At 44.8% G+C, this 57671-nt stretch carries 43 protein-coding genes (2 of these 43 only partly in view); 40 read left to right on the top strand and 3 right to left on the bottom strand.

Annotated elements, in window-relative coordinates; all coding sequences use genetic code 11:
• Positions 1 to 180: the 3' portion of a hypothetical protein gene (locus AC58QT_RS09530; RefSeq protein ID WP_497408703.1), read on the top strand. The gene continues 69 nt to the left of window position 1, outside the view; the window shows 180 of its 249 coding nt (coding positions 70–249); the start codon falls outside the window, past its left edge; its stop codon occupies positions 178 to 180.
• A gap of 166 nt (positions 181 to 346) precedes the next feature.
• The gene (locus AC58QT_RS09525) at positions 347 to 4522 is read left to right on the top strand and encodes a PKD domain-containing protein (protein WP_497408702.1); all 4176 of its coding nucleotides are present in this window, start codon (positions 347 to 349) and stop codon (positions 4520 to 4522) included.
• A gap of 91 nt (positions 4523 to 4613) precedes the next feature.
• On the opposite strand, the gene AC58QT_RS09520 is transcribed toward AC58QT_RS09525, so the two are convergent.
• The 3 genes from AC58QT_RS09520 to AC58QT_RS09510 all read right to left on the bottom strand — a co-directional run bounded on the left by AC58QT_RS09520 (position 4614) and on the right by AC58QT_RS09510 (position 6383).
• Positions 4614 to 4775, bottom strand: coding sequence for a hypothetical protein (locus AC58QT_RS09520; protein ID WP_310222907.1), 162 nt, complete (start codon positions 4773 to 4775; stop codon positions 4614 to 4616).
• Between the two features lie 223 nt (positions 4776 to 4998).
• Positions 4999 to 6081, bottom strand: coding sequence for a stalk domain-containing protein (locus AC58QT_RS09515; protein ID WP_497408701.1), 1083 nt, complete (start codon positions 6079 to 6081; stop codon positions 4999 to 5001).
• Positions 6082 to 6233: 152 nt separating this feature from the next.
• A complete protein-coding gene (locus AC58QT_RS09510) occupies positions 6234 to 6383 on the bottom strand; it encodes a hypothetical protein (protein WP_497408700.1) in 150 nt (49 codons plus the stop codon).
• A gap of 215 nt (positions 6384 to 6598) precedes the next feature.
• Between AC58QT_RS09510 and AC58QT_RS09505 the strand changes: the two genes are divergently transcribed.
• The 38 genes from AC58QT_RS09505 to AC58QT_RS09320 all read left to right on the top strand — a co-directional run.
• Positions 6599 to 7291 (top strand): response regulator transcription factor, encoded by a 693-nt coding sequence (locus AC58QT_RS09505; protein WP_497408699.1) that lies wholly within the window; start codon positions 6599 to 6601, stop codon positions 7289 to 7291.
• Positions 7292 to 7303: 12 nt separating this feature from the next.
• On the top strand, positions 7304 to 8302 hold the full coding sequence (locus AC58QT_RS09500) for a sensor histidine kinase (protein WP_497408698.1): 999 nt from the start codon (positions 7304 to 7306) through the stop codon (positions 8300 to 8302).
• 151 nt (positions 8303 to 8453) lie between these two features.
• Positions 8454 to 9209 carry an ABC transporter ATP-binding protein gene (locus tag AC58QT_RS09495; RefSeq protein ID WP_497408697.1) on the top strand — a complete coding sequence of 252 codons (756 nt, stop codon included), beginning with the start codon at positions 8454 to 8456 and terminating at the stop codon, positions 9207 to 9209.
• Complete coding sequence (locus AC58QT_RS09490) at positions 9199 to 11058, top strand: FtsX-like permease family protein (RefSeq protein ID WP_497408696.1); 1860 nt, start codon at positions 9199 to 9201, stop codon at positions 11056 to 11058. Before AC58QT_RS09495 ends, AC58QT_RS09490 begins: the two co-directional genes overlap by 11 nt.
• A 141-nt stretch (positions 11059 to 11199) precedes the next feature.
• Positions 11200 to 11661, top strand: coding sequence for a MarR family winged helix-turn-helix transcriptional regulator (locus AC58QT_RS09485; RefSeq protein WP_497408695.1), 462 nt, complete (start codon positions 11200 to 11202; stop codon positions 11659 to 11661).
• A 36-nt stretch (positions 11662 to 11697) separates the two neighbouring features.
• Positions 11698 to 12969: an MFS transporter gene (locus AC58QT_RS09480; protein ID WP_497408694.1), complete on the top strand. Its 1272-nt coding sequence runs from the start codon at positions 11698 to 11700 to the stop codon at positions 12967 to 12969.
• A gap of 40 nt (positions 12970 to 13009) precedes the next feature.
• Positions 13010 to 14212, top strand: a complete 1203-nt coding sequence (locus tag AC58QT_RS09475) for a multidrug effflux MFS transporter (RefSeq protein WP_497408693.1) — start codon at positions 13010 to 13012, stop codon at positions 14210 to 14212.
• 173 nt (positions 14213 to 14385) lie between these two features.
• The gene (locus AC58QT_RS09470) at positions 14386 to 16113 is read left to right on the top strand and encodes a sensor histidine kinase (RefSeq protein ID WP_497408692.1); all 1728 of its coding nucleotides are present in this window, start codon (positions 14386 to 14388) and stop codon (positions 16111 to 16113) included.
• Positions 16113 to 16913 carry a response regulator transcription factor gene (locus tag AC58QT_RS09465; protein ID WP_497408691.1) on the top strand — a complete coding sequence of 267 codons (801 nt, stop codon included), beginning with the start codon at positions 16113 to 16115 and terminating at the stop codon, positions 16911 to 16913. The genes AC58QT_RS09470 and AC58QT_RS09465 overlap by 1 nt, the downstream gene beginning before the upstream one ends.
• Positions 16914 to 17083: 170 nt before the next feature.
• A complete protein-coding gene (locus tag AC58QT_RS09460) occupies positions 17084 to 18751 on the top strand; it encodes a type 2 periplasmic-binding domain-containing protein (protein WP_497408690.1) in 1668 nt (555 codons plus the stop codon).
• Positions 18752 to 18837: 86 nt separating this feature from the next.
• Positions 18838 to 19728: an ABC transporter permease gene (locus AC58QT_RS09455; protein WP_310222926.1), complete on the top strand. Its 891-nt coding sequence runs from the start codon at positions 18838 to 18840 to the stop codon at positions 19726 to 19728.
• Between the two features lie 18 nt (positions 19729 to 19746).
• On the top strand, positions 19747 to 20634 hold the full coding sequence (locus AC58QT_RS09450) for a carbohydrate ABC transporter permease (protein WP_497408689.1): 888 nt from the start codon (positions 19747 to 19749) through the stop codon (positions 20632 to 20634).
• A 27-nt stretch (positions 20635 to 20661) separates the two neighbouring features.
• A complete protein-coding gene (locus tag AC58QT_RS09445) occupies positions 20662 to 21456 on the top strand; it encodes an endonuclease/exonuclease/phosphatase family protein (protein ID WP_497408688.1) in 795 nt (264 codons plus the stop codon).
• Positions 21457 to 21482: 26 nt separating this feature from the next.
• A complete protein-coding gene (locus tag AC58QT_RS09440) occupies positions 21483 to 22766 on the top strand; it encodes a CehA/McbA family metallohydrolase (protein ID WP_497408687.1) in 1284 nt (427 codons plus the stop codon).
• A 29-nt stretch (positions 22767 to 22795) separates the two neighbouring features.
• Positions 22796 to 23674, top strand: a complete 879-nt coding sequence (gene iolE, locus AC58QT_RS09435) for a myo-inosose-2 dehydratase (RefSeq protein ID WP_497408686.1) — start codon at positions 22796 to 22798, stop codon at positions 23672 to 23674.
• Positions 23675 to 23770: 96 nt separating this feature from the next.
• Positions 23771 to 24535 (top strand): MgtC/SapB family protein, encoded by a 765-nt coding sequence (locus AC58QT_RS09430; protein WP_497408685.1) that lies wholly within the window; start codon positions 23771 to 23773, stop codon positions 24533 to 24535.
• A gap of 181 nt (positions 24536 to 24716) precedes the next feature.
• The gene (locus AC58QT_RS09425; RefSeq protein ID WP_497408684.1) at positions 24717 to 26093 is read left to right on the top strand and encodes an ABC transporter substrate-binding protein; all 1377 of its coding nucleotides are present in this window, start codon (positions 24717 to 24719) and stop codon (positions 26091 to 26093) included.
• A 118-nt stretch (positions 26094 to 26211) separates the two neighbouring features.
• Complete coding sequence (locus tag AC58QT_RS09420; RefSeq protein WP_497282565.1) at positions 26212 to 27084, top strand: carbohydrate ABC transporter permease; 873 nt, start codon at positions 26212 to 26214, stop codon at positions 27082 to 27084.
• Positions 27085 to 27150: 66 nt separating this feature from the next.
• Positions 27151 to 28761, top strand: coding sequence for an extracellular solute-binding protein (locus tag AC58QT_RS09415; protein ID WP_497408683.1), 1611 nt, complete (start codon positions 27151 to 27153; stop codon positions 28759 to 28761).
• A 49-nt stretch (positions 28762 to 28810) separates the two neighbouring features.
• Positions 28811 to 30619: an NHL repeat-containing protein gene (locus tag AC58QT_RS09410; RefSeq protein WP_497408682.1), complete on the top strand. Its 1809-nt coding sequence runs from the start codon at positions 28811 to 28813 to the stop codon at positions 30617 to 30619.
• Positions 30620 to 30644: 25 nt separating this feature from the next.
• Positions 30645 to 31499 (top strand): ABC transporter permease, encoded by an 855-nt coding sequence (locus AC58QT_RS09405; protein ID WP_497408866.1) that lies wholly within the window; start codon positions 30645 to 30647, stop codon positions 31497 to 31499.
• Between the two features lie 14 nt (positions 31500 to 31513).
• Complete coding sequence (locus AC58QT_RS09400) at positions 31514 to 33244, top strand: polysaccharide deacetylase family protein (protein ID WP_497408681.1); 1731 nt, start codon at positions 31514 to 31516, stop codon at positions 33242 to 33244.
• Positions 33245 to 33263: 19 nt separating this feature from the next.
• Positions 33264 to 33995 carry a sugar isomerase domain-containing protein gene (locus AC58QT_RS09395; protein ID WP_497408680.1) on the top strand — a complete coding sequence of 244 codons (732 nt, stop codon included), beginning with the start codon at positions 33264 to 33266 and terminating at the stop codon, positions 33993 to 33995.
• A complete protein-coding gene (locus tag AC58QT_RS09390; protein ID WP_497408679.1) occupies positions 33992 to 34918 on the top strand; it encodes an N-acetylglucosamine kinase in 927 nt (308 codons plus the stop codon). Before AC58QT_RS09395 ends, AC58QT_RS09390 begins: the two co-directional genes overlap by 4 nt.
• Positions 34909 to 36006 (top strand): neutral/alkaline non-lysosomal ceramidase N-terminal domain-containing protein, encoded by a 1098-nt coding sequence (locus tag AC58QT_RS09385; RefSeq protein WP_497408678.1) that lies wholly within the window; start codon positions 34909 to 34911, stop codon positions 36004 to 36006. The genes AC58QT_RS09390 and AC58QT_RS09385 overlap by 10 nt, the downstream gene beginning before the upstream one ends.
• A gap of 121 nt (positions 36007 to 36127) precedes the next feature.
• The gene (locus AC58QT_RS09380; protein WP_497408677.1) at positions 36128 to 38578 is read left to right on the top strand and encodes a carbohydrate binding domain-containing protein; all 2451 of its coding nucleotides are present in this window, start codon (positions 36128 to 36130) and stop codon (positions 38576 to 38578) included.
• A gap of 214 nt (positions 38579 to 38792) precedes the next feature.
• A complete protein-coding gene (locus tag AC58QT_RS09375; RefSeq protein WP_497408676.1) occupies positions 38793 to 40817 on the top strand; it encodes a glycosyl hydrolase 115 family protein in 2025 nt (674 codons plus the stop codon).
• Positions 40818 to 40866: 49 nt separating this feature from the next.
• Positions 40867 to 42366 (top strand): glycoside hydrolase family protein, encoded by a 1500-nt coding sequence (locus AC58QT_RS09370; RefSeq protein WP_497408675.1) that lies wholly within the window; start codon positions 40867 to 40869, stop codon positions 42364 to 42366.
• Entirely contained in the window at positions 42363 to 43385 is a 1023-nt protein-coding gene (locus AC58QT_RS09365; RefSeq protein WP_497408674.1) for a Gfo/Idh/MocA family protein, read from the top strand. The genes AC58QT_RS09370 and AC58QT_RS09365 overlap by 4 nt, the downstream gene beginning before the upstream one ends.
• Positions 43386 to 43648: 263 nt before the next feature.
• A complete protein-coding gene (locus AC58QT_RS09360; protein ID WP_497408673.1) occupies positions 43649 to 45643 on the top strand; it encodes an RICIN domain-containing protein in 1995 nt (664 codons plus the stop codon).
• A gap of 158 nt (positions 45644 to 45801) precedes the next feature.
• Complete coding sequence (locus tag AC58QT_RS09355) at positions 45802 to 46899, top strand: galactose ABC transporter substrate-binding protein (RefSeq protein ID WP_497408672.1); 1098 nt, start codon at positions 45802 to 45804, stop codon at positions 46897 to 46899.
• Between the two features lie 164 nt (positions 46900 to 47063).
• Positions 47064 to 48053, top strand: a complete 990-nt coding sequence (gene mgrA / locus AC58QT_RS09350; protein ID WP_497408671.1) for an L-glyceraldehyde 3-phosphate reductase — start codon at positions 47064 to 47066, stop codon at positions 48051 to 48053.
• On the top strand, positions 48054 to 51203 hold the full coding sequence (lacZ, locus tag AC58QT_RS09345) for a beta-galactosidase, LacZ type (protein WP_497408670.1): 3150 nt from the start codon (positions 48054 to 48056) through the stop codon (positions 51201 to 51203).
• 93 nt (positions 51204 to 51296) lie between these two features.
• Positions 51297 to 51899: a hypothetical protein gene (locus AC58QT_RS09340; protein WP_497408669.1), complete on the top strand. Its 603-nt coding sequence runs from the start codon at positions 51297 to 51299 to the stop codon at positions 51897 to 51899.
• Positions 51900 to 52701: 802 nt separating this feature from the next.
• On the top strand, positions 52702 to 53619 hold the full coding sequence (locus AC58QT_RS09335) for an ABC transporter permease (protein WP_497408668.1): 918 nt from the start codon (positions 52702 to 52704) through the stop codon (positions 53617 to 53619).
• Positions 53620 to 53636: 17 nt separating this feature from the next.
• On the top strand, positions 53637 to 54521 hold the full coding sequence (locus AC58QT_RS09330; RefSeq protein ID WP_497408667.1) for a carbohydrate ABC transporter permease: 885 nt from the start codon (positions 53637 to 53639) through the stop codon (positions 54519 to 54521).
• A gap of 141 nt (positions 54522 to 54662) precedes the next feature.
• The gene (locus AC58QT_RS09325) at positions 54663 to 56372 is read left to right on the top strand and encodes a type 2 periplasmic-binding domain-containing protein (RefSeq protein ID WP_497408666.1); all 1710 of its coding nucleotides are present in this window, start codon (positions 54663 to 54665) and stop codon (positions 56370 to 56372) included.
• 107 nt (positions 56373 to 56479) lie between these two features.
• Positions 56480 to 57671, top strand: the 5' portion of a protein-coding gene (locus AC58QT_RS09320; protein WP_497408665.1) for a response regulator. 260 nt of this gene lie beyond the right edge of the window; the window shows 1192 of its 1452 coding nt (coding positions 1–1192); the start codon lies at positions 56480 to 56482; the stop codon falls past the right edge of the window.

Below are 57671 nucleotides of genomic sequence, written 5' to 3'. Positions count from 1 at the left end.
TTGCTATTTGAGAGGAGTGAAGCTGACACAAGGCTTTCTTGGATGATGGTTGCACTGAATGCTTCATTAATTTTCAATGGTGGTGCTCAATACTTAATCAAACAAGATAAGAAAGGACTGTTATCTGTAGTCGCCGGAACCCTCATTTTGCTATTCGTACTCATCAAATTTCCTTTCTAAGATAAGGAGCAGTTGCCGCGGCAATTGTTCCTTATTTATTTTCCAGAAAATAATGTTACTTTCAAAAGAAAACACAACAGAACCCCAGAAAAATCCAATTGAAGCATTTCAACAATCTTTATAATAAAAGGGATTTTATACCATTCACGCGCAGGAGGTAGACGTATTGAAGCATTTAAAAAGTTTGATATCCGCAGGTGTCGTTGCAAGCATGCTAGTAACGCTGCCTAGTTTAGTAAGCGCTTACGACTATTCGTCCTTTACGGGGATTCAGTTCACAGATCCTGACTTGATTCCGCCTGAATCCAAAACTTCGGATGAGAAAAAGAGTACCACAGAACTGAAACAGAAGCTGGCAGATCCCCAAACCATTTTAGGCGCATTGCCTGCCAAAGAGATGCATCCGAGCCTTTGGTTTAATTCCAGTGAGCTTGAAGCTTACCAAGCAAGAAGAAATAGTAAAGGCTCTTATTATGAAAAGTTATGGGCCAAAATCAAAGCTGATGTCGATACGGTCTATATGAACTATGACTACAGTAATGCCAATTTGCATGAAAATGATCGCTCTCGTGGCGCGAAATTATTAGCTTTTTATTATGTAATGATTAAAGATGACAAGAATTATTCAGAGGCTGAAATCAACAATGTGAAAAATAAAGCCATTACAGCAACCGTGAACATGTACACGGGCACTGTAGCAAATCGAACCAAAGATGACGGTGATATCTACTGGGCGACCTATTTGCAGGATTATGCGTCCGCATACGATTGGTTAGTTCCATTTTTAACAGAAACAGAAAACAAAGAAGCGCGAGCAAGGCTGAAGAAAGAAGCGGCTTTTATCGCAGATTGGCTGATGCAGCCACAACCGCCTCGTCCACATAATCATCGCTCCAAACCAGCGCTAGGCTTAGGTACAGTTGCACTCACCTTAGCTGAAGAACCAGAAGCACAGTACTGGATGAATTTGGCGATTGAGCGTACCCATAACACGTTTGACTATCAGTTTAGTTCGGATGGGATATCGAGGGAAGGTGCTCATTATGGCGTGTTTACCTTTGTTAACTTGGTGCCATTTCTGTACCAGTACAAGAATGTCGTTGGCGATCAAGCACCTGACAATATTTCACCTGCAACGCTCATTAAGCAGACGGAGCCTATGTTTGAGTACGCTGTTCGGGGGAGAATGGGCAATGGCTGGCTGTCCAGCACGGAAGATAGTTATGTGAAGCCGTATCCTACGCATATGGCTGCTCATTTATACAAAGATGTTCAAGCGCCACAGTTCGGAAGCGGGCTTAAGCTGGGTGAAGTTTTTCAATGGAATTATGCCAATTCTCAAATCTACTTGGATGACTATACAGGAGCGACATCGCAATATCAGATTGCCATTGATGAGTATCTGACCTACGATTCGTCCATTGAGCCCAAGCGTCCTACCGTGTCTCGCACGACATTCATGAATGGCGGTGTCAATCCGAAGTCGAAGGAACCTTTTGGCGGGATCGCGATCTTGGGTAATCAATGGGATTCGAAATTCGAACCAAATGGCAAGAACAGCCTGTGGTTAATGTTTAATGGCCATCCAGAGTCGGACAACCATCAGCATCAAGACCAGCTTCATTTTAATATGTATGGAAAAAATGCACTCCTAGCGAATGATACCGGATATGGGCAATACAGCGCATTCGCTTCCTTCTTGAAAAAGCCGCAGGCGCACAATGTCATTACGATGAACGGCAGGGGCGTGAAAAACGAAACCGATCCCATGATCGGTGTTCGAAGCAGTTACGAGATCGATACGAATTATTTTGATTTTGCTCAAAAAGAAGGCGACTACTACTCCGATCAGGCTGAAGTAGTGGGAACACATAACCGCGGAATTGCATTCCCGGGACAAGAATATTTCGTCGTCGCCGATCGAGTTACATCGAAGAGTGGTAAGGCTGATTTTGATATGTTTCTGCACAGTCTCGGTGCCTTGAATTTGACTGGCAATCAGGCAGAGTGGTCGATCACGAAGGAGAAAACACCAGAATTAATGAACAAACCAGAAGCTTCACAAAGTGCTGTAGTGCCCTACTACGACTTGGGTGAAGCCAAGATGGAAACGTATATGTTTCCGCAAACGGCTAAATTCCAAGCGAATGATTCGGTGACGAGTCTGTTCAAGGAAGATATCAAAGAACAGTATGTGAGTGCGGAGCAGAAGAAGGAGAATGCTCAGTTCTTGACGATTCTCGTGCCACAAGAATTGAACGAGAATGCACCCGAAGTGCAAGATTTAAGCACTAGTTCGATGACAGGTGCTCGTGTGGTTAAAGGCAACACAACGGATACGTATCTGCTGCAAGCTGGCAGCGGTGTACAAGTCACAGCAGGCCATTTGACGTCGGACGCCAACTTTGCTTGGCTGCGTGAAACAAGCGCTAACGCTAGTGATGTGATGGTTCGCGAGGGCAAGAAGGCGCAAGTGAATGGCGCAACCGTCATGACGAGTGATGTGGCAGTTACCTGGGTTCAGCACATGGACAGTCAAGGCTGGAGCGGTAAGGTATCGGATCTGAAACAAGCAGCCCAAATGAGCTTGACGCTGCCTGCCGGTGTGATTGTGAAAACCACTACGGTAAACGGCATAAAGGTAGATACGAAAATGAAAGATGGCGTGATTACTTTAGATTTAGCCCAATCATCCGACTATGCCATCGAGTTTGAGAAGTCTGCTGCCCTCGTAACGAATTTGCCGCTTGCGAAAGCCTCGGCAAACAAAGCCATTGAATTCGGTGAGCGGGGGAAAGGCACACGTACAGTTACTTTCTCATCATCGGGAAGTACGGGAGCAGGTCTGACCTATTCGTGGAATTTCGGCGATGGGACGACATCTGATCAAGCTTCACCCACAAAGGAATATAAAGCATTTGGTATGTATTTGGCCAATCTGAAAGTGACAGATCGTGCAGGAAATACAGATACCATGACTATTCTGGTTGATAACAAGGACCCGAACAAGGTGCCTGTCGTTAAACTGAATTCCGACCACACCGCTGGTAGACCTGGAACGAAAATCGCGTTTGATGCTTCCGCTTCGAATGATCCAGATATCGCATTGGGAGACAAAATTGCGAAATATGAATGGGATTTTGGCGATGGAACACCGCTTCAATCGGGAGCAAACTTAAGCAAAACAAGCCATGTCTTTAACAAAGTTGGCGCTATGAAAGTAACCCTAACGGTCACGGATACACTGGGTGGTACTTCCTCCATCACGCTTCCGATCAGTATTGGCAGTCCGTTTGGCTATTTGGATGTCAAAAAGACGGATCCAGATGATGAGAATACGTACGTCTTGTTCGAAGCGGAAGATTATACAGCGAACTCGAGCAGCCAGAGTGATCAAATCTCCCTCGTTTCGTCGAGCAAAGCTTCTGGCGGTACCTACGTTAAATTTGGTAAAAACCTGCCAGATGTGACGAATAAGGATGTGCTGGATCCAGCGTATAAAGATACGATGCCGGCGGATAAAGTTTTACCTGATATGAAGTATGTTCAGTACGAACTGAATGTGACGGATCCTGGCGCTTTCCAAGCCCATATCTATTCAACGGGGGAATCTGCCTCCAATGGTTCTGTCTTTATTCAGTGGGATGATTCGGAGCTGAAACGCATTACGTTGAAAGATGCGGATTGGAAACGCGCCTTCGATAATTATCAGTTTGCTTTGGACGAGGGCATTCACGTCCTTAAGGTGTGGTCCCGCAAAGGCGGCGCTGACATCGATCGTATTCTGATCATGACAGATGGTACGACCCATACGAAAGTTCAAAGCAGTATTATTCCAAAGATAAAACAGAACTACCCCGTCAATCTGTTTACGGATTTGGCAGGACATTGGGCAAGAATGGATATCGAGGATCTCGGCATTAAGAAGTTGATTAGCGGAGTCGAAGAGAAGAAGTTCAAGCCTGAACAAGACATGACAAGAGCTGATTTCATTTCGATGCTTGTAAGTGCCAGTGGTATCAAGGCAGGTATTATTACTGAACTGGAAGGTGGCTTCGCGCCTAATCGGAAGGTGACTCGTGAGGAAGCTAGCAGCTTCATCGTGCGCACGCTGTCATATTTGGGCAAATCCGTCACGATCTCTGACTCGGAAATAACGAATTTACTCGCTGCATTCGAAGATACAAAGATGATTAGCAACGCTACAAAGCCCGAAGTGGCTGCCGCGATAAAAGCGGGATTACTAAATGGCATTCGCGCGAAAGAGCTCGTTCCACTTGGGAACCTTACTAGAGCGCAAGCCGCTACAATGATCAAACGAATGTTAGATTCGGTTCAATAATTGGTATTTTTCAGAGGATAGTAACGAAAATAGGCTGTTTCAAAAGTCTTGATTGACTTTTTGAGACAGCCTCCTTTAATGGGTAGGTTCGTTACGGTTTCTTAATGGTATAAAAGCCAAAACGTTCGATTTCCTCAAGTGCTTTACGTCCAAAAGACTCTGTTAGCTCGTCTGCTCGGATTTTGGTTCCACCTAGTGTAATCCCATCCCAGCGTACGATTCTGCCGTCTTTAACCAAAAAATAATCATCCATATTAAAGCCTCCCATATGGTCATTTTGGAAATCTGTATGCGCTAGCATTTGCAGAATATTAGTCTGCCTATTCGTATTTTAACATATTCTTCATGGGAAACATAAGAGCTCTTTATAGGTCGAACATGTTAACTTTACGTGTTGATTTTTGGAGCACATTGTCCCTATAAAAAAAGCCTCGAAATTCAACTGTGGTTGATTTTCGAGGCTTTTAGGTACTTATTTATCTTCTAGCGTTGAAGCCGATGAAAGCTTTTGTGTTGAAATCAAATACAGCTGTCAAAGGTCCAAGCAATTCGTCTTGATCTGTTGTGTAAGTAACGGTTACAAAGTTACCGTTCGCAGCTTGAACGTCTGCAAGTAATTTCTTCTGCTCGTCTGTGGAAGCTAATACGCCAACCTCTTTAGCAGAAGTAATTTGAACGTGTGCTTCGTCTTGTTTTGTCGTGATATGGGACACTTGCTCTTTCACTTGTGTCCATGCTAAGTCGCGGTATTCTTGTGCTGACTCTGGCGACATTTTCGGTAGGCCAATAGTTGGCGATTGCGTCTGAACAACTAAGAGGTAAACAGGGCTTTGAGGCGGAAGGCTTTTCGTCTCGAAAGGACCGTAGTAAGCTTTTACCTTCGTACCAGCTTTCAAATCTTCCCAATTCACAGACTCACCTTGGGATGTCAATACGCGCGTTTCTTTACCTGCGTTTAGTACCAGAGCATCGCCAAGTTGAACTTGCCAGCCATCATCTGTATGTTTTACTTCTTTAATTGTATCTTCTTTAATTGCACGATCAGCATGAACGTTAACGTTTACTGCATGTGCTTGGCCAGGGTAACTCATCGCCATAGCAGGTCCGAATTCGGCATCGATTTGTGTGCCTGCTTTCAAATCAGCAGGAGTTAGTGTTTTACCGTCTAGGCTTTTAATCGTTGTTGATTTATCAACAGTCAGAATAACCCATGTGCTGCCAAGTAATTCAATACGGTAGTTACCGTCTTGGTTAGATTGCACGCTCACGATAACACCAGTTTCACGCATCAAGTCAGCAGCTTCATCAAGCTCAATTTCTTTGTTGGCTTCATCGTAACTTACTGTATATCCAAGTTGGGTAGCTGCATCGCGTACAGGCAGATAAGCTTTGCCATCGATATAGACAGGTGTAAGCGCGCTGTCTTGTCCATTAACAATGATTTTTACATCTTTTTGTAAGTAACCTGTCACCTTTTCTACCAAATCCTCTGCTCCAACTGCTGCAGTCGTGCCGAGAATTCCAGCCAATGTTAATATTACCGTTAGTTTCTTTTTCATAATATAATGCTCCTTCCAATTCTGTAGAGTATGTATCAATCAAGTTGACAATCCTTCAGACGGAGGTTGTTGCAAATAGGTTGCAGTTATAAAAAAAAAGCCCTGAGGGAGTTCATGCTTCCCTGGGCTTTCATTGTAAAATATAGATTTTTCTAAAAACCAGACTCTAGATAGTCATCAGTGTTGTCGAAAGGAATTTCTCTTTCCACAGTGGAGTCTATAATCGAAATACCATCTTTCATCGTCACATGCCAATCCTCATTGGATTTAAGGACTTCAGTTAGAAAAGCATCAATGTCCAAGATTGTCGTCCTCCAAACGTCAAATAATCAAGTAGTACGCTAAGGTGTATTCTTAGTATGGGTGATCAAAATCAAGTTTATTCTTCCAGTGCTCATTACATCGAAGAAAAGCAGAATCTGATGATAATTAAGTAGATTGGATAAAATGATACAATGGACTTGGATTTTTTTAGAAATTCGATCTCGATGTGCCTGAACTTGGAGGTGGCTGTTACATGAAGTATGTGATTTATATCATTGAAGATGATCTGTCCATCAGTCGTTTATTGAAAGAACATATTGAGAAATACGGACTTTCAGCCACAGTTGCTGACAATTTTGAAAGCATTTTGGAACAATTTCAGCTTCTCCAGCCTCATCTTGTTCTATTGGATGTTAATCTGCCTAAATTTGATGGGTTTTATTGGTGTAGGAGGATCAGAGAATCGTCCAAGGTTCCCATCCTTTTTATTTCCGCCAGAGAGAGCGGGATCGATCAAGTAAGAGCTCTTGAGAACGGAGCGGATGATTACATCACGAAACCCTTCTCGTATGAGGTCGTTATGGCCAAAATAAACAGCCATATCAGACGGGTATTCGGTGAATATGCGCCAGCTACAGTCGAGCGGGTAGTCGAATTGGAAGGGTTGAAATTTTATCCAGAAAGAGTAGAGCTGGAGTTTCAAAGTAAGATAACGATCCTGACTAAGAAAGAAGCTATTTTGATCGAGAGTCTCATTCAGACCTACCCTAAAGTGGTAAACCGAAACTATCTCTTGGAGGAAATGTGGGATCACGCCGATTTTGTGGAAGAGAACACACTCAATGTAAATGTCACGAGGTTAAGAAAGAAATTGCAAGACCTCCATATTGAGAACGGGATTGAAACGATAAGAGGCTTGGGCTACAAGCTAAACAAGAGCTGGTAAGGGGAATGGCAGATGAGTTTATTTTTAAATGAACACAAGAGTTATATCGGGCTTTACTATTTCTCCGTTATTCTAACTACCTTTTATTGTGTGCTTGCGAGCGATTTTCCATGGGTAGATGTGTTCTATGCTTTCCTATTCAATTCGTTTATTCTTCTTGTTTTTTTAGGGTGGAAATATGTGAAATCGAAGGATGTCTATGTACGACTACACAGAAACTTTGAGGACATTGAGGAAACCACTTTGGATCAAGGTGATTCCTTCTGGGGTCGCCATATAGCTGCACTATTAAAGCAACAATACGGATTGTACGGAAGAAATCTGCAACAACTTAAGCAAAATCATCAAGAGCATTTAACCTTTATTAATCAATGGGTGCATCAAATGAAAACACCGCTTTCCGTCATGAGACTTCAGCTCGAAGCCCATGCAGGCGAACCCTATGCACATGGGTTGAGTGAAGAAGTATATAAAATGGAAAAAGGTCTGAATATGGCCTTATATTATGCACGAATTGATGCTTTCGAAAGAGATTTTGTGATTGAAAAGGCAAGCTTAAAGCCATTAATTTTGGACAGCATCAGTCAAGAAAAAAAACTGTTCATTAAAAATAACATGCTGCCGAAGGCAGACGTGGACGACACGATTGAGGTATACACGGATGTAAAATGGATCAAATTCGTCATCGAGCAATTGCTAACAAACGCCATCAAATACGCCAAGGGAAAAGGGAAATATGTGACGATTGCTGCGTATACAACAGATGAGCATGCTGTGTTAGAAGTCATCGATGAGGGCATTGGCATACATCCTAAGGATATTAGGAGAGTCTTTCAGCCATTCTTTACAGGTGAGAACGGAAGGATTTTCGGAGAATCTACGGGAATGGGTCTGTATTTGGCCAAAAAAATATGTGAAAACTTAAATCATAAGCTCATGATTCAGTCCGAAGTGAACGAAGGTACCAAAGTCAGCATTCTGTTTGAACGTATCCCAAAGGATCATACCTAAGCCTAAGAAGAACGTGCCTTATCTCTAATGCATGTTCTTTTTGCATCTTCCAACCTTACAACAATGTAAGAATCGAGTAAGAAAGTTGAATCGCTGAAAAGGAGGCGAAGGAGTACGATCATGAAGGAAAATCAAATAACAAGGAGTTGGCATGGCTATGTTAAAAGTTCATCATCTAAGTAAAACATATGGGAAAGAAGTGATATCTCATGCTTTAAATCAAATTAGCTTCGCCATTGAACCCGGAGAATTTGTCGGAGTGATGGGACCATCGGGCAGCGGCAAAACGACTTTATTAAATATGATCTCTACAGTTGATCAACCCACGACAGGATCCATTCAGATAAAAGGCTTCAATCCCATGCAATTGACGGGAGATAAATTAGCGCTTTTTAGACGTAGAGAACTTGGTTTTGTCTTTCAAGATTTTAATTTGCTTGATACGTTAACTGTGGGGGAGAATGTGGTTCTACCTCTTACCCTAGATCGGATCTCTGTTATGGAGCAGGACAGAAGACTGCAAAGCATTGCTAAGACATTGCGTATTGAACATTTGCTCGACAAACGGACCTATGAAATCTCTGGAGGCGAAGCTCAACGAACGGCGATAGCCCGAGCTATCATCCATCAACCTTCACTCCTCTTGGCGGATGAACCAACGGGGAACTTGGATTCCAAGTCTGCAAGAACTGTCATGGAATTGTTTGAGAAAATCAATAAAGAACAGCAGCTGACTACGATCATGGTGACGCATGACCCTGTGGCAGCCAGCTATTGCGGCCGAATTATTTTTATTAAAGACGGTGCTATCTACAATGAAATTCATAGTGGAGGCAGGAGGCAGCCTTTCTACCAACAGATTATCGATGTACTTTCGTTGTTAGGCGGTGCGGATCATGGAATTTAAACAGTTTGCGATGAGAAATGTTCTACGCAACGGTAAGCACTATTTCGCTTATTTCTTAAGCATGCTTATTTCCGTTACGCTATTTTTTTCACTTACTATGTTTATTTTTCACCCGGATAAAGGCACTTTCAAATCTTACATCAAGGTATCCCTTTTGGGTGCGGAAATCATTGCCTACTTATTTTTGTTCTTCTTTGTCTTCTATTCCATCGGCGTCTTATTAAAAAAGAGGTATAAGGAATTTGGCATCCTCTATATGCTCGGCATCACGAGGAGTCAACTGCTTAGGATGATCGCGATTGAAAATATGATCATCAGTGTCGCGGCTACAATCGGAGGTATCGTCACGGGCTTGGTGTTTTCCAAACTCATTCTGACGATGATCGAGAGGTTGCTGCGGCTTACTTCCTTGCCGTTTTATTTTCCGATAAAAGCGATTCTGATTACGCTTGTCTGCTTCCTGCTACTCGGCATATTGGTCTCTTTCTTTACTTCATGGATCGTGAAGGAGAAAGATATCGTACGCTTGCTTAAAGCAACGAAGTCACCGAAGCCAATGCCAAAATTTTCACCACTAGTTGCGGTCTTGGGCATCCTTTTACTCCTTGCTGCGTATACCTTATCATTTGTTACCTTTAAAGGTAATTTGGATAAATATATCGTCATGATTATAGGCATGGTCGTGATTGCCACGTATATGCTATTTTCACAGTTCAGTGTATTCGCGATCGCTTTATTAAAAAAGAACAGGATCCATTATTTAAGAAACACGAATCTGATCTGGATATCGAACTTGTTCTATCGCATACGGGACAATGCCAGCATGTTTTTTATCATTACCATTACGTCAACAGCTGCTGTCATACTGAGCGGCACCTCTTATGCCTATTGGATGAATACGCTAACTAGTATAGAAGAACGACATCCTATGGCTTTTTCCTATCAGACGTTTGGAACGAATGCTTCCACGACTGAAGAGATCCGATTTATTGAAGATCAGTTGCAGAGAAACCATTTTCCCTATGAGAAAATAGTTGTAGAGATGAAATATATGGTTCAAGAGGACGAGTCTGTGATACCGATCATGAAAGCAAGTGTGTATAATCAATTTGCCAAAGTATTAAACTTGAAAACCATGTCTATTCGTGAACTAGAAACGATCAAAATCGTACCCACAGAGGATAACGAAGGTGTAAGTCATCCAACGATTGAAGGGAATAGTCTGCAAATCAAAGAAGAAATTTATGCGAAGCTGTTTACGGATCATATAAATACGCTATATGTTGTAGCCGATTCGTTGTTTGATCGAATTGAAGTGGTCGAACAAGCCCAGCCTCCATATATGTTTCATGTCAAGGATTGGTCGGATACGTATGTTGTTTATGACGCATATGAGCAGCAATATGGGGATAATCAGTACGCCTTATTTTATTCCAAAGCCCATATCTATGAAACCGAGAAAAGAGCATATGGCACGATTTTGTTCTTATCGATTTTCTTAGGTATCATCTTCTTCGTTGCTTCGGGCAGCTTTGTGTACAACAAATTTTACATGGATCAGGAAACCGATAAACAGAAATATAAGCAATTATATAAAATCGGTGTCACGTTCAAAGAAATGAAGAAAGTGGTTTCGATTGAAATTGGCGTCATGTTCTTACTTCCATACATGGTGGCAACTTTACATTCCGCCATTGCTTTAGCAGCACTGCATAGGCTTTTTAAACTGGATGTCAGCGAAGCCGCGGTTACGGTTATGGGCGTCTTTTTGGTCCTTCAAATCGTCTATTTCTTGTTTATTAGAAGAAATTTCTTGAACGTGATCAGAAAGCATTTAATCGTCAGCTGAAAAAAGTCTTACAGGTAAAGGCGTCCAATCGGGAGGATTGGACGCCTTTTTTTTGTAGAGAATAAAACTTCAATGACCTTGACAGAAAATGTTGTCTAACATATAGTTGTCTAAACAACTATTTACGAGGGGGCATCACATATGTCAACCGATTCCCGTCTTTTGCCAATCGGATTCGCGATGGGGGTTACACACCGCAAGTTGACAGCTTTGTTTCAACAACGGCTACACGCGCATGGGATTACGCCTGAGCAGTGGTCCGCTTTGAATCAGATTGATCGCGCGCAAGGGTTGATTCAGCGTGAAATTGCCGAACGGACCGGTAAGGACAAGCCGACAACTACACGGATTTTGGATCATCTGGAGAAGAAAGGGCTTATCTATAAGAAAGCAGGCGATCGAGATCGACGATCGTTTCTCGTGTACAGCACGGAGCTCGGTCAAGACCTCATCCGTGTAACGACACCGATTGAAGATAGTGTGACAGCTGATGTGAAAGCTTGTATATCAGAAGCGGAGTACGACATCATGATGGAGATGCTGCTACGCATCCAACTTCACGTGAGTGGAAAGCTCGGACATTCGGAGTTAGTAGAAGACTAATCATAGGAATAAAATTTTATGCGGAGATGATCTAACGTGCAGCCAGAACAACAACAAACTCCCTTATGGACGAGACCGTTCATCGCTTTGACGATTTGTTTTTTTCTATTATTTCTAAGTTTGCAAATGCTACTTTCCTCTTTTCCAGCCTATGTGAAGGCTGAATTTCATACAGGAAACGTACAAGCTAGTCTTGTTACGTCTGTTTTTGCGCTTGCAGCCATCTTATCGCGCTTCGCGACGGCAGCGCTCATGCCGCGCATTTCGCGGATGAAGCTATTGCTCGCAGGGCTTATTATCGCTGCGGCAACGACAGCACTGTACTCGGCAGCAGGCTCATTCGCCACGTTATTGTCGCTGCGTATTGGCTATGGCATCGGCTTCGGGATGGCGAGCACGATTCTGCCGACACTTGTATCCCGGATCATTCCGCTGCGCCGAATGGGTGAGGGTATCGGGTATTTTGGGTTGTCGACGAGTCTTGCCATGTCGATCGGCCCGTCCATCGGGCTGAATGTGATGAAACAAGCTGGCTTCATGCCATTGACGATGATCGGATTGATTACATCTGTGGTTATCTTCCCAGTATTGTGGCTTTCGCGATCGAAGCGGGATCAAGCCGCCGAGGAGCAAATGCCTCCTGATCCTGATTCTGATCAACAAGGTGTTCAATCCAAACCTGCTGCCAAACCTGGATTCAACCGTAAATGGTTGTTTCCCGTTCTTCTAAATGTGTTTCTCTCCATCACGTATAGCGGTCTGCTTAGTTTTCTAGCCCTATTCGGTGATTATGTTCACATCGAGCAGGTGGGCTTATTCTTCCTGTTCAACGCGATCACCATTATTCTCGTTCGTCCCTTCTCGGGCCGTATCTTCGACCGTTTCGGACATGCTTCCGTGCTAATTCCCGCTGGCTTGTTCGTCACCGCCAGCATGATGGTGTTGTCGCATGCACATGCCATGCCGATGTTGATCGTATCCGCGCTGCTCTATGGGGCTGGATTCGGTGCTATCCAGCCGACCATTCAAGCCTGGATGCTGCGTTCCTCGAAGCCTGAGCAGTATGGTATGGCGAACAGCATGTTCTACAATTCAACGGATTTCGGCGTTGCCGTTGGCGCGATTCTGCTTGGTCTCGTTTCCTCAATCACTAACTACTCTGTGATGTATCGATATTCTGCTGGGGTTATGGCCGTGTTCGTCATCCTCGGGTCGCTGCAGTATGTTATAGCGACTAGACGCCATTCTCGCGTATTAACTGTTGTCAAAAACTATACAGTTATGTTATGGTGGAACAAAAATAGATAGAGATTAGGATACGGAATGCAGAAGAGGAGAACATTATACAATGACCAACAAGAATAAACAGCATGCCGTTCGCTTGGCACTGCTGCTCGGTTTATTTTCGACACTTGGCCCTTTTACCATTGATATGTATTTACCGGCCTTCCCGCAAATTGTAGAACAATTCGGCACAACCGCTTCCCTCGTTCAACTCAGTCTGACTGCCTGTTTACTCGGTCTGGGTATCGGTCAGATGGTCATGGGTTCGCTAAGTGACGTCTACGGCAGACGCAAACCGCTGCTCATTTCCATGGCTATTTATGTTGTGATATCAATCGTTTGTGCAATCTCGCCGAATATATGGACGCTGATTCTCGCGCGGCTTGTACAAGGATTTGTTGCTTCAGCGGGAATCGTCATTTCCCGGGCAATTGCACGCGATATGTTTAGCGGTCACGAGCTCACCAAATTTTTCTCACTGCTCTTGCTAGTAGGGAATTTGGGTCCGCTTGTAGCTCCTGTAACGGGAAGTGGCGTTTTAACGCTAACTAGCTGGATCGGCGTCTTTATCGCTTTGGCGATACTCGGGACTTTCCTCTTTGCGATGACAAAATGGAGACTCCAAGAGACGCTGCCTGTCGAGCGCCGTAGTCCTAGCAATTTTGCTCAGCAACTGCGTAATTATGGGTCGCTTTTGCGAGACCGCTCCTTTACGGGCTATATGCTCGCACAAGGGGTGATGATCGCGGGGGTCTTCTCGTATGTTTCGGGTACACCGTTTATCTATCAAAATATTTACGGGGTTTCCCCTACGGTTTTTGCTTTATTGTTCGGATCCAATGGGATTACCTTGGTTATAGGCTCCCAGCTTGTCGGTCGGATGTCTCACCGAATTTCGGAGCAGTCATTTATGTTGTTCGGTCTGTGGCTTGCTAGCGCAGCTAGTATTGCCGTCTTATTGGTGGCTATTTTCCACGGCCCACTGTATGCACTTGTAATTCCTCTCGTATTCTTCGTAGCAGCTATAGGCATTACATCCACAGCAGCATTTCCGCTGGCCATGGAGAGTCAAGGACATATGGCGGGGAGCGCGGCTGCACTCATGGGCGTCATTCCATTCTTGCTCGGTGCGGTCGTTTCTCCACTAGTTGGTATTGCCGGGGAACATACGGCAGTTCCACTCGGGGCCATTATTTTAGGCACTAGTGCCGCTGGGATGTTATCTTACTTCCTTTTAGTGAGAAAAGGAGCGAAAGCATCGGCTTGACGAAAAATATAATAGTGTAAAAAAGTCCCAACCATATTTGATGGTTGGGACTTTTTTACATCACATTTATCCTTTTTTTTCCACTGGAGTTGGGGAAAAGCGGTTGTTAGCGCTTTATTTGTTTTGTATACTAGGCAATATTATATCAAATAACAACAAAGCGAGGCTGAATCATGACAAGATGGAACAAGTTTGCTCTACCACCGAAGCCGCATTCGTTAAAATATCGACTCATCATCATCCTCTTTATTAGCTCGCTTGCCCCTTTAATTCTGATTGGAAGTATTTCTTATTTCTCGATGTATGCCATTTTGCAAAATAAGGCAGAAGGCGGTGCCCTTAGCAATTTGCATCAGGTCCGAATCATGTTGGAGGATACGCTTGGGCAATTAAATCATACGTCACAGCAGCTTGCCTTTGACGGCAGAGTAGGGAAAAGCCTAGAGAGCTACTTAGCAGCTGATATTTACGAAAAGAAAAGATTGAACGATGAGATTCGAAGCGAATTAGGATTAATTCATTTTACGAACCCAACATTGGGATTAATGTTTTACTATTTTGAAAATGACAATCAGGCCTTATTCGAGAATTTTAGTGTGAATGATAAGTATGATCTCAAGAATCTTCCTGTACTCATTAAATTCGATAAACTTACGTATATGGGTCCGCATCTTTCGCTTAATCCGATTGATGGCAATCAAGTGCTTTCGATTCTTCGGAAAGTTGAGCTGCCGGATCGTGATGATGTGTATGTCTATATTGAAACGAATTTTAAGTTGGCTGAAAGCATCCTCAAAGACAATGATCAATTCGGCGGGAACTTAGTACATCTCATCGTGGATAATAATGGCAAAATCGTCTATAGCGAGGATTCGGAAGATTTTCCTGTAGGGAGTGAATATGCTTCTGCTAATTCTCATAAAGACAAGACAGGTAAGTATCGGATGTTTGAGGAAGCCAGTAATCAGAAATGGAAAGTGATGTCTGCTGTCCCCAATTCGGTCTATAATCTCGAAGTATATAGATGGATGAAACAGTTTGTGTTTTTTGCAATTTTGACATTAATTGCGAGTTTCTTTATTGCATGGCTAATTTGGAGAACGGTGTATCGACCGCTTAACCTGCTTAGTACGGATATTCGCAATGTAAAAAGCAATACAGAAGTGTTTCCTAGAAGACAATCGCAAATTTCAGAGTTTGCTATGATTTACAGAGAGTTTGCCGAAATGAGAAGTCGTATTTTTGAGCTCATTAGTGAAGTGGAGCAAAAGGAACAGAGTAAAGCTTTTCTTGAGGTTGAGAAATTAATGACGCAAATCAATCCTCATTTTATTCATAATACATTGGATACTATTCGATGGCTGGCTCGCGCAAATGGGCAGAAGGATATTGATCGGTTGGTATCTACCTTGAATAAAGTACTCTATTATAATCTCGGTAAAGGCGGACCTGCCCGAATTAATGATGAGATTGATGCTTTAAAAAATTACGTGGAGTTGCAGGGGATCCGCTACAATTTTCATTTTGATGTGAAAATCCACGCGGATGAGAAAGCACTTGCATTAGCCGTTCCAAGGTTTATTCTTCAGCCGCTCGTCGAGAATGCGTTATACCATGGTTTGGGTGACAATGGCGTTATTGAAGTGAGCGTAATCGAAGACGGTTTATCCCATGTCATTATTGAAGTAAAAGATAATGGTGACGGTATGACGGAGGACGATATTGCCCAATTAATGAGTGAAAACACGTTAGAGACGAAGAAGGTAGGAATGGGAATTGGGCTGCAATATGTGTATCGCATGATCAAATTTCAATTCGGACCAGCGGCAAGTTTCCATATTCAAAGCACAATCGGTGCAGGGACGACGATCGTTCTTCGTCTTCCGATAGGAGGAGTTTGATGATGATAAAAGTTATGGTTGTTGACGATGATCATTTGGTACGGAAAGGCTTCATCACAATGATGCCTTGGCGTGAGCATAAATTAGAAGTCGTAGGCGAAGCTGGAAATGGGAAGAAAGCATTGGAGTTTCTTGAAAATAACCAAGTGGACTTACTTATTACAGATTTGGCCATGCCTGTTATGTCTGGTATTGATTTAATGAGATCGGTGAAAGAGAAATATAAGGATATCAGCATGGTCGTGTTGACGTTCCATCAGGATTTTGAACTTATCCAAGAGGCGCTTCGTTTGGGCGCGCTGGATTACATAACGAAGGTTGAGCTTGAGCATGAGCACATGGATGATGTGCTGAGACGCATTGTGAACAAGATGGATGAGCAGAAAATGCGCTCAAGGGATGCTCACGCTCATGTTCAGCATCTGCATTTGGCAACGCTAATAGAAGAGGATGAGGGACCTTATTCACCAGAAGTTAATGCAAGTGTTTGGAAAGCGGTAGATATTATTCAATCAGAGTTCCAGCAGGACCTCTTAGTCACGGATATTGCGAAAAGGGTCAATATGAGCCGTAGTTATTTCAGTCGTTGCTTTCGAGATATTGCGGGCAAAACGTTTAACGATTTCATCCGTGAAGTGCGGGTAAATCATGCGAAAGCCTTACTAACCCAGTCAAGCAAATCCATTGGGTGGATTGCGACGCAGGCTGGATATCCCAATGAGAAATATTTCAGCAAGGTATTTCGTGAGTTAACGGGGATGCTGCCGGGTGAGTTTCGCAAGAAAGAACCAGTCAAGTAGCTTAGATTTGGTCGCAAATCGTCTCCTAATAAGTGCACTTTCGTCTACTGGACGTTCAAATTTGCCGATTTCAAGACGATTTGCTACCTAAACACAAGACAGAAGTGGACCCGAGTGCCTTTCTTTTATTTTAAGATGTATGTGTAGGGTAACTAAAGAGGAGGGGCATTATGAAGAATAAAAAAGCTCTAATTTCTATGATGGCAATCGCTGTTCTGATGACAGCATGTTCAAGCAATACCACAGGGACTAGTAAGGATGACGCGAAATCAACGGCAGATTCCAACGTGAAAGTGGACCCTTTCAAGATGCCGAACCCGATTGAAGTTACCACATTCAAAAGCTTAAGCCCTGGAGCGAAGTTGCCAGCTGGTGATACAGTGGAAAGCAACCAGTACATGAAATATATTTCACAAAAAACGAATATTAACTTCAAAATTCTTTGGTATGCCGCACCTCAAGATCATGAGCAAAAGATGAAGCTGGCGATCGCGAGTAATGACTTACCTGATGTTATGCTAGTAAATGAGCAAATCTTTCTAGCGTTAGCTGAAGCGGGTCAAATTGAGGATATGAGTAAAGTATATGAGAAATATGCTTCGCCATTAGCGAAAGAGTTATATGGTTCCACGAACAATAAAGCGCTTGAAAAAGCGACGTATAAAGGTAAGTTAATGGGTATTCCGAATATCAGTGTACAAGCGGATGCTGCAAGTATGGTTTGGCTGCGCAAGGATTGGTTGGATAAATTGGGATTGCAACCGCCGAAATCGCTTGATGATGTAACGGCGATCGCCAAAGCTTTCGTTGAGAAAGATCCAGACGGCAATGGAAAAGCAGATACGATGGGGATCGCTGGGTTTGAGAAATCCTTGGCTGTGAATGGTAAAGCGCAACGTGGAGACTTCAAAGGTATTTTCCAAGCTTTCGGTGCTTACCCATCTGGTGGGGTTGAAGGTGTTTCCAACTGGATTAAAGATAGCTCAGGCAACGTAGTCTATGCTTCAATTACACCTGAAACGAAACAAGCACTAACGAAGCTGCGTGAAATGTATGCGGCAGGCGCAATTGATAAGGAATTTGCTCTTCGTAAAGAGCCAAACGAGAATATTGTTTCTGGTAAGTCGGGCGTTTTCTTCGGGCCATGGTGGTCCGGCGGTTTGGCTGCTGACGCGATGAAACTTAATCCAAAGGCTGATTTCGTACCCTACTTGATCCCTGATGCCAAGGGTGCAGTGAATACCATGATGGTACCTGTCAGTACTCAGTTTATCGTTGTGAAAAAAGGGATGAAAAACCCTGAAGCTGCCATGATCTATGCCAACACATTTATTAATGCACAACGTAAAGTAGATCCAGATGCCTTGAAGCTTGATTTCTCCGTAAGTGCAGAACACTGGCCGATCGGAAATGCGACGTTTGACTTTGCTGATGCGGTAGAAAGAAAGTCAGATATGTTGAAAAAAGCGCTGGGTGGGCAAACCAAACCAGAAGAGCTAAGTCCAGAAATGAAGGAAATGTTTGACAAGGCTACTCGTGATAAAGCCAATCCGAAAGCAGATTTGAAAGATTGGTCCGGTTATTATGGCTACACCGCTCCTGCGGAGTTGTTGAAACAAAACATGAATAAAGTGTATAGCGAATTTACTGCTAACACGAAGACGATGGAAAGAAAATGGGCGAATCTGCAAAAGCTGGAGAAAGAAACGTTCTTCGGAATTGTCATGGGCGAGAAGCCGCTAGAAGCATTTGATAAGTTCGTAACCGATTGGAAAGCGCAAGGCGGCGACGAAATCACAAAAGAAGTGACAGAGGAACTGAACAAATCCAAAAAGTAATAGCTACTGACTCAAAGCGCACCGCCTAACCGATTGGTGGTGCGCTTTTTGTACACAATCATGTTTGAACTAGAGGTGTATGACTAATGAATATTCGATCATTTTATAAGCACTATCATTTGATGCTCTTACCGGGAATTGTGCTTCTTATTATTTTTCACCTCATTCCGATGTTCGGGGTCGCCATTGCGTTCCAAAACTTTAAGATTGGTTTGGGTATCTGGGATTCGCCCTGGATTGGATTCGAAAATTTCACGTACATGTTCGAGTTGGAAGACAGCAAAACGATTTTCTTTAATACCGTATTTATCGCTGTGTGTAAAATTATTGCACATCTCATTGTTCCGCTCACATTTGCCATATTGCTGAATGAGATTCGCTTTCATATTTTCAAAAGATGGGTACAGACGGTTGTTTACCTTCCTCACTTTATTTCTTGGGTAATCTTAGCTGGTGTTGTCATGGATATGTTGTCGTTGGATGGCATCATCAATAGCACGTTGAAAATGTTTGGTATCGAACCGATTATGTTCTTAGCGAAAAATAGTTGGTTTCCTACGATTGTCGTTAGTTCAGATATTTGGAAGGAATTTGGATTCGCTGCCATCATTTATTTAGCGGCTTTAGCGGGCATTAATCCCTCGCTGTATGAAGCGGCTGAAATGGATGGGGCTACGCGATTAAAGCAGTTATGGTATGTCACTTTGCCAAGCTTAGTACCAACCGTCGTGTTGTTGGCTACTTTGAGCATAGGAAATATTCTTAATGCAGGGTTTGATCAAATCTTTAATTTGTATAATCCGCTTGTCTACAAATCAGGCGATATTATCGATACGTATGTGTATCGAGTTGGACTTGTGCAAGCACAATATGGCTTAGCGACAGCTGTCGGCCTATTGAAATCGATGATTGGGTTCATACTCATTATCCTCTCTTACAAAATTGCTTATAAATACGCTAATTACAGAATTTTCTAATGAAGCAGGTGAATACTTATGGTACGTAGTAAAACAATATCCGCTCAGGTAGCCGAAGCCATTCTCGTCTTAGTTATGCTTATCATCTCATTCATGTCGCTTGCTCCTGTTGTACACGTATTCTCTGTCTCATTTAGCGATAATGCAGCAGCGGCAGGCGGCCTCGTCAAGTTCTGGCCTGTGGGATTTACTTTAGAGTCTTATCGTAAAATTCTGGAAGAGCCTCACTTTTTCAATGCTTTTCTAGTATCTGTCAAACGGGTATTGCTTGGCGGTGGAATTAACTTCATTTTGACTGTCATGATGGCATATCCTTTATCTAGAAGTAATAAAGAGTTTCCGCATCGGACTTTATATATGTGGTTCATGTTATTCACGATGTTATTCAGCGGTGGGATCATTCCTTTATATTTAACGATTAAATCTTTAGGGATGTTCAATACAATCTGGGCGCTTGTACTGCCAGGTGCAGTCCCTGTGTTCAACGTCATTTTGTTAATGAACTTCTTCCGTAACTTGCCGAAAGAGCTCAGTGAAGCTGGTTATATGGATGGGGCAGGACCTTGGTACATGATGATTCGCGTCTATCTGCCACTGTCATTGCCCGCTATGGCAACGGTTACGTTATTCAGTATTGTGGGTCACTGGAATGCGTTTTTTGACGGGATGATTTTTATGCGCAGCGCAGAATATTATCCGTTGCAGACGTATATTCAGCAGCTCGTTGTTAGTCAGAACGCCATGCTCGAACTAGATTCCTCCAAATTGGAATTATTAATGAAGGTATCAGATAAAACACTCAATGCGGCCAAGATCGTTGTGTCGATGGTACCGATTCTAATTCTCTATCCGTTCCTGCAAAAATACTTTATCCACGGCATCATGCTAGGTTCAGTCAAAGAATAAGAATAGTTGAAAAAGAGGTGCAATGTGATGTTAGGGAAGGTCATGACTTTCAATTTACGATACAACGAGCCGAAAGATGGGGCCAATGCATGGCCTTATCGCGTTAAACGCGTGGCTCAAACCATCCAAGAACATGATCCCATTCTTTTCGGCACACAAGAGGGTTATTATGACATGCTTACGGAGCTTCATGAAGAGCTGCCAGCCTACAATTGGATTGGCACGGGACGCTTTGGCGAACATGAGGATGAGCATAATGCTATTTTTTATAAAAAAGATCAGCTTGAGGTGCTGGAAGAGGGACATTTCTGGCTATCGGATACGCCAGACGTTGCAGCAACCAAATGCTGGGATAGCATGTTCCCTAGAATGTGTACTTGGGTTCGATTCCTAGATAAGATTAGCCATAAAGCTTTTGTCGTGTATAATACGCATCTGGATCATCGCAGTCAAGAAGCAAGGGAAAACGGTGCAAAGGTGATTTGGAATTATATATCTAGGCATCAAGCTGCTGAGCCCTCACCAGTTATTCTAATGGGAGACATGAATAGTCATCCAAGCAATTCAACGATTCGTTATTTAAGCGGGAAATCGCAGAAGACAGGACCCCAAGGCTGGTTGAAGGATGCTTATTCCCTTCTAGAAGGACCTATAGGTCGAACAGCTCACGATTTCAACGGTGGTGCAGATGAAGCACCTATCGATTATATCTTCGTCTCCCCTGAAATAGAATTGCTGGATACGATTGTTGATAGAAGGCAAGTTGATGGGGGCTACCCTTCCGATCATTACCCTATTATTGCAGCTGTGAACATACCCTAAAATGGCGTCAATCAAGGAGAATAGCGATGAAACCTGAGGTAAGAAAACGATCAGTTATGACGATTACGCGCGAAATTGCTCATGCGGAGCAAAGCGCTTATATCGAAGTGCCTTTTGTAATGCCGGAGCATGTAGAAGAGCTAGTAGTAACGTATACAATTGAATCTCATAGTGAGCAGAGAGCTGTTATTGACTTGGGCTTGAGGGACTCTAAGCGAGTGAGAGGCTGGAGCGGCGGTGCGCGCAAACAGTTCCAAGTCGGCTTGGAAAAGGCAACGCCTGGCTATACGTCAGGTGATTTAACGCCAGGCGACTGGGCGGTATTGCATAACGCCTATAAAGTTCCGAGTGAAGGCTGTTCGGTTCACGTCTCCATCGAATTTCTGTATAAAACACCACGTTGGCTCAAAGGCGATCTGCACACACACAGCGTGAATAGTGACGGCACGTATACACTTGAGGAGAACGCGGCCATTTTGGAGGAGCTTGGGTGTGATTTCATTGCCATGACGGATCATAATGCGGTTAGTCAAAACCTGACTTACCCACGGAATACAAATGTGCTCATGATTCCCGGCATGGAGTTTACGACGAACTTCGGGCATAGTAATTTTCTTGGCGTTGCCGATCCCATCCTTGATTTTCGAGTGAAAGGGCAGGAGGACGTCGAAGCTAAGATTGCTGAAGCGCGAGCAAATGGTGCCAAAATCGTCATCAATCACCCGCATTGCGAATTTTGCCCATGGGAATGGGATTTCAATGTGGATCACGATTGGGTCGAAGTGTGGAACGGGCCGTTTGCCGATCGAAATGCGAGAGCCGTGCAATGGTGGCATGATCAACTCGTCTCCGGCAGAAGACTTGTAGCTGTTGGTGGAAGTGATACACATCGCCCAGATCCGTACGTGAAGCATGCAATGCCGTGTACATGGGTGTACGCTTCTGAAAAAACCGTTGATGGCATTCTGAACGCGATCGATTTGGGTCATGTGTGCATCACGTATGCACCGCAGGGACCTTTCGTAGAGCTGAATTGCGGCACCTATATGGTGGGAGATGTTGTACCAGCAGGAGAGTCAATCAACGAAGTTGCTTTCCAAGCAGAGGATCTGCTCATTGGGGATACGGTGAAACTAATCAGTAATCGTGGTTTGGAAAAGGAAATTGAAGTGACGGAAGCTGGCAGACTTGCCTTTCAAGTTGACATCCAAGGGACAACCTTTGTAAGAGCGGAGGTTTGGCGGCATTTTGAAGAAGTTGACATGACGTTAATGGCTGCGCTTACAAACCCTATTTATTTGGATAAGTGAGTAGCTAGGATGTTTAGGAGGTTATCGACGTGAAAGTTCAATATGGCATTTCCGCCATCAATTGGGTGAATGAAGATATTAAAGAATATGGGAACCACTTTACAGCTGAGCAAGTGCTGACTGAAATGGCAAGCCTCGGCTTCGAAGGTACGGAGTTTTGCCGCAAATTTCCACGCGATGTCGATGCGCTCAAACAACTATTAGCAAGTAAAGATATGGTCCTCACTTCACAGTGGAGATCCGTTCACTTCAGTGATCCGTCTCGACATGAGGCGGAGATGGAAGCGTTTCGGGCACATGCAGACTTTCTGAAAGCCATGGGTTGTCAATATGTCGTCACGTGTGAATCGAGTAATAAGGTAGAGGATCCCGCGAATAACAAGGTCAGTATCACGCTTCTAACGGAGGACCAGTGGGGATTTATGGTAGAAGGCTTGCACAAAGCAGGTCAGTACTGTAAAGACAACGGCATGAAGCTTGTGTACCATTTCCATGGTGAGACTGTCGTTGAAACCGGTGAAGAAATTGCTCGCTTAATGGAAATGACAGACCCAACGTTAGTTTATCTGCTCTTCGATTCGGGCCACGCATATTATGGCGGCTGCGATCCGCTTTATATTTTGCAAACCTACTATGATCGGATCGCGTATATTCATTTGAAAGACGTCCGTGAACAGGTGTTGGAACAACATCTCCTAGATGGGTACCGTTTCCGTGAAGGTGTGCGCAGAGGCGTGTTTACCGTGCCAGGGGATGGTTGTATTGATTTTAAACCTATTATTGAAGAGTTGAAAAAACGTCATTATGCAGGCTGGATCATTGTGGAAGCGGAGCAGAATCCAGATATCGCGAAGCCACTGATTTACGCAGAAAAAGCAAGGCATTATTTGAAGTCGCTAACCGAATAACTTGGCACACCTTGCCCCTGGCGCTTATGCATCAGGGGCACAGTTTCACATATCTCATTGCAGATGAAGGGGTATAACCAAAGGAGGGGGAAAACGATGGCGGATATTTCTAGTGTTTGGCATATTTCTCACCTAGATCTATTGATTCGAATGTTGGCAGCGACTGTGCTTGGGGGATTAATTGGTTTAGAACGGGAGTGGAGTAACCATGCCGCCGGGTTTCGCACGCAAATACTGGTGTGTTTGGGTTCTACCACAATCATGCTTCTGTCCATTTATGGGTTCTCGGAATTCGTTAATGAATCGAATGTGCGTGCGGATCCAGCAAGACTCGCTGCGCAAGTCATTAGCGGTATTGGCTTTCTTGGTGCGGGCGCGATTTTACGCAATGGTTCCGTAGTTAGTGGACTCACCACGGCTGCTTCGGTGTGGGTGGTTGCGGCTGTTGGTTTATGTGTCGGAGCCGGATTCTACTTCGTGGCTGTGCTATGCACCTTCTTGGCTTTAGTTAGCTTGCTTTTATTGAACAAATGGGAGAAGCACTTACTAAGAAATCGTCGTGTACATGAGATCACTGTTAAAGTGATAGATCATCCAGGTGTACTTGGCAAGATTGCTTCCGCGTTAGGGGACCAAGGCATTCAAATTATGAAGATGAAAATGATGCCGGATATTGAAATCACAGGTAATAGCCTTGAGAAGCCGACTATGCAACTTTGTTTTACGATGAAGGCACCAGAGAAAGGCAAGCTCCTTGCAGCACTAGACGAAATTCATCGCTCCGAATATGTATTGTCAGCAGATTCTCCTTGGTTGGAAAGTTCTCCCATCAAGCAATCGATAAAGACAGTGAGTATGTAGTCATACATGGAATCTCCAATAGCCATGCACAAAACAGAGTTCCGTGAGGTAACGGGCTCTGTTTTTTCTTTGTAGGGAAATTGATGACTACTGATGTACAATCAATCATGTGCATGGTAAAATAATACACAATAATTGGTTAATTTAAACTGGATATAAATTGGTACGAGGAGAGGTCATCTTGGTCAAAGGACGTAAGTCATTCAGAGAGCGATTAAATGAGATGGTAGGAACACTTCGCAAAGAAATCATACAGGGTACACTGCAAGTTGGTGATTTTTTGCCCAGTGAAATAGATTTGTCTAGGAAGTTCGATTTAAGCAATCTTTCTGTTCGTAAAGGGCTGCAAACCCTAGTTGAGGAAGGGTATATCACAAAAATACCTTCTGTCGGTAATCAGGTCATTGAGCAGTTCAAACAACAAAAATGTCATATTCGATTTGTTTATCCAGCTGACTTAGAAGAATCGGTTCAAATCTCTTCGCTGCTGGATCAATTTGAGGCACAATATCCTCACATTGAAATTGTTCGCATTGCTGAAAGTGGAGGCGACTACACCTCCTATCTGCGTTCAGGATTGCAGGAGGGGCAAGTCGATGTCGCGTTGTTAAGTGATTCCGTTTTCTATAGTTTAACAGCGGAGCAAGATGCAGCCGCGTACTTTGCACCAACCCCGCCACTAGAGGGGCAATATCGCATGCTAGCACAAAGCTTTAGTCAGAATGAACACTTATATGCTTCGCCATTTTCGTTTTCACCGCTGGTGCTTTGCTATAATAAATCACACTTTCGAGAGATGTCCCTAGCAATGCCTGATTCAAGCTGGACATGGTCGGATCTCGCGGAGCACGCGAAGCTACTGACACAGCCGAATACGAAGTATGGCTTCTATTTCTATACAAGGTCGCGCAACCGCTGGCCTCTATTCCTGATGCAAAATGGCGTCGAAGCGCCTCGTGATAATGAAGGATCTATCGCGCAGAGTGTGGAGCAAATTAAAGATGGGCTTAACGACTATCGACGCGTCTTGGATGGACCCATGCTGTTTCCTCATTTTTTAGCGAATGCGCCATTGCCGCTAACACCGGAAGCTTTATTTGCACAAGGGAAGCTGTCGATGATTATTACCTCTTATTTCCACTTGAATCGCTTGCTGAATCTGCAAGACATTGACTTTGATATTGCACCTATTCCACGTGGGAAAGAAGCGAAGACACTGCTAATTACGCTCGGCATTGCCATTGCCAATCGTTCGCAGAATAAGGACGAAGCCGCACTGCTTGCCCAATTCTTCACTTCGTATGAATCCCAAGTCGGTTTAAGGCTGCGTACAACAAGCATTCCAGCCCTCCGTAGCGCTGCTGAATTAGAGGGAGCAGACATGGCTTTCAGCCGCTATACGATGTATCGGGATATTGTGCCTACGTACACATCGCTCAAGGAGATGGGGCTGTCCTCCGAGAAGCTGGATAAAATAATGGAAGCCGCACAACTCAATTGGTCCATGCTGGAAGATGAAGCAACGTTGAATCAGCGATTGACGGATATTCTTAACTAAATATGTGCATTGCAGTTTACATCCGATTTATTTTATTGTTGACACGATAGATGAAGTCATGTAATTTATATAGTGACAAAACAAATATAAATTACATGTAAATCGGAAGGGGGATTACATGAAACGTCCGATGTCGAGCCGAATCTTCGACGGGATAAACGTTTGGCTGCTAGTCGTGATTTCGGTGACGATGTTATTTCCGTTTGCCTATATCTTCTCCGTTTCATTCACGACACTGGAACAATATTTGCACAGTGAAGTGCTGCTCTTTCCACGTGTATGGGTCATGGATGCTTATCGTTATATTCTAGGTTCCAGTACCTTTATTCATGCCATGTGGATCACAGTTCTTGTTACCATCTTGGGAACTTTCGTCAATTTATTGTTTACCTGCACATTTGCTTACGCGCTAACAAGAAACATTTATGGGCAGAAGTTGATGCTGTTGCTCATCCTCATCACGTTATTATTCTCTGCGGGCATTATTCCAACGTATCTTGTCGTAAAAGCAACTGGACTTTTGGACTCCATTTGGGCGTTAATTCTGCCAGTTGCCATCGCTCCGTTTAATCTCATTGTCGTACGTCAGTTTTTTCTCAACATTCCGAACGAATTGAATGAAGCGGCCGTTATTGATGGGGCCAATGATCTGACGATTTTCCGTAAAATCGTATTACCACTTTCTAAACCAGCTTTAGCCGCATTTTGCTTATTCTACGCAGTCACCCATTGGAACAACTACTTCACAGGCATCCTCTACATAAACAATCCTTTTTATTGGCCTATTCAGGTTATCCTACGTCAACTTGTTGTACAAAGTGATTCCAAAGCTTTAACGGGCATGGACCTCGCGATGGTTGAAAACCCGCCGCCGCCCGAGACGATTCAAATGGCAGCAATTTTGGTTGCCACACTGCCGATCTTGCTTGTATACCCGTTTCTACAAAAGCATTTTGCAAAAGGTGTTATGCTCGGATCCGTTAAGGGATAGCAGCATGTCGTCTCGGTAAGAAAGGGCATGTATTCACACGTGATAACTAAAAAGGGGACGTGACCAATGAATCGTAAAAAGTTTTTTGTCGTGTTAATGGCTTCAAGTGTATCGCTTGCAGTAGCTGCCTGTTCCTCCAGCTCTACGCCGACTACCTCTTCGTCACCGACCGGTGCAACCCCCGCATCCAATAGTCCCGCACCTACGGCGGAAACAGCCAAGAAAATCACCATTACAACGATGAAGTCCATCAATGGTGATGTCCCTCCACAAAATGGCAAAGCCGTCCAAAAAATTAACGAGAAGTTTAATGTGGATTATCAAGCGGCATTAGTGCCAGGCGGATCCTACACGGAGAAATTAAATGTCACCTTAGCATCAGGCAGTCTTCCGGATGCAACCTTGCTCCCTTCGGCAGAATTAACAGATAAATATAGTAAATTTGCTAAGCAAGGCGCATTTTTAGCCCTAGATGACTACATTAAAAGCTATCCATCGTTGAAGCTTGTTCCCGACTATGTCTGGGATCAGTTCCGAGTAAATGGCAAAGTCTACGCGATACCCGGTTATAATCCCAAATTCGGTTTTACTGTTGTCGTGCGCAAAGACTGGTTAGACAGCTTAGGTTTAAAAGCACCGACAAACTATGAGGAGCTTAAGCAAGTTGCGCTAGCTTTTACCAAGAATGATCCGGACAAAAACGGTAAAAACGATACCTACGGGCTTGCCATTGGTAAGGATATCAACTGGCCGATTCCGATGGGAGCGTATTGGGATCCCGATGCTTGGTACCATAAAGATGATAAGAACCGCTTCATTCCGGGCATTGTCTCGAACGCGCGGAAGGACATGATTCAGTGGTTTTCAGATCTTTATAAGGAAGGTGCAATGACGAAGGACTTCATTACACTGGATTGGGCAGCGACGAATAAAGAATTTTATTCAGGCAAGGCGGGTATTTTCATTGGTAGTCCACGCGGAATGTCGGAGCAATATATGGATGGTCTTTTGAAAATAGAACCGAAAGCACAGTTCCTCCCATTAGATGCCTTTACCGCACCAGATGGCTCGAAAGGCTTCACAGCAAGTCGTGGCTTCGCCAATATGACTGTTATTTCCGCACAAGCGGGCAAAGATCCCGACAAGGTTAAACGTATCCTAAGTATGGTGGACTTCTCCCGTAACTTCTATCCGAATGAGCAAAAGAACGATAAAAATAAAGATTTTGATTTCTTATATGGTGGACTTGGTGAGGGATATGATCTTACCGATGGCATTGGCGTTGCGAAGCCAGCATCCATCACGCAAGGTCTTGTGCCAGCAACGTATCTACTTGATGGTGTGATGGTTCCGTCCAAAGATACGGATGTAGATTATCCAGCCATGTATAAACTGCCACAACTGAAAGAATTGACAGCGGCGATTTCCAAACAGTATACACAATTAAAATTCTACCAAAGCCCGAATTACGCGGTCATTTCTCAAACAGAGATTTCAAAAGGTGCGGAATTAAAGAAATTTTTACTCGATGAACAATCCAAAATGATTGCTGGCGTTCGTCCCGTTGCAGACTGGAGTAAAGTAGTCGAAGAGTGGAAAACCAAAGGCGGCGAAGCCATCATCACGGAGATGAATGCGGGTATTAAAATCAAGGACGCAAAAGAAGCATGGCAATAAGCTAGGCGCGTATCGCACTTGCGAACATTAACATGGGGGAGGGCTAGCCGTGTATAAATACCTGGGTCGTCCTTGTAGAAACTTTAATATTTTGGCTAAAACAGTCATGATCGATCCGCTGGATGGGAGGGAAAAACTGGTTCTCTCCAACTTTGTCGCTGGGGGAACCGGTTCTCTAATTCTCATCGATACGGAAAGTCACGCGTACGAAGTCCTTCCATTGCCAGGAGATGAAGGCGCTTGGGGGCTAGTGAATTGGTTTGATCAAAAGCTAGTCGTGGGCACATGCCCAAATCATGCGTATCTCCATTGTTTGGATTTAGTAACGCGAGAATGGGCACCTCCGCTCTCGGATCCAGATGAGAAGTATTTCTGGGATATGACACTAGGTTCAGATGGGCATGTATATGGTGGAAGTTGGCCGGGCTGCAGTTTGCTGCGATATGATCCACGCTCTCATGAATTGCTTAATCTAGGCAGGGTATCAGATAACTTGGATAATCATTACAGCCGTCCGGTCTATGGCGGTTTACCAGGCACAATTTTCGTAGCTGGTGGTTTCAGCGAGTCATTCCTAAAGGCGTACGATTTGCAAAAAGGTGAATTTCAATCCATTGATGCGCCTGGATTTGCAGTCCGTGAAGCGAACAGCTCATTCATCTGTTTAGAAAAAGGAACAGAACAGATCTGGTATGACGCAGTCACCTTCCAGCGTATACCTGACCTGGATCCACAGTGTCTGAGTGTGAATGCAATTACACTGCCCAATGATCAAGACTGCTCCGTTATCGCACTGGCGAATGGCAGGTATGCTGGGGTGCGGGGTCAGGACTATTTTATCCTTGAGCAGCTCTCTGACGTTCCTGTTTTACAAAGAATACCGTCTGATCCATCACCGACTCGTATATTCACATTACTGACCGACGCTAAGAATCAAGTGTGGGGATCCAGCGGATTTGGCCAAACGATCTTCCGGTATGATCCGGTGAGTGATGAAGCCTGGAACTCAGCAACAGTCTGCAACGCTGGCGGTGAAGTGTACGGGATGGTTGCTCTAGGAGAGCAGTTGTATTTATCTGCTTATGTTGGTGGCGATCATATTATTTATCAACCCGAGCAGCCTTGGGATCAATTGAATAATCGCAATCCCAAAATGTTGCAAGCGGCTTCGCCAGATTACATTAGGCCGGAGGGACGCAGTGTGCTAGGTCCAGATGGCGGCATCTGGACAGGATGGTCCGCCAAATACGGGCAATACGGCGGCGCGTTGAGCCGCATGGATCCAGAAACGGAGCACGTAAACATATGGCCTGAACCACTGAACAATGGACAGCAAGTTTGCGGAGTGGCGGCTGATGATCGTTATGTGTATCTGAAGACGAATGGCGGTGCTAGTGGACTTCCTATTCGTCAAGCAACTTGTGGATTCGGAGTCTGGCAGCCAGATGTTGGACTCCTGCATCAAGTTGAGTTCCCCGTAGAGGAGCAGATGGGTCATGCGATTGCAGTTGGAAACTTGTATGTGTTTATTCAAGCGGGATCATCCCTTCATCTTTTTGATCCGAACACGATGGAGGTTGTGGAGCGTATAGCAACTGCTGAGCCTTGCAGCTGGCTTTTGCAAGGGGATCAAGGCACGATGCTGGCTTTTATCGGTAAAGAAGCCGTTTGGTTCGATGAACGGACGACACAGGTTGTGAGAAAAGAGGAACTGCCAGGTCCGGTAAGAGCGGCTGCCCGTGCTTCGAACGGCGATATTTATTTTGCTGTAGGAGATGTCTTGTATAGCTTCGAAAGCACGAAAGTGATAGGGAGGGATTCCTCAGTTGACTCAATCATTGCGCAGGAGACTGTATAAAGACCGGTATCTCTTCCTGCTTGCTATGCCCGGCATCTTGTATTTTATCATCTATAAGTATTTACCTATGGCTGGTATTGTGATTGCTTTTCAGGAGTATAGTCCCTTCTTAGGTTTCATGAAAAGTCCCTGGGTAGGCTTCGATCAGTTTCGTGCCTTATTTGCTGAGAGTGAATTGACGAGGGTCATGTGGAACACATTAGTGCTTTCCTTTATGCAGATTACGTTTGCCTTTCCTGCGCCCATCTTGTTAGCGTTGATGTTAAATGAGCTTCGGAATGAACTGTTTAAGCGATTTGTACAAACGGTCGTCTACTTGCCGCACTTTTTATCTTGGGTTTTTGTCGTAGGGATCTTCATTATTTTCTTGCGTGGCGAAGGGCTGATTAATAATTTCCTAGAAGTGTATTTCCATCGAGCGGAGCCGGTTGGTTTTCTTTCGAACCCGCATTTCTTCCGGCCGCTTATTGTTCTGCAAGTTATTTGGAAAGAGGTAGGGTGGGGCACGATCCTATTTCTTGCTGCGTTAGCTGGCATTAATCCGGATTTGTATGAAGCTTCCACCATGGATGGTGCGAATCGCTGGCGCAAAATATGGCATGTCACCTTGCCAGGTATTCGAAGTACGATTGTAATTTTATTGATTATACGATTAGGTCATGTCATGGATAGTGGATTCGAGCAGTTGTTCTTGATGCGGAGTGCGTACAATAAAGAAATTGCGGAAGTCTTGGATACGTATGTGTACTACAAAGGGATTGACCAATCGAATTATAGCTTTGCAACGGCTGTTGGGGTGTTTAAAGGTGTAATCGGCTGTATTCTCGTACTCGGTGCAAACCGGATTGCCAAGAAATACGGCGAACAGGGGATTTATTAGGAGGGAAAACATAGATGAACATGGTGAGGCTAGGTATCCTCAAGGATGACTCTGCTGCCCAACGCAGACAAAGCTATGGACTTAACTGCTGGGGCAGCTATATCGCAGAGATCCTTTCCCATGCAGGGATTCCCTACGAATGGGTGCAAGTCACGACGACGAAGTCGCTTGCAGCTTATGATATGCTCATTGAAACGAATTTGGATGAAGAAGTGCAACCCTATGATGAAGTCATCTGGCAATATGTAGCTGGCGGAGGGAGATTAATCTCCTTTGGCGGACTGAATAAATGGGCCAGACGATTAGGTTGTCTGCGATCCCCCTATTTGGGAGCAGGATATGCCAATGTGGGTTTGTCGAACGCGCAAAGGGGTGAGGATGAGCTGCTGCGATTTATCGGTGCGAACCCATGGACGGTCGTAAATGCGGATTCGCTGTCAGAAGCAAGTGGCTCGATTACGCCTTATACGCCGGACGGCAAAGAGGCGGGTGATCTGTTTCTACAATTCTCGATTGGTAAAGGAACAATTGAACGATGGGCTGTTGATGTTCCCAAAACAGTTGTCAGCCTTCAGCAAGGTGAGGAGCCTATTTTGGGAGATGGCGTGCCAGCTGCAGATGGAACAGGCAATGTGGATGAAGGCATTTTGAAAGCGGACGACGGATGTACGCTTGACTGGGAGTATGATCGTCAAACAACGGAAACGGGCGGCAAGTATTTCGCTAAGCCATACGGGGATCTATGGCGAGAAGCCGTGATCTCGCGGTTAATTGGTTCAGTGTTGGCGATGGGGAAGACGCTGCCTTTTGTGGATATATGGCCAGATGGAATTGACCAAGTACTCACGATTTCTCATGATAGTGATGGGAATCTCGATACACAAGCTGTCGCTGCCTTAGAATTGTTGAAGGAATTAGGCGTGCGCTCAACGTGGTGTATGTTGGAGCCGGGATATTCCGACGAGGTATATCGGCAAATCAAAGAGGATGGGCATGAGCTCGCTTTTCATTACAATGCGCTGGATTCACAACGAAGCGAACACGCATTAGCGGGGAAGACGTGGAACGAGCCTGAATTCGATAGGCAGTTGCAGCTTCTAAAGCGATCAGCTAAGCTTTCGTCCGTTGTTACGAATAAAAATCACTATACGCGCTTCGAGGGTTGGGGCGAATTGTTCGAATGGTGTGAAAAGCACGGGATCGAACTGGACCAAACGCGTGGTCCGAGCAAGCCTGGTAATGTTGGCTTTGCATTTGGCACCTGTCATCCGTATTTTCCAATCGCGTGGAGTCAGGATCAGAATCGGTTCTACAATGTGCTGGAGCTAGGCTTTCTTACACAAGATATGGACTTGAAAGGATGGGCTGATAGCTCGATTATAACCCCGTTTCTAGATGAAGTAGCTAGCGTGCGAGGGGTCGCTCACTTCCTCGTTCATCAACTGCACATTGAAGCGCAGCCACTTGTTCGAGATTCATTCCGTCAGGTAATTAGCGAAGCGTTGAAGCGTGGTTTTGTTACGATGACAAGTGCAGAGATTAATGCCTGGGAGCGGAAGAGACGCTTGGCTGTCATTCAGGGATGGGGTGATGATGGGGAGCTTATCGTAGAGGGCGCAATACCTGAGGCGGTCATTTGTGTACCGTTTACCCCTGCGAACTCACAAGTACCCAACGATTCCATCGTTAAGAGGTATGGCTATGACTGTTACAAAAAAGTCGGCGTCGGTATGGTGAGTGTTTAAAGAGGAGGATTGCAAACCGATGGAAACTTTTCTGTCCAATGTACAAAACATGCTATCCACCGTCATGCAGTCCCAGATCGATGCCATGCAGCGTGCTTCCGAGGTACTGGCGAATACGTTGGTAGCCGGGCGACACATCTTTGTTTTTGGTACGGGTCATTCGCATATGATTGCAGAGGAAGCTTTTTATCGCGCGGGCGGACTTAAAGATATCATTCCTATTCTGGAGAGCGGCCTCATGCTGCACGAAGGTGGGGTCAAAAGCACGAAGCTGGAAAGGCTGGAAGGCTATGCGGCTATTTTATTAGATACCTACCATGTATCTCAGGGAGATGTGCTTATTCTAGCCTCCAACTCGGGGATCAACGCCGTTCCTGTTGAAATGGCGCTCGGTGCCAAAGAGCGAGGGGCCACTGTGATTGTCATTACCAATTTAAAACAATCTATGCAGGAATTACCTAGGCACTCTAGTCAATTACGCTGCTATGAGATTGCCAATCTTGTCATTGATAACTGCGGTATCGTTGGCGATGCTTCCGTCTATGTGGAAGAGATGCAGCAGTACGTTGGACCAACGTCCACGATTATCGGAGCTTTTATTTTAAATGCGATCATCGTACAAACGGTTAAGAATTGTTTGGCTCAAGGCTTTGTCCCACCGGTCTATGTGAGTGCGAACGTGGCTAAAGGTGATGCGCACAACGCTCAGTTGAGGAATAACCCTCCTTCCGGAGGGAGTGACGATCGTTGAAAACCTTTGTAGCAGGTATTGATGGCGGAGGCTCCAAGACAGAAGCACTGCTCGTAGAAGTAAAAACGGGTGAAACGAAACGCTTTATCAGCGGTGGTATGAATGCGTTGACGGATGACAGCGTAGTTTCTCAAGCTAATTTGCAAGAAATAATGAAGGAGATGACACATTGGCTGGCAAGCAGCCAGGGTTGTCTCGCGTCTATATGTCTAGGATCAGCTTCTATGGTTAGAGAAAATGAGCCGGATTGGGCGGTGAACCTGATAGCGGACTTCTTTCCTCAAGCCCAGATACAAGGGGTTGCGGATGGACGCATCGCTTTAATCGGTGCATTGGATGGTTCGCCGGGGGTCATTGTCGTAGCGGGTACCGGGTCTGTGGCGTATGCATGGGATGAAGCAGGTATACTCAGACGCTGTGGAGGCTTTGGACCGATTTTCGGCGATGAAGGAAGCGGATATGCGATTGGGCGAGATGCGCTGCAGGCGGTCGCCATGGATTTGGATGGCAGAGGAGAGTCGACCCTGTTAACGGGGGTTCTCCAACAACGGTTATCTTTTGAGAGTGAAGAGCGTTTGATAGAAAAAGTATATGGCGAGATGTCGAGGAAGCAGATTGCTGCTCTTGCCCAAGAAGTCGGGATATGTGCACAGAAGAACGATCCGGTTTCGCTGCGTATTCTTGATCAGGCGGCTAAACAATTAGCTGTCCATTATCTACGGCTTCTTGGGCAAACTCACTGGTCAGTTCCTCCTCCATTGTCTTATGCAGGTGGCGTTTTTCAAATGGGAGGCAACATACTGAGGCCACTTGAACATTACCTTGGCTCTTGGGCGGAATGCCTGATACCTCCGATACATACCCCAGTCCATGGGGCTGTTAGGTTGGCGAAACTGGCGTTAGGAGATGTGCGATGCGAATAGGGTTTGCCAAAATAGAGATCACACCATCGCTCCCAGTTACGCTTGGGGGCTATGAACATCGGAAACGCGAAGCTGACAGCCTGCATACCCCGCTATTTGCACGTTGTATGACTGGGGAGTCAGAAGGAACGAAGTTTGCTTTCATTTCCTTGGATTTGCTTGGTATTGATCATGCGCTTCGTGAGGAAGTATGCCAGATGACAGCTGAACGCATGGGCATGAACCAACAAGAAATTAGCATCATGGCTACGCATACACACTCAGCGATTGATGGTATTCCCGATGTGCTGCACAAAGGATTATGGACGGAGGAAATGACTCATGTCCCAACGGCCTATAGGCAAGAACTAGTCTCTCTTATCGTGCTAGGCATAGAGCAGTCGTTGGCTAGCAGGCGTGAAGCGACGATGCAATGGTCTGTTGCTACGTGCAACGACATCGCTTCCAATCGACGGGATGCTTTGGCAATGGCGGAGTCGGTGGTTTACTGGTTACGCGTGTCAGACCCCTATTCGCATGAAACGCTTGGCGGGCTTCTTCATTTTAGCTGCCATCCAACCGTCATTGGATGGGAAGAATCGGTGATCTCAGGCGATTTTCCAGGCGTGGCAGTTGCCGCTTTGGAAGACACCTATAAGGGCAGCGTCTTTTTGTACGCCAACGGTGCTGCTGGGGATATCTCTACGAGATTTACGCGACAAGGATCAGATTCGGTTGAAGCGGAGCGAATGGGGAATCGGCTGGTCGCGAGTTTGCAAACAAGCCGTCCAATTACTTCGCTGTCCCGATATACGTTCTTGCGGGATGAAAGTCTTCGACTGCTAGACCAACGGACAGGGGCAGGGCTGCATGGTTACCTTCAGTGGATTGAACTAGGCGGTATGCGGTTGTGGTTAGTTCCCGGTGAAATCTTTTCGAGCTATGCCCGGGCAGCCAACATGCACAATCAACTCATCATTGGATATGCCAATGGATATATCGGCTACATACCGGATGAGCAGGCTTGGGATTTGGCTGGTTATGAGGTCGAGGTATGCCGAATCGCAAGGGAAGATTGCCGGCTTTTTCTCCAATATGCAAGTGAATAAAGGATTGTCTACTTGAAAGGGGGGATGCCACTGTTCGTTGTCCACATCACCAAGATGAGCCTGTCAGGTATCAGGACTTACATGGTTATGCATTTCAATTACCAAAAGGAGGTAATGAAGGATGAAACGAAAGGTAAGCGCAGCCGTTGTTTTGCTCTTTATCGTATCATTAGTTAGCACGGTGTTCTCGGCTTCTGCAGCCGATATGTTGATTACGAACTACAGCTTTGAAAGTGGGACATCCAGCTGGACGCAAGCGTATGGGACTACAGGTATAACGGCAAGTACAGAGCAAGCGTATACAGGTACGCAAAGTGCCAAGATTGTCGATACCAGCACGACGGCTAATCTTGGGCTTGAGAGTGTGAAGTTTGATGTAACAGCGGGAACGACTTACCTGGCCTATGCCAAAGTGTTTCTAGTTAGCGGTAACGTTGACATGTATCTGCGATTTTGGAATAGCAGCGGTACCGTTATTGGAAACGGCATCGTAAATGTGGCTGCACCTACGAATCAATGGACGACAACGCAGGTGAAATATACGGCTCCGGCGAATACAACGAAGGTTTCCGTACTGCTCTATTCAGGAATCGGTTCTGTATCAACGGCTTATTGGGATGATGTCTTAATCACAAAAGAATTTACATCGTTGGGTAATCAAGTCGTGCATACGTCAACGCTTGGTTCGACGTTTGGTATTAGCACGAGCCAAGATAAGATTTATACCGTTGGATCAGGCTCAGCAGGAAGTGACGCGATGATGTCAATTATTGATGCGGATACGAATGCGGTGGTTGCTAATTATCCGCTTCCAGGTGCATTGGGAGCTTGGGGGGCAACTACGGCGACCGATGGCAAAATATATTTTGGTGCGTATTCGAATGGACACGTCTATCGCTATACACCGGGATCTACCTCGGTAACTGACCTCGGCTTATCGTATACAGGCGGTGAGAATATCTATGCGGTAACGGCCGGAACAGGTGGCAAAATATATGGTGGCGGCTTCGGGGATGCAGGCTTTTTCAAATACGAGCCGAGCGTTGGTTTCTCCATGATTAATACGAAGCCCGTCTGGCCTTCTGAAGAATATGTGCGCAGTTTGGCTTACGATGCGGCTTCGAATGTCACCTATATTGGGACAGGGACGAACGGCAACTTAGTGCGTTTCGACAACACGACAGGTGCGAAAACGAACATATTGCCCGCTGCTTACGCGAGTGAGACGTTTGTCTACGAATTGAATTTCACTGGCGGCAAGTTGTTTGCTGGACTGCGTCCGAGCGGGACCGTACTTGCGATGAGTATTGATGCGAGTGGGAACGCAACCCTAGATGCAACGTTGCCTGCTCTGCCTTCTCCAGCTCTTAATGGCAAGGTCTACTATGTGTCTGGTGCTCAATTGTATGCCTATGACCTTGTCGCAAAGACATCCACGAATCTTGGAGTTACAGCAGATTTAGGAGCTAATAAATACGGCTGGGTAAAGTTGGCTGACCAGACGAATTTCCCAGGAGATTCGCTTGTGGTGTATGGGTCAAAGGATGGTCGCATGAGTCTGTTCAAATACAATCTGCAAACCGGAAATACGAGTATCGCGTATGTGAGTGGCATGCCGGAGCTTACGACGATCATTAATCAGATTGGCGGCGGCTCTGATGGTAAAATTTATTCGGGTGGGTACTTGGATGGCGGTATTGGCAGATATACGCCGATGCGTGGAGATGCAAATGAGGGGTATCCCGATGAAAACTATGCAGCTCCTTTTCAAACTTACAGCTTCTTAGCGTTAAATGGATATACGTATTTCGCCTCGTACGGAAGCGCGAAGCTATGGAAGTTCAACCCAGCCCTTAGCTGGTCGAGTACCAATCCGACCCTCGTATTTGATCAAAAGAGCGATGGTATGGATCGGCCGGTTGAGATGATAAGTGGCGGCGGTAAAATATTCATGGGCAACGTAGCTGAGTATGGCAGTTTGAAGGGTGGTTTGACGATTTATGATCCGGCTACCAATACGCGCACGTTGAAAAAAGACATTGTCACCGACCAAAGTGTCACCGCACTAGCCTATTATAATGGCAAAGTTTACGGAGGGACGTCCATTAAAGGGGGCAATGGTCTAGCGCCAACGCAAACTCAGGCGAAGCTCTTCGTTTATGATGTGGCGACCGCAACAAAAAGCGGGGAATATACACTTCCTGTATCTGGATTGACGGGCATCACAGGGATGCATACAGTGGACGGTAAAATATGGGGCATGGCCGAAGGGTATTTGTTTATTTTTAATCCTACAACGAATACATTTGATTATTTTCAGGAGAAGTTTGCGGATGTGGATTACAATGGCGAGGGTACGTGGGTAGATGCCACCTTGCTTACCGTTTCGAAGGATCCGAACTACGTGTATGGTACCATCCGTGGAACCTACCTGTTCAAGATTAATCGTTCCACGAAGGCTGTCACCGTGATTAGCTCCAGTGGTGCCTATTTCCTAGCCGCAGATGAGTATGAGAATTTGTACTACGTGCTGCCTGGTGGGCACACGGAATTAGTGCGATATGCGTATTAATCGAAGATAAGATTGAGTAAGGAAGGGGGTTGCTTCGGCAACTCCTTTTTTCTGTTAGCGGGTAAAGCTCAAATACGATATTTTTACATAAAAGAGACGGAGCTAGTACATTTTTCTTGAAGGACTTATGCGATATAGTAATCATACTAATTTTTTTATAAAGGCTGTAGCAAAGCTTGAAATGATCGTAAATGAAGCAGCGAGGTGTATCATATTGTTTTTACAAGCCAAAGAAACAGTTGAAATAAGAATGGACGCTCAGGAACATCAGGGTATTGGACTAGCTTTGCAAGATGTAATCCGTGATTTGAGCCATGTGATGAACATTCAGGCCAATTACCGAAAGTACCTTTCGGATGTAGAGGGCTTTTCCATAGTAGTAGGAAGCTTAAGCAATCCTGCATTTTTAGATTTCTTAATGAAGAAAAAGATAGATTTCAGCGATATCGAAGGGAAAACGGAACATTACATCGTCAAAAGTATAGGGGACGATGGGCGTCAACTCGTTATCGCCGGTGGCGATACTAGGGGAACAATCTATGGGATTTACGAATTTAGCCGAGTGATTCTAGGCGTGAATCCCTTGTATCTGTGGACAAGCCATGCACCTGCAGCCAAGGAGAGATTAGATTGGAGTAACATTTCGTTGAAGGATGGACCTACAACGTTCCGTTACCGAGGATGGTTCATCAATGATGAGGATTTGTTGCTGGGATGGACCGGGAAATTCGATCAGGATTTCCAAAACAATGCTTTCACGAAACATGCGGGTTATGCGAACGCACTGGAGCCGATTATGGAGACGGCACTCCGTCTCAAACAGAATCTGCTGATTCCATGCTCCTTGTTGGATATCCTTGATCCAGCTGATGAAGACTTGGTTCGGAGGGTATCAGAACGCGGATTACTTATTTCCCAGCATCATATCGAGCCGTTAGGCGTATTCCCCAAAAGGGTTCGACGCTATTGGCAGGAACGGGGAGATATTGAGCCTCTGTCCTATACGAAAAATCCTGAGAAGTATGAGGAGGTTTGGCGGCTTTATGCAAGCCGTTGGGCACGATATGACAATGTGGTATGGCAACTTGGTCTTCGTGGCATGGGCGACAAGCCTGTGTGGGCAGATGATCCTTATGCGCCGGAAACAGCGAGTGGAAGAGGTCATTTAATCGCTGGTGCCATTGCGAAACAACATGAGATTATTGCCGAAGCACTAGGTCACAATGACTTCGCCTCTACAGCCACGTTGTGGATGGAAGGGATGGAGCTTTTGAAGGGAGGATATCTGTCTTTCCCGAAAGAAACGATTATTATCCATGCGGATTTCGGCCCGACTCAGATGCTGGGTGACAGCTTCTATGAAGTGAAACGGGAACCGGAAAGGCAGTATGGTATTTATTATCACGTTGCTTTCTGGAGTTGTGGACCCCATCAGGTCCAAGGGACTTCACCGCAGAAAATTTATTACAATCTACAAGCAGCACTTCAAAAAGGAAATACAGATTACCTTGTCGTTAATGTAACAAATCTCAGAGAAATGCTGCTTGGAACTCAATATACGGCGACTCTTGGTTGGAATTTTGGGGATAACCAACCAGAAGCGTACTTGCAAGATTGGTCTATCGAACATTACGGTGAGCAAGGTGGAGGTGCAGCTGCTCTTGCTTATGGAGCCTATTTCGGTGCATTCCATGCCTTAGATAACCGAGGATACGCAGGTCGAATGCTCCTGATGGACGGCATGAGCCGCAGACTTACATTGAAGCTGGTGGCCATCCTGAACGGTCAACCGTTTACCAAAGACGAGATCCAGAACAAAACCCTGTTGGCTTTTGATCAAGCAGAAGATTTCATCGGCTATTACAAGAATGCCACTGAGAATGCCCTACCGAGGTGGGACATGGCTTTGAATGCGGCTTATCAGGCTTTACAGGAGATGGACGAGGAACGTAGAGAGTTCTTTACGACTAACCTGATCGTCCAGCTATCTCTCATCCGTGCGCTATATCGGACGGTTCATCATCTATCTGTTGCGGCAGAGATTGTGCTTAATGAACCTACAAGCGATAAGATCCAGGCGCGTGGCCGAATCTTGGAGGCGGTAGCAGAGCTTCAGCAGGCATCGGTCATCCGTATGCATGCGGAGAAAGGGAAGTGGAAAGGTTGGTACGATGGTGATGTACTGCTGAATCTTCCTGATCTCATCAGACAAGTGAGAGAATGCGCAGGGAATTATTGAGTCGCAGGTGTACAAATATCACTTCAAAAATGGGAGAGGTGTCGCTGCTATGTTTACTTACACGAAGCCAACATATACGCTAAAAAGCTCGGATTTTCAGTTACAAGTAGACCAGAATGCTGTTGCTGTTGAACATTTTTTAGACTATCATTATGCTCATTTTTCCTATTCGGGTACGCCAACACTAACAGTCACAGCAAGTCAGCCAATCACAAATTATGATATAAGCCCACACAGCATGGAAATTACCGGGATAGTAAGTGGGAATCAGCTGAGCTTTAAGATCGACAGCAGCTCGGTCATGCCATCTTATCTGGTCCTACAGATCAATGACTTGGAAAAGTTGGTTGTTCTTGCGGACCCTTTGGAAATCGATGCTCCGCCATCATCGGGAACAGGTATCTATAATATTATCCATGCGCCTTACCTTGCAGACAACACATGGACAAACGATGTTACGGGTATCATCCAACAGGCAATTAATGATGCCTCTGCCGCAGGTGGGGGAATCGTTTATGTGCCAGTTGGTATATACAAAGTAAAAGACATCCTATACATCAAGAGCAATGTCACTATGTATCTTCAGGGCGGGGCCGTGATAAAGTCAAATCCGGACAGAACCCTTTATGATTTTACGAAGAGTAAAGAGGGTAAAATATTTATTGATCCGATGATCAAGATCGACCATGCCCCTCATGCCAAAATAATTGGAAGAGGCACGCTGGACGCCAGCGGCATCGCAATTATGGATAAGGATCGTACCTCATCGACCTATCTTGGATACAGAAGAAACGTTATCGTGGGTAACCATTCTGATCATGTAACGATTGAGGGCATCATCATCAAGGATTCAACGACGTGGACGATTAACGGTATTCAAGGTGGCGAAGGATTTACAGTCAGACATGTTAAGATTATTAATCACAAAAATGCTGACCAGTATAAAATCATGAATGACGGCATCGATTTATGTGGAACTAGGAACGCGATCGCAGAAAAGAACTTCGTCATGACGGTCGATGATGCGCTGTGTGCAAAATCAACGATAACGGACTATGCAATGTATAATGTTCGTTTCAAAAACAATATCGTATTCTCATCCTGTGCGGGACTTAAAGCGGGCTTGCAATCCCATAGCCCCATGTATGACGTATGGTTTGAAGATAACGACGTCGTTCAGGCACGACGAGGCATTGTGGTAGAAGCAACTTCAGGGAAGCAGCCCATGAGTGATATTCATTTTGTCAATACGAGGGTGGAAAACTACGTGTTTACTTCCATGGGGAAAAGTATTCCTGTAGAGATAGAAGCGGGTACTGCACCCGTAAAGAATGTTTATATTGATCATGCTTATTTTGAAAAAGAGGCGTTTAACCCTATACATATGTATGGCTCAAGTGATACGAATGACGTAACATTAGTTACGTTTAACGATCTAAACTTGTGTGGGGATGTCATCACGAATAGCTTGGACACACGAATCATTGTGGGCAGCAAGGCATCAGGTCTAACGGTGAAGGGACACAAAAAGGAGTCGAAACAGACATGAGCAAAATCAAAGTAGCGGTTGTGGGCTGTGGGTCCATTTCGAAGAAGAGACATATCCCAGAATATGCAGCGAATCCAAACGTTGAATTGGTGGGTTTTTGCGATCTGATTCTGGAGAGAGCCGAAGGCTATGCACAGGAGCACGGTGGTAGAGCTTACACAAGCTATGAAGAAATGCTGAAGGTAGAAAAGCCGGATGCCGTCAGCGTATGTACGCCGAACGTGCTTCACGCGCCCTATGCAATTGCCGCTGCGAATACAGGCGCTCATGTGCTTGTGGAGAAGCCGATGGCAACGAATGAAGCCGAGGCTTTGGCTATGATCGAAGCAGCAAGAAAGAACGGTGTGTTCTTGATGGTCGGTCAGAACCAACGGCTGATGCCGCCTCACCAAAAGGCGAAAGAAATTTTACAATCAGGTAAAATGGGGAAAGTCCTTTCCTTCCGTACGTCCTTCGGTCATGGGGGACCCGAAGGTTGGAGCATAGATGGTCGCGACAGCTGGTTCTTCCGCAAAGAGGATGCCATCATGGGCGCTATGGGCGACCTCGGCGTACACAAATCGGATTTGATCCGTTGGCTGCTCGACGACGAAGTGGCAGAAGTCGCTGCTTTCGTGAGTACGCTGCACAAAGCAGGAACTGATGTAGACGATAACGCGACCTGCGTACTGCGTATGAAGAGCGGAATTATCGGTACGTTGGTTGCCAGCTGGACATACTATAAAAGCGGGGATAATAGCACGATATTGTGGTGCGAGAATGGGGCTATTCACATCGGGACGCATCCTATTGATCAAGTTATTGTACAGCTTCGTGACGGCTCCGTTGAAAAGTATCAGGTAGGCGCGATGGCGACGAATGAGAAACAAGTGTCTAGCGGCATCATGGACGCGTTTGTGGAAAGCATTGTTACGAATACACCACCGAGCATTTCCGGTGAAGAAGGTTTGAAGTCTCTGGCAGTTATTCTAGCTGCTTTCGAATCACAGAATTCGAAGAAGGTTGTTTCTTTGTCTTAATATATAACTCTGGGCCACGCATATAACGCGGGCTCTTTTTTTTATAAGGCCTACCATTAACGAATTTAGTGCATAAAAGTACCGAGCTTTTTACATTTTTATTGATGAAACAATGACATAGAATGAACTTGTAATCATTGTTTTGATTCAATGCAAGCGCTTACTAGGGGGTGTTCCTCATTAGTTGATCATGGATAACTTATTTGTACGTAATGAAATGCTTGGAATATGAGGAACTACATTCATCAGGAGGCGAAATAATAATGTATCTTAGTAAAGTGAATAGCCGAATCGGAAATTTGTTGGCAAAACTTATCATGGTTGCTGCTCTCATGTTCAGTTTCACAGTTAGCATGGCCCAACCCGCTTCTGCGGCTACCGTTGTGACGTATCCTTCTCACTTCGGTACAAGTACGGCGTACACGTTGAAGGTTGATTCAACTACGATTAGGGTTGCCAGGCAGTTTGATTATTCATTTGCTCAGTTGTCTTACTCCGGCACAGGCACATTTAAAGTAACGGCTTCGGAGAATATCACCTCTTATAATATCAGTCCTCATAGTTACGGCATCGAGGCAACGGTAAGCGGAAAGGATCTAACTTTTACCCTTCCTCAAGCTGGATCTCGGTACTTAGTGATCAAGATCAATAACCTGGAGAACCTAGTCATTATGGCTGATCCTGTGGAAACCGGTGCGCCAACGCCAAATGGCGGCAGTGTGAAAAGCATTATGGATTATTCAGGCGTGGATAACACAGGCGGCAATTTAATGACGTCCAAAATCCAACAAGCCATTAATGATGCCAATGCTCGTTCCGGCGGAGGTACCGTATATTTCCCAGCTGGTATTTACAAGTTTTCTCAAATTGAACTTAAAAGTAACGTTACTCTCTATTTAGCTGCTGGATCCATCCTTCGCGGGTCATCGGATGTAAATGATTATGATTTCACTAACACCATTTTTACCAATGCCAATATCCGTATCGTAGGGGCATCCAATGTCGCTATTAAAGGAAGAGGTATGATCGATTCTAACGGGACTACACTTACGACGGGCGATAGTGGGCCGAATCGAGAGTATATCATCCTTTCCTATAAAGATGCGTCGGGTACGAAGCCAGATAACCTGACTTTCGAGGGTTTCACCCTAAGAGATGGAACAACATGGAACTTTAGGATTCAGGACGCAACGAATGTCAAAATCAATAATGTGAAGATTATCAATAACGTTAACTGGATTCATGGTGATGGTTTCGATCTTGTGAATACGTCCCACGCTGTTGTGGATCAATGCTTCGCCTATACGGGAGATGACGTATTTGATGCGAAAGCATCAACGGAAGAACCAATGACGGATGTCGTATACAAAAATTCGGTCGCTTTTACCGAATCAGCAGGTACGAAGGTAGGTATGCAAGGGAATGCAGATATAAGCGATGTTTGGTTCATCAATATTGACGTCATTCAGGGCTATCGTGGCGTTAGTGTGGATCATGACCAAGGGAATGGGGTATGGGACGATATTCATTTTATCGATATCCGTACCGAAAGGATTTACAATAATGGAACCAGTGGCCAATTCAGAACGTCTCCGCTTCTCGTCTGGACGGCCAAATATAGTGGTAACGAGGTTGGCCCTGTCAGCAATATCGAACTGACTCGTGTTAGCTTTGAAGATACCCGAAATTTCCATTCCTTCATTCAAGGTTACGACAGCGCTAGCAAAGTTTCCAATGTAACGATCACGGATTTAAAGATGAACGGTAACTTGATTACCAACGCTTCTCAGGGGTTAATTGATATCGGTGCGAACACATCCAATATTACGTTTAACACCAATCCTGCTACGATTAAGATGATGAACGCAGATACAAGTAAAGCTGTCGAAGTTTTTGGTGGTTCTACGACGGATGGTGCCAAAATATCGCAATGGGATTATAGTGGTAGCAAGAATCAACGTTGGCAGCTTGTTGATGCTGGCGGCGGGTATTATAAAATCAAAAACCTCAAAAGCGGTAAAGTGCTGGAAGTGACAGGTGGTTCTACAACGAATGGAGCTATAGTCGCGCAATGGACGGATAACGGCGGAACCAATCAGCAATGGCAGATTATTGATGTTGGAAATGGTTACTCGAAACTCATTAATCGCAAGAGCGGTAAAGCATTAGATAGTGGTGGGACGACAGCAGACGGAGCTCAGCTCATCCAGTGGACGGATAATGGCGGTGACAATCAAAAGTGGCAGTTAATGGAGTAAATTAGACTATATGTACGCGATTGGTGTGGGTGAAGAGCGGTTTGTTCGTTCTTTGCCCGCACTATTTACATTTTTTTTGCGGATAGGGTGGATATAAATAAAAAAACATACTAGGATAATAGGAATATTTATATTCTTATTATGATGGAGACTATTTGATGAAAAAGAGAGTGAAGTTACTTATCCTTGCAACTGCACTTTTACCTCTATTGGACGGATGCAGCATCCAACGATCCGAGGACCCTAAGGGTCCAATACATTCACAATCTGTTACGGATGTTACGGATTCAAATACACGGACAGCACCTTTGAAAATTGGTGTCTTAATTTACAGGTTTGATGATACTTTCATGACAGAGGTGAGGAATAGTATCCTTGCAGCAGCAGATGGTAATGTCATTGTTGAGTTCGCAGATAGTCGCAACTCTCAATCGAGTCAGAATCATCAAATGGATACTTTTATTAAGGAGAAGGTAGATGCTCTCGCGATTAACCCCGTAGATCGGACTGCAGCCGCCGCAATGATTGCGAAAGCCAAAGCAGCCAACATTCCGGTTGTCTTTTTTAACCGCGAGCCTGTAGCAGATGCTATGAAAAAATGGGACAAGGTTTACTATGTGGGCGCAAAAGCAGAACAATCCGGTACCATGTCAGGTCAACTGATCGCTGACTATTTCAAGTTGCATCCGGAAGCGGATAAAAACAAGGATGGTGTACTACAATTTGTAATGTTAAAAGGAGAACCTGGCCATCAGGATGCCGAGTTACGAACCAAATTCGCCATTAAAGCTGTAGAAGATGCTGGTATTAAGGTGGAAAAGCTTGCTGAGGATACAGGTATGTGGGAGCGTTCCAAAGGGAAAGTGAAAATGTCGGCAATTCTAGACGCTTATGGGGATCTTATTGAGGCTGTTTTTGCCAATAACGATGATATGGCGCTTGGGGCGATTGACGCAATGCAAGAGAAAGGCTTTCTAACAGCCAGTCGATTTATCCCCGTTGTTGGGGTCAATGGCACAGCCTCGGCCATGAAATCAATGGAAGAAGGAGCACTTCTGGGAACCGTGCTGAATGATGCAGTAAATCAAGGAAAAGCAACCTATGCCGTGGCACATCGTTTGGCCGTTGGACTGATACCGGATCCAAACAACATTGGCTACGAAATGGCGGATGGTTTATATGTCTGGATACCGTATAAAAAGATTACAAAAGAAAATAAGAAAGAAGTTATAGAGATTTCGGAGTCTTCTAATTGAATAAACACATTAACGAATATATGACATAAAAGATACGAGATTAGTACATTTTTATTGATGATCATTTGCAATAGAATGATGTTGTCTTATATCGGAATGAGAAATGGAATAGAGAACTCTTTGTCCTTTGACAAGGGGTTTTCTTCCTAAATGGAGGTTATGTTGTGTATTATGCACCAAAAAATGAAAGATATTTTAATATGACGTATAGAAGGTGCGGTAACTCAGGACTCAAACTGCCTGCTATTTCCCTGGGACTTTGGCAAAATTATGGCGGCGTAAATGCCTTAGAAACCCAACGTGACATGCTGCGCTGTGCATTCGACCTTGGCATTACCCATTTTGACTTAGCCAACAATTACGGGCCGCCTCCAGGAACTGCTGAAGAGAATTTCGGCAGGCTGTTTAAAGAGGATTTCGTACCTTATCGTGACGAGTTAATCATATCTACCAAAGCAGGCAACTCCATGTGGGAAGGTCCATATGGAGACGGTGGATCAAAGAAACATATGTTGACCAGCCTTGACCAAAGTCTTAAGCGGATGGGACTTGACTACGTTGATATTTTCTATTCACATCGATGTGATCCTGAGACACCCATGGAAGAACCGATGCGAGCACTTGACATTGCAGTGAGACAGGGAAAGGCCTTGTATGTAGGCGTCTCAAATTACAGTGCTGAGCAGACCAAACAGGCTGCTGACATTTTGAAGGAACTGGGTACCCCTTGTCTGATTCACCAACCCAAGTACAATATGTTTGATCGCTGGATAGAAAATGAGCTACAGGATGTACTGAAAGCTGAAGGAATGGGGTCTATCGCTTTTTCTCCTTTGGCCAAGGGACTGCTGACTAGCCGATACCTTACGGGAATTCCAGCCGATTCAAGGGCAGCTGGTTCAAGTAGAGCTTTGAGTGTTAATGCCATCACAGAAGAAGTCATGTCCAAAATTTTACGTCTAAACGCTATTGCGTTAGAGCGTGATCAAAGCCTTTCTCAGATGGTCATCGCCTGGGTGCTAAGAGAAGGACGTGTTACATCCGCTCTAATAGGAGCAAGTAAGGTAAGTCAGATTGAAGATAACGTGGCTGCTTTGAAAAATCTAGATTTCACTCAAGAAGAATTGCTGCGCATTGAGGAGATATTGGCTTAGATGGGAGTTGGAGTAGATATGAATAACGACTGGGAAAATCACAAGCTGTTGCAGCGGAACCGGCTGCCAGCCAGAGCCGCATTCATTCCTTTCGCAGATGATGAGAGTGCTCTAGGCAATGAACGGGAGCTATCGCCTTATTATGTTCCGTTAAATGGGAATTGGAAGTTTAATTACGTGCCGACACCTGCACACGCACCTTCGAGCTTCTACCAGATAGATTTCGATGCGAGCGACTGGGATAATCTTGCTGTACCTTCTTGTTGGCAGATGCATGGCTATGGCAAGCCGCATTATACCAACGTTGTTTACCCGTTCCCTGTTATACCGCCACTCGTGCCGACAGAGAATCCGACGGGTTCCTACCGTCGTGAATTTACAGTTCCGGCTGGCTGGGGTGGACAGCAGATTACCTTGCATTTTGAAGGAGTCGACAGCGCCTTCTTTGTCTGGGTAAACGGCAAGGAAGTTGGCTTCAGTAAGGGCAGCCGCATGCCGTCGCAGTTCGATATCACGGAGCACATTCACGGGGGTACGAACGTTCTAGCGGTTCGTGTCATGCAATGGTCGGACGGGTCGTACATTGAGGATCAGGATATGTGGTGGCTAAGCGGGGTTTTCCGCGATGTGTATATGACAGCTGCACCGCAAACGCACTTATACGATTATTCCGTTCGTACGCTGCTTGATAGCGAATACCGTGATGCTTCGCTTGAAGTCAGATTGAGGTTACGGAATCGTAGTGGAGAGCAAGAAACAGTTCGTGTCGAACTGCAACTGCTCGATGCATCAGGGAAAGCAGTAGAAGGCGGGCATTCAGAGGGATTCGTAACAGGCGGTGTTTTGAAGCAAGAGACTTTATTTACGCTATCTATCGTCAATCCAATGAAATGGTCAGCTGAAGAGCCGTACTTATATAAGCTGTTGATTCGGGTAAGTGGTGAAACGACGCAGGTAACATCTGCCCGTGTTGGATTTCGTAGTGTCGAGTTGCATGGCGGCTTATTGCTTGTGAATGGGATGCCAATTAAGTTCAAAGGCGTCAATCGACATGATCATCATCCCGACCTTGGGCGAACGATACCACTTGAATCGATGCGACAAGATGTCCTTATGATGAAACAGCACAATATTAACGCAGTCCGTACCTCCCATTATCCAAACGATCCACGCTTCTATGATTTATGTGATGAATATGGACTATACGTTATTGATGAAGCTGATTTGGAGTGCCACGGCTTCCATCGGACTGACAATTCAAATCAGTTAAGTAATGACCCTGAATGGGAAACGGCTTATTTAGATCGGGTGGAACGGATGATTGAGCGGGACAAGAATCATCCGTCTATCATTCTCTGGTCACTCGGTAATGAATCATACTACGGATGTAATCATGCAGCGATGTACCGATGGGCCAAAGAGCACGACCCGACGCGTCTTGTTCATTACGCAGAAGATAGAGACGCCGTTACGGCCGACGTGTACAGCACGATGTATAACAGGATATGGCAACTGCATGAACTCGGTCAGCGAGAAGATTTGGACAAACCCCATATTGTTTGTGAATATGCGCATGCCATGGGCAATGGTCCAGGTGGATTGAAGGAGTATTGGGACGTATTCTATACCTACAAACGGTTACAAGGTGGCTTCGTCTGGGAGTGGGTTGATCAAGGTATTCGGCAACGGACTGTTGACGGCAAGGAATTTTTTGCCTACGGTGGGGATTTTGAAGAAACACCAAACGATATGAATTTTGTCATCGATGGACTTGTTAACCCAGATCGTGTGCCATCGGCTGGCTTGCTGGAACTCAAGAAAGTGATGGAACCTGTTATCATGGAAGCGTTGGATTTGCAGGCCGGGTTGTTGAAGCTGACGAATCGATACGACTTCGTACAAATAGATCATCTACGACTTGTTTGGCATGTCATGGTAGATGGGAAAGTCCTAAACTCAGGTAAAAGCGATCTGCCTGAGATTGCGCCAGGCTCTACGGGGATTGTGAAGATTCCTTATGCGTTGCCAGAGCGATTGAAACCTGCAACCGATTACTGGTTGAATGTCAGCATGGTGCTTGATGCGGATACGATGTGGGCTGAAGCTGGCTTTGAGGTCGCATGGACTCAGTTTGAATTGCCGAATAAATCTGAGATTAAGACTGTCATTGGATTATCTGACTACGCGCCACTATCTGTTACGAAGAATGGCGTGATGCTGGATGTGCAGGGCGGCGACTTCCAACTTCAATTTGACTCTGTTTACGGTGTTATCGCTAGCTGGAGACATGCGGGAGTCCGCCTGTTGGAGGAAGGACCAAGGCTGGATCTGTGGCGCGCTCCGACGGACAACGATATGCGACCGATCGGTGATTGGAGGACATCCCTCGCGGATGATCAACGAGCGACGGTCTTGTGGAAGCTGAAAGGGCTGCACTGGCTGCAGCATCGTGTCATGAGCGTGGACTGGAGCCGTAACGGCGATGGGACGATTGTAACGATTACTTGTAGGGTACGTGTGGCACCGCCAATTCTCAAATGGTCGGTAGATACGTTGTACACGTACACGGTCTATGCCAACGGAGACGTGGCAATCGCTGTGAACGGATCGATTGAGGGTGGCGACGCTCCGGTGTCGTTCCCTCGCATTGGACTGCGCCTGGCGCTGCCGAACGATTGTGATCGGGCGGAGTGGTATGGCCGCGGCCCAGGTGAAACCTATGCAGACTCCAAGCAGGCCGCGAAGTTCGGCGTCTACCGGCAAACCGTACGCGAGCTGTTCACGGAATACATCGTACCGCAGGAGAACGGCAATCGCTCCGATACACGCTGGCTCGCAATGACGAATGAGCATGGAGCAGGTCTGCTCGCGACAGGTTCGCCGCAGTTCGAATTCACCGCTCGTCGCTATACGAGCGATGACCTAGAGAAGGCGAAGCATACGTATGACTTGAAGGAACGCGACCGTATCTTCTTGCATCTTGATCTTGCGCAGAATGGCATCGGTAGTGCCAGCTGCGGTCCAGGTGTCCTTCCGCAGTATGTGTTGAACGCGGAGGATTTTCACTTCCAAGTTCACCTCACACCGATGACCTCCGGATCGGGATCGCCTGCGCAACTTGCTAAGCGTGTAAAGGGTTTGAGCAATTGAAGGCTTAGCTCGAGTTTCAGTGACATTCAAGGTATACTACAGAGTGAGCAGCATGACTGTCCAATCAAAAAGTAGGAAATGGCGGGATTTCACATGAAACAAGTTGAATTAACAGGTAATGACATAGGCAGCCCGGCGCTAGAGGGAAGTACGAAGCGGTTGGTAGATGGCTATGAGGTACAAGCAGGAGGGGCAGATGTTTGGGGCTTACTGGATCAGTGCCATTTCTCCCATCTTGTTTGCGAAGGTGATTTTGATATCAAAGTTCAGTTAGCTTCTTTAGAAGCGGCGCACTTATATACGAAGGCAGGACTCATGGCCCGCGAATCTTTAGATGCGGATAGTGCACATGCGTATTTCGTTGTTTTTCCTGACAATAGTCCCCGAAACAAGAATAATGGGGGATATGAGTTTCAATATAGGTCGGTGAAACAAGGGGATAGTGCAGCCATCTACCCAGATGACTACACAACGGAACCTCCTTTATTCCCAGTTAATTACCCGCATACCTGGTTACGTCTGCAACGAAGCGGCAATGAGTTTCATTCTTGGTACAGTGCGGATGGTGTAGAGTGGGTACGCTTTTCTTCAAAAGTGTTAACCTTAAACAATTCCTTATTGGTTGGACTATCCGTTACTTCACATGATGAAAATAAAACGACAAGGGCTGTTTTTAAAAGTATTTCATTCGTATAGATTTATCGACATGGAACCTAGCACTCGAAAGAGTTGCTAGGTTTTTCTTGTCGCATCAGCGCAACGAAATAAGGCCCCAAAAGGGCCTTATTTCGCCCCAGCGCGGCCGAATCCCCGATTTAGCGCCCCAAAAGGGCGCTAAATCCAGCAATATGCTCGCTTGTGGCATCAGCGCAACGAAATAAGGCCCCAAAAGGGCCTTATTTCGCCACGGCGCGGCCGAATCCCCGATTTAGCGCCCCAAAAGGGCGCTAAATCCAGCAATATGCTCGCTTGTGGCATCAGCGCAACGAAATAAGGCCCCAAAAGGGCCTTATTTCGCCCCCGCGCGGCCGAATCCCCGATTTAGCGCCCCAACAGGGCGCTAAATCCAGCGATATGCTCGCTTGTCGCATCAGCGCAACGAAATAAGGCCCCAAAAGGGCCTTATTTCGCCACGGCGCGGCCGAATCCCCGCTTTTGCTCCGTTGCGCCCCCCGCGCGTCCGCAATCCCCGCTTTTGCTTCGTTGCGTCCCCCGCGCGGCTGAATCCCCGCTTTTGCTCCGTTGCGCCCCCCTAGCGTCGCAACCCCCGCTTTGCCCCGTTGCACCCCCGCGCCCCACCATTCCTACCAATAACGAACGAACATATTACATAAAAGAGACGAGATTATTACATTTTTCTCGATGCCTTAATGCCATACAATAAAAATATCAAATGACATTGTGATGCTCAATCAATAAAACGTTTTCAACAGGAAAGGAAGTCGAACTAGCCTTAGACATCTCTAGCAAGAACTTATCGCTTCAGGAGGAAACCGAAATGACAAATAGTGAGAAACTACACAGAAAAATTAGAATTAAAGAAAACATACCTTTGTATACCATGATCGCATTGCCACTTTTGTTTTTTATCATTTTTGCTTATGTCCCCATGTTTGGCGCGGTGATTGCTTTTAAGGATTATCGATTTATAGATGGGATTATGGGAAGTGATTGGGTAGGGCTTCGGAATTTCAAAATGATATTCGACCAGCCACACACGATCGAAATTATCAGAAATACGTTAGTGATTAGCTTACTAACCGTTTTTGTTTCATTTCCGTTTCCAATCATATTAGCTATTCTTCTCAATGAAATCAGAATGAAATGGTTCAAAAAAGCATCACAAACAGTCCTATATCTGCCTCACTTTTTCTCATGGGTCATCGTAGGCGGAATTATTATTAACGTGTTCTCTGTTAAAAATGGCCCCATCAACTTTATCATTGAATATTTTGGCGGGGAACCCATCCAGTTTTTGTTCAATCACACGGCATGGATGAGCATTTTCCTGGGAAGTGGGATATGGAAGGATGCCGGATTTAATGCCATCATCTATCTAGCGGCGCTTTCGAGTATAGATCCAACGTATTACGAAGCGGCGGTTGTAGATGGCGCTAATAAGTGGAAGCAAATTACGAAAGTGACCCTTCCTAGTTTGGTCCCAACCATTGTTCTAACGTTTATCTTAGCAACGGGGAAAATTATGGAGGTAGGATTTGATCGCATTTTCGTTCTCCAAAATCCAGTTGTAAAGAATATGACGGATGTCGTGCCCACTTTTATTTATGAAATGGGTATTCAACAAGGTGAATTTAGTTTAACGACGGCGATGGGGTTGTTCGATTCTGTGATTAGTTTAATCCTTGTACTGCTTGCGAATCGATTAGCGAAGATGTCAGGGAATGCATTATTTTAACGAAGGAGGGACAGGCCTTGAAAATATCAACAGGAGAAAAAGCCTTTTATAAAATAAATAATATTGTGCTTTTTATCATCTCGCTGTCGTGTTTACTTCCGCTCATCTATATTATTGCTACTTCATTCAGCAGCGGTTCAGCTATTGAATCAGGCAAAGTATTCCTATGGCCGGTAGACTTTACACCAGCAGCTTACAAAGTGTTAATTGTATCCACGGATTTATTTAAATATTTTAAAAATAGTGTCGTTGTTACCGTAGTAGGGACTGCACTTAGTATGATTTTCACGATTCTCTGTGCGTATCCCTTATCCAAAAGAAAAATGTTTGCTAGAAGAAAAGTAACCTTTCTCATCGTCTTCACCATGTTGTTTAGCGGGGGTTTGATTCCAACTTACTTGCTGGTAAAATCACTTGGATTAATGAACTCCTATTGGTCCATTTGGTTAACAACACTCATTAGCCCTTACAATATGTTGATTATGAAGTCTTTCTTTGAAAATATATCCGAAGAATTGGAAGAAGCAGCTAGAATCGATGGTTGCTCCGAATGGCGAATTTTACTTCAAATGTATCTACCGCTTTCCAAAGCTGTGATAGCGACATTGGCCCTCTTCTATGGAGTTACGTACTGGAATAGTTTCTTGAAAGTACTCATGTATATCAACGATTCGAAGGGATATACGTTGCCCGTGCTCATTCAGCAGATGGTTTTCCAATTAGAGCAGATCAAATTAGGTACAAGTCAAGATTTAAGTGCAGTAGCAGGTTCAGGTGAAGTTATTTCGGAATCCGTTAAATCCGCAGGTGTTGTGGTGTTGATATTGCCGATGCTTGCCGTATATCCCTTCCTACAAAAGTATTTTGTTAAAGGTGTTATGCTAGGGTCTGTTAAAGGTTAAGTCTAGCGAGTTGTAGCTATGAATAGCGAATAATTGTTGATTGTAAAGGGTACGATATTTAATTCGTATTCTTCACATATATCGAAAGCGATTTCATTATTTCGATTATAATTTTTATTACAAAAGGGAGGCAATACGAGTATGAAGAGAAAGTTTCAAAGTGTGGTGGCATTATCACTTGTGATGGCTGTATCTGTTAGTTTAGCTGCATGCAGCTCTACTAAAGAAGAGTCTACAAAGAATGGCAGTAACCCGAGTAATACAGCAAGCGTTACACCTAGTGGTCAAGTGAAAAAAGGTAAAGTATCGGTCATGGTTTATGATCGTGGACTCATTCCTGCATCCGAAGGTACGTATGACAATAACCGCTGGACGAAGTGGATTCAAGAAAATGCGCCATTTGAAGAAGTGAAATTCATCGTTGTACCTCGAACAGAAGCTCCACAGAAAATGAACATGCTGTTTGCAGCTGGCGAAGGTCCGGACGTCGTAGCGAACTATGAAGATATGACGCCGTTTATTTCCAAAGGTCAAGCCTTAGAAATCACAGATGAATTGCTTGCCAAAATGCCCAATTATAAAAAGACACTAGATAAATATCCAGCACTTCAAAAGCTTTCGACTGTCAATGGAAAACGGTATACGATCGGAACCGTATCACCTGTTTCACCTAATCATGCTGCAGTCATTCGTGCAGACTGGTTAGAGAAACTAAACCTTCAAGTACCGAAAACACCAGAAGAATTACTTGCAGTTGCTAAAGCATTTACAGAGAAAGATCCGGATGGAAATGGTAAAAATGATACTTATGGATTAACGTTAAACGCAGATTCCCAAAGAGTACTGTCTCACATGTTTGGCTTTGGTAATCCAGAGAAGTATGCCGTCGTTGATGGCAAGCTGACATTTGTATGGGATCGCATTCAGGAATGGTTGAAGTTTACGAAACAAATTGTGGATGCAAAGGTTGTTGATCCGGACTTCTTACTTGATAAAGGTGACAAAGCACTAACGGATTTCACGAATGGCAAGATCGGTATTTTCTTGACAGGGAAATTTAGTCAACTGAATTCGCCAACATTTGCGAATTTCAAAAAGGCTAATCCGACTGCGAAACTGGATACATTTGATTTGCCAGCGACAAAGTTTGGAACGTTTGAAGGCTATATCAATGGAGGACCTTCCGTTGTAGGTTTTATTAATGCAGCAACCAAAGATCCTGATGCAGCTGCTAGGTACATTAACTGGCTGAACGATCCGAAAGTTTCCGACTATTTGGTAAATGGACCTGAGGGCGTATACAAAAAGCGGGATGCAGAAGGAACTGTTGTTGTTGTAGATCCAGCGAAGAATAAAATTGAGTATGATTATGCCACAGATTACAGTATCATTCGAACATTCGATTTCAACTTAGGTTCATCCGTTAGTCCATTAGCTAATGAATATTACAATTCGTATCTCAAATCAAGCGATCCAGTCCTGCAAGAGTTTGGCGATTTGTACTATAAGATGGCGCAAGTTGTGAATAAGCCAGAGGCTATTGATCCAAGAAAATGGCAACAAACACTGCCAGCACTTGCCTCTGATACGCTTTTGAAGAAAACGAATGGAACGAAAGCTGTAGACGACTTCCTCTTAAAAGCACTTGCACAACCGAATTTGACAGCAGAGAAAGCAGTTGCAGATGCGAAAGAGCTTTGGAAAAAAGCTGGCGGAGAAGATGTGGACGCGTTCTACAATGATTACTATCAAAAAAATAAAGACAAAATGTTATCTCCAGAAGATTTCAAACAACTAAAAATGGCACCAGAATTATTACCTTCAGCGAAGAAAAATTCTAAAATTAAATAATTGTGGTTATGCTATTATTAGGTTAAGTCATGAAAAAGGGAACTCTTTGTCTACGGATAAAGAGTTCCCTTTCCAGATATTAACGGCAGAAATGTGGTGAATCCTGTATGTATCGTGTGGTCATTGTTGATGATGAACCTTGGGCTCTGATCGGTATTCGTAAATTAATCGAGCGCAACGGGAATCGGTTTAAAATTATTTGTGAAACGACAGAACCAGCCAAAGCGTTGGAAGTCATTTGTGAAGAACATCCTGATGTCGTCTTTACGGATATCCGTATGCCTGACATGACGGGAATTGAACTCATGCAAAGGACGAGAGCACAAGGGATAGATACTGATTTTATCGTGATTAGTGGGTTTGCGGAGTTCACTTATGTGCAGCATGCCCTGCAAGAAGGCGCGATGGATTATCAATTAAAGCCGCTGGATATGGTAAAGGCGGAGGAAATGTTAGATAAGCTTTATAGAAAGCTGGAGAACAAACGCAGTACAAATGATTTGAGTTTATATATGTCTTTACTGGAAGAATTTAAAGATAATCATTCTCTTTTGAATACGCGATTGCGGCATAAACCTTATAAGAAATATCAGATTGTAACGGTGTATTTTGAACATGCGGAATATGATGATGTCGTATTACTGGAATTAGGAAGTAGAGCACAATTCACAACCTTAAAATTAGGCCCTAGAAAAACGGTGTTTATCATTAATAGTGATGAAGATCAGAGTGAGCTGATTTATCGTAGTCTTACTTCCAAAGAACATGTCGTGGAAAGGGCAGGGATCAGTTTATCCAGTGATGGAGCTGATCATGTATCCATGCTTTTAAAAACGTCAGATATCGCAAGTAATGATTGTTTTGTGGATCGTTCAAAGCGAGTTTCCTTATACAAAAAGAGTAAAAAAAGTGTAGTCAAACAATTTGCTGAGGGCATTATTGAAGCACTTGAACGCGTTCAGTATAAGAACATGAAGGAACTGTCATCCGTGATAACGGCCTTTTTTAGTGAACACCATTTAGGCATAGAAGACGCGGTGTTTTTATGGAATGAATTTGTTATGCATACGTTAAAAGACAGTGATACCAGCAGTCAATTATTGGATTTTGAGTTTCTGGATTATAGTGAAATGAAAGAAAAGTTCATGAATTTAGAATCGCTAAGCGAATATGTATTTGAATTGCTATCGAATCCAGAACGAGATCAGCAAGGGGATGCCAATCATAAATTTAAGGAACTGCTGCAATATACCAATAAACACTTTCATGAGGAACTATTTCTAAAGGATTTGTCCACGA

This window comes from Paenibacillus sp. J31R109, from assembly GCF_059692055.1.
This window is presented reverse-complemented; position numbering and strand designations above follow the sequence as displayed.

Coding starts and splice junctions, on each gene's coding strand:
- AC58QT_RS09325 (WP_497408666.1), top strand. CDS start 54,663: ATGAAGAGAAAGTTTCAAAGTGTGGTGGCATTATCACTTGTGATGGCT.
- AC58QT_RS09495 (WP_497408697.1), top strand. CDS start 8,454: ATGGCTATGTTAAAAGTTCATCATCTAAGTAAAACATATGGGAAAGAA.
- AC58QT_RS09370 (WP_497408675.1), top strand. CDS start 40,867: ATGTTTACTTACACGAAGCCAACATATACGCTAAAAAGCTCGGATTTT.
- AC58QT_RS09490 (WP_497408696.1), top strand. CDS start 9,199: ATGGAATTTAAACAGTTTGCGATGAGAAATGTTCTACGCAACGGTAAG.
- AC58QT_RS09505 (WP_497408699.1), top strand. CDS start 6,599: ATGAAGTATGTGATTTATATCATTGAAGATGATCTGTCCATCAGTCGT.
- AC58QT_RS09405 (WP_497408866.1), top strand. CDS start 30,645: ATGCCCGGCATCTTGTATTTTATCATCTATAAGTATTTACCTATGGCT.
- AC58QT_RS09395 (WP_497408680.1), top strand. CDS start 33,264: ATGGAAACTTTTCTGTCCAATGTACAAAACATGCTATCCACCGTCATG.
- lacZ (WP_497408670.1), top strand. CDS start 48,054: ATGGGAGTTGGAGTAGATATGAATAACGACTGGGAAAATCACAAGCTG.
- AC58QT_RS09455 (WP_310222926.1), top strand. CDS start 18,838: ATGAATATTCGATCATTTTATAAGCACTATCATTTGATGCTCTTACCG.
- AC58QT_RS09460 (WP_497408690.1), top strand. CDS start 17,084: ATGAAGAATAAAAAAGCTCTAATTTCTATGATGGCAATCGCTGTTCTG.
- AC58QT_RS09380 (WP_497408677.1), top strand. CDS start 36,128: ATGAAACGAAAGGTAAGCGCAGCCGTTGTTTTGCTCTTTATCGTATCA.
- AC58QT_RS09340 (WP_497408669.1), top strand. CDS start 51,297: ATGAAACAAGTTGAATTAACAGGTAATGACATAGGCAGCCCGGCGCTA.
- AC58QT_RS09440 (WP_497408687.1), top strand. CDS start 21,483: ATGAAACCTGAGGTAAGAAAACGATCAGTTATGACGATTACGCGCGAA.
- AC58QT_RS09365 (WP_497408674.1), top strand. CDS start 42,363: ATGAGCAAAATCAAAGTAGCGGTTGTGGGCTGTGGGTCCATTTCGAAG.
- AC58QT_RS09335 (WP_497408668.1), top strand. CDS start 52,702: ATGACAAATAGTGAGAAACTACACAGAAAAATTAGAATTAAAGAAAAC.
- AC58QT_RS09360 (WP_497408673.1), top strand. CDS start 43,649: ATGTATCTTAGTAAAGTGAATAGCCGAATCGGAAATTTGTTGGCAAAA.
- AC58QT_RS09400 (WP_497408681.1), top strand. CDS start 31,514: ATGAACATGGTGAGGCTAGGTATCCTCAAGGATGACTCTGCTGCCCAA.
- AC58QT_RS09485 (WP_497408695.1), top strand. CDS start 11,200: ATGTCAACCGATTCCCGTCTTTTGCCAATCGGATTCGCGATGGGGGTT.
- AC58QT_RS09385 (WP_497408678.1), top strand. CDS start 34,909: ATGCGAATAGGGTTTGCCAAAATAGAGATCACACCATCGCTCCCAGTT.
- AC58QT_RS09465 (WP_497408691.1), top strand. CDS start 16,113: ATGATGATAAAAGTTATGGTTGTTGACGATGATCATTTGGTACGGAAA.
- AC58QT_RS09450 (WP_497408689.1), top strand. CDS start 19,747: ATGGTACGTAGTAAAACAATATCCGCTCAGGTAGCCGAAGCCATTCTC.
- AC58QT_RS09355 (WP_497408672.1), top strand. CDS start 45,802: ATGAAAAAGAGAGTGAAGTTACTTATCCTTGCAACTGCACTTTTACCT.
- AC58QT_RS09500 (WP_497408698.1), top strand. CDS start 7,304: ATGAGTTTATTTTTAAATGAACACAAGAGTTATATCGGGCTTTACTAT.
- AC58QT_RS09520 (WP_310222907.1), bottom strand. CDS start 4,775: ATGGATGATTATTTTTTGGTTAAAGACGGCAGAATCGTACGCTGGGAT.
- AC58QT_RS09430 (WP_497408685.1), top strand. CDS start 23,771: ATGGCGGATATTTCTAGTGTTTGGCATATTTCTCACCTAGATCTATTG.
- AC58QT_RS09515 (WP_497408701.1), bottom strand. CDS start 6,081: ATGAAAAAGAAACTAACGGTAATATTAACATTGGCTGGAATTCTCGGC.
- AC58QT_RS09415 (WP_497408683.1), top strand. CDS start 27,151: ATGAATCGTAAAAAGTTTTTTGTCGTGTTAATGGCTTCAAGTGTATCG.
- AC58QT_RS09475 (WP_497408693.1), top strand. CDS start 13,010: ATGACCAACAAGAATAAACAGCATGCCGTTCGCTTGGCACTGCTGCTC.
- AC58QT_RS09445 (WP_497408688.1), top strand. CDS start 20,662: ATGTTAGGGAAGGTCATGACTTTCAATTTACGATACAACGAGCCGAAA.
- AC58QT_RS09420 (WP_497282565.1), top strand. CDS start 26,212: ATGAAACGTCCGATGTCGAGCCGAATCTTCGACGGGATAAACGTTTGG.
- AC58QT_RS09470 (WP_497408692.1), top strand. CDS start 14,386: ATGACAAGATGGAACAAGTTTGCTCTACCACCGAAGCCGCATTCGTTA.